Source organism: Streptomyces sp. RLB3-17 (assembly GCF_007113425.2).
Taxonomy (GTDB): domain Bacteria; phylum Actinomycetota; class Actinomycetes; order Streptomycetales; family Streptomycetaceae; genus Streptomyces; species Streptomyces mirabilis_D.
In genome coordinates this window covers 9954762-10010730 of the sequence record NZ_CP041610.2, presented here as the reverse complement: position 1 = coordinate 10010730, position 55969 = coordinate 9954762, and the positions used below count along the sequence as shown (strand labels likewise).

Sequence of the window (55969 nt, the reverse complement as noted above, 5' to 3'; positions counted from 1 at the left end):
GCCGTGCCGGTCGCGAAGGCGCAACAGCGTCATGACGCTGAGGTGGGCACCGGCCGATTCACCGCCGATCAGCAGCCGTTCGGTACCGAACTCGGCCGCGGCGTGTTTCACCAGCCATCGGGCAGCCGCTTCGCAGTCGTCGGGCCCGGCGGGGAAGGGGTGTTCTGGCGCGAGGCGGTACTCCACGCTCACCACGGCCAGCCGTGCCTGCTCGGCGAGCCGCCAGAGCCGCTCGTCCTGTCCGTCCGCGGACCCGAACGCCCAGCCGCCCCCGTGGATGTGCAGGTACACGCCGTCGGCGTGGTCCGGCACGAAGACCCGTACCTTCACTCCGCCCTCAACAACGCGGTCCCGGCCGTGCGGCAGTCTCACCGGTGGCGTGTCACCGCCGAGCCGGTTGCGCCGAAGGAGCGCCAGCACGGCTGGGCTCGGCGCCTGCCCTCGAGCTGGACGGCTCGCGGCGGCAGCCTCAAAGTGCTCGTTGAACGCCAGGGTCTCGGGGAGACAGTCCTCATCTGTGATCGTCATGCCGTCGACAGTGGCAGCTGCCCGCGACAACGCCCTGTCACCCTTTCCTTGTGAACTACGTCACGGCCTTGCCGTGCTCCTGGTGTGATCGGGCGCGAACACCGGGTCGTACGTTCAGGCGGCGAGTGGTCGTCCGCCCCAGCGGACGCATTTCTCGCTGCGGACGCGGGCGCTCTCGCGTCGCTGGGCGGCCGGGACGTCGAGGTGCCGAGCGTTCCGGTTGCGCCGACGCAGGGAGCGGCGCAACTCCCGCGTCTGGGGAACAGCGGCGGGCATCCCTCAGGCACTTCGAGGTGGCCGGCGCGGCGCATGATCAGGCACGACATGACCAGGCAGGCCCCGACAGGTGTCCCGTCAGGGCCTGAGCTGCACGCCGTGACCGGCTAGCGGTAGCAGTCCAGCACCGGGTCGGTCTCGCTGTAGATCGCGGTGTCCTTCATGAATCCCAGCTGGCCGTTGTCGGCGACGGTCATCAGCCAGCGGGTCGGGTGCGGTCCGCCGACCCAGGCCTGGCCGTCCTCCTTGCAGTAGAACCAGCTCGGGTTGGAGTACATGTAGCCGACGATCTTGCCGGGGTCGGGGTAGGAGTGGTTGTTGCCGATGATGCCGTAGACGGGCGCGCCCGACACGTTGTTGCAGTACCACTTGATGCCGCCGTCGTTGGTCCAGCAGCCCGCGGCGGCATCGGCGGACGGAGCCGCCACCGCGCCGAACCCGACGGCCAGCGCCGCTGTCGCCACCATCGCGCCGATCTTCCTGTGAGCACGCATGTATTCCCCCGCGTTGTCGTGTCACCCAGCGGTGACCGGATCAAGGTGCGTCGAGGCACGGTGTGCTGCGGCCACTATGCCGAGCGCGGGCCGCCCAGGTCGATCACTTCGATCCTGATGGAAGCGTGATCCCCGTGCCGGGCGCGGCCTTGGTCGTCTTCGGGGGAAACGCTCCATGGTTGCGCGTGTGGGAGCGTGCGGTGCCGGAGGCTGGGGCGATGACAGAACCTGTTCATGGACCGGACGGACCGGGAGGAGGGGCGACGTCGTTCGGTGTGGAGCGCGATCCCGCCCGGGTGGTCGCGTTCAGCGACGGTGTCATCGCCATCGCCATCACGCTGCTCGTCCTGGAGATCCGCCCGCCGCACGACACCCGCCACCTGTTGCACGGCCTCGCCGCACTCTGGCCGTCCTACCTGGCCTACGTCCTCACCTTCATGCTGATCGGGCAGGTGTGGGCCAACCATCACATCATGTTCGACCACATCCGCAGCGCCGACCGGGTGGTGCTCTTCCTCAACACCGTGCTGCTGATGGACATCGCGCTCCTGCCGTTCGCCGCCTCCGTGCTGGCCGAGGCGTTCCGGGACGGACACGGGCAGCGCACCGCTGTCGTCTTCCACGGCGCCGCCTTCGCACTCCTGGCCGTCTTGTTCAACGTCATCTGGGGGTACGTCCGCCGTGACCGCCGCCTGCTCAGCACCACCATCGATGCGGCCGGCGTGGCAGCCATCAGCCGGCGCTTCCGGCTCGGACTCATCTGGCTCGCCACCGCGATCCTGCTCGGCGCCCTGGTTCCCGTCCTCGGCGTGGCCGTGATCGCCGCCTTCATCCTCTACTTCTGGCTTCCCATCGCGGGCGAGATCGCCGAAGCGAAGCGCCGGCGCCGGCGTGGACACCGGACGTGACCGCCGGCGGCAGCAACGCAGCGGCGGGTACGAACCGTTCGGCCGCACCCGTCTACCGGTGCTGTCGCCACCGGTTCGGGTCCTCTTCCAGGGCCGCCCGGTCCCAGTCGCCGTGTTCCGCGGCGGCCTCGTAGGTCGTGTGCAGGAAACCGGCCAGTGCCCGGTCAGGGTCGGCCGCAGTGCGCACCGCCTCGTACGGCAGAAGGAACTGGCCGAAGTCAGGGTTGTAGAACGCGTCGGCCGGGGTGACCGGGTGGTCGGCGAAGCCATCCGGTTCGGGATAGGCGTACGAGTAGAAGGCTCCCTCTTCACCGCCGCCGGGCCAGAATCCACAGCTGCTCAACTCGCGGGAGTAGCCCTCCACCATCACCCAGTCACCGCAGTTCGGGGCCCCGCCGGGATGCGGCGGCGCCGCCCGTCCCGAGAACCTCGTGCAGGCCAGGTCCATGGCGCCCCAGAAGAAGTGCACCGGGCTCACCTTGCCGACGAAGTACGAGCGGAACTCCCCCAGCACCCGGTTGGCCTGCAGCAACTGGCGCCAGAAGAGCTGCGCGGCCCTCGGGTCGTAGGAAGTGTGCCGGTCGTCTTCGTCGAAGGGGATCGCCGGGTCCACCTCGTTGGGAGACGCCTGGATCTTTGTCTCGATTCCCAGCTCGCTCAGGGCCCGCATCGTCTCGCGGTAGAAGTCGGCCACCGGCCTCGGCTCCAGGGCCACACTGCGGTGGGCGCCGTCGCTGCCGCGGATACGCAGCTGATGGTCGAGGAAGTCGAACTCGATGTCGAAGACCCCTGAGCGGTAGGGGATCGCCGACGTGGTGAGGCCGCGCGGGCTGACATAGAAGGTGACCTGCCACCAGTGATTGACCAGGGGCGCGTGGGCCAGCCGGATCTTGCCGACGATCTGGGTCCACATGTGCAGTGTGTCCCGGGTCTCGGTCCAGTCGGCGACGCGCAGCCGCGGCCACGCCGTCCGCGACGCCCCATCGGAGATCACGGCCACAGCACACTCCTCCCAGGACAACCGGCAGACACCGACCACGCTGCCCTCAGCCGGGGAATCAGGCAACCCGGCAGGCAAGTCGGCAGGCCCCCGGCGCGCCTCACCGGCCACCGGACCGGAACGCTTGCATGCTCCACGAGCAGCCGTGCGCCCGCACCGCAAGGGGTGATCCAGCGGCTCGGTCCCACCCGCGGCGAGGCCCTCCGGGGCCGATCGACCGGAAGGAGCTTTCCTCATGAATGTCGACCAGTCGGTACTGGTTCTCGGGGCGACCGGGGGACAGGGCGGCGCCGTCGTCAGCGCGTTGCTGTCCCGCGGCGCCGCCGTCCGTGGCCTGGTCCGCAACCCTCGATCCGCCTCGGCCCGGGGCCTGGCCGCGCGCGGCGTCGAGGTGGTGGGCGGGGATCTCATGGACCGCGAGTCCCTGGCCTCAGCCATGCGGGGCGTAGCCGGTGTGTTCGCGATGACCACGCCCTTCGAGTCAGGACCGGCCGCCGAGATCGCACAGGGTCGGACCATTCTCGCCGCCGCCCGTCATGCTCGTGTGCCCCACCTGGTCTTCAGTTCCGTGGCAGGAGCCGACCAGGACACGGGCGTACCGCACTTCGAGACCAAGGCCGTCATCGAGCGGGAGCTGACCGCGGGCGAGGTGCCCTACACGATCCTGGGGCCCACCTACTTCTTCGACAACGCCCTCGGCGGCGAGGACCGGATCCGCCAGGGGGTGCTCGATCTTCCCCTGCCACCGGACCGTCCGTTGCAGCAACTGGCACGCCCCGATCTGGGCGAGTTCACCGCCGCCGTCTTCGCCGCGCCCGACGCGTTCGCCGGGCAGCGCATCGAGCTCGCCGGCGACGCCCCCACGCCCGAGGACATGGCGGCCGCGTTGAGCACGGCGGTCGGTGGGACCGTTCGCCACCACGAGGTGCAGCTCGACGAGATCGGTAGCGCCGACATGCGGGCGATGTGGGCGTTCCTGCGTGGCCCCGGCTACCGCGTCGACCTGTCGGCGCTGCACGCCGCCCATCCCGGTGTGCGCTGGACGTCGTTCGCCGGCTGGGCCGAAAACGCCTTCTCAAGGACACCATGACGCGTTCCTCGGAATGGCTGGCATCAGCTACCGGGTGGCGACAGCGCGGTACTGCTTCCAGTCGCTGACGCACCGCTCGACGGCACTGCGGCGGCAGATCCACGCTCTGCCCGAGGCGTGCGGTCGGGTGTGCCCGGGAAGTCCGCCGTGTTGGAGGTGCGCGGTTCCGGGCGCGCACAGCGGGCCTCCCGGCCACACCCCTCTCCTGCCCCGCTCCCCCACCACCCGCGCATCAACACCGGCATCTTCACGCAAGAGTCACACGCGTGCGGGGCGGCCCCCGGACGCCTGCGTCCGGGACCGCCCCGCACCAAGGGGGTGGGACTGCCGTGCGCTACCAGCGGTACCAACGGCCACGGCTGCCGCCGGTTCCGGCGGAACGCATGACGAAACCGAGCAGCCACACGGCCAGCACGATCACGGCCACGATCCACAGAGCCTTCAGCGCGAAACCCGCACCGAAGAGAACCAGCGCCAGCAGAAGAACGAGAAGCAGGGGAACCATAGTTATCAACCTCCGCAGCAGCGAGTGCCCCGGCACCACCCCGCCATGCACCCGAAGTTTATGGGTTTCCCATCCTTCGACGCGGGAATGCGGAACCGCCCCGAAACCTTCACCCGTCCGGCAGGCGAGCCTGTGAACCTGCGGCTCAGGCCGCGAAACCGATGGCGGTGACGTATTCGTACTGGCCCCACTGGGAACCGAGGTCCACGACAGCCTCGTTGATCCAAGCCTCGTCAAGAGCCCGGCCGTCGGCGGCGGCCCAGACGGCAGGACTGCAGGGCCGCGGCGCCTCCGCAGCCGGCGGAGATCGACCGGGAGCCAGCACTCACGGCGGAGGCTCCAGCTGAACGTCTGCGTGATCGGATCCGCGTGCGCCGGAGAGGTGAGGGCCAAAATGGTGACGGTAGCCAGCGATGGGGCTGCTACCAGGCTGGACAGCCCGCTCGTACGTGATGGTTGCAGGCCTGAATCAATGAACCACGGTCGGATCCGCATCACTACTTGCACTGGCGCAACCTGAGCGCACGCCATCCCGGCGTCCTGGCCGCGCAGCACCGGGAACGAGCCCCGTCAGGGCGTTTCGGGCTTGCGGGCCAGGAGGCAGGCGTGCGGTCTGTTCACCCGTGCGCCGGGCTCCTGTTCCAGTCTCGCGGTGACGACGAGTCCGGCCTGATCCAGCAGGTCGACCATGCGGTCCAGGGGCAGGAGGTACGACTCGTAGGACACCGGACGGCCATAGCCGTGGGTCGGCCGCAGCCGCTCATCGCCGACATAGTCTCCCCAGAGCAGGTAGCCGCCGGGCGCGAGCGTGCGGTGGAACTCGGCGAACACCGCCGGCAGCCACTGCGGGGGTGTGTGATGGGTGGAGTACCAGGCCAGGATGCCGCCGAGCTCGTCGTCCCTCATCTTCAGCGCGGTCATCGAGCCCTCAGTGAACCGCAGGTTCGGATAGGCGTGCCGGGCCAGCCCGATCATCTTCGGCGACAGGTCGACGCCGAGGACGGACACCCCCAGCCCGGCCAGGTGCGCCGTCACGCGTCCGGGGCCGCACCCCAGGTCCGCGACCGGCCCCAGACCAGCCGTCCGCACCAGTTCGGCAAACCCCGCCAGCATCGCGCGTGACAACGGGTCCATCTCGGCTGGACGCGGGACGCGTTCGACGTAATCGGCGGCGACCGTGTCGTACGACTCGCGGACGGCAGTCAGAAAGGAGGGCTCAGCCATGCCGGCGACCCTAGACCAGGCAACTGACAGGCGCCCCGTCGCGCACGTTGCCGATGAAATGGGCATCAACGATCGGCAAGACGTCCCCCAGGACGACCGGATACAGTGCGCGCGTCGACAGTCTGGCTACTTGAGGAGGGGAAGCGTGACCGCCACCAGCGAGGCCCGATCCGCGGACGGTGCAGCGCATGCGCCCCAGCAGAGCCGGCTGCGCCGCCTGATGCGCTACATCCCTTTGATCGCCCCCGTCCTGCTGTGGACCGTGCCCTGCTGGGTGCTGCTGCACGCCGGCCAGCACTGGCCGCTCCCCGTGGCGCTGGGCGGCACCGCCCTGTTCGTCCTCGGTCTGATCGCTATGCCGCTCGCGATGGTGCGCGGCCACGGCCGGCGGCAGCAGGATTGGGCGGCGATCGTCGGGGACACCCTCCTCGGAGCCAGCTGGGTACTGTTCACATGGTCCGTCCTGCTCGGCGTCCTGCTGCGCCTCGCCCTGACCGTGGTCGGCGTAGGCGACGGTCAAAACCGGGCCCGGATCGTCACTTGGGCGGTCCTCGGCGTATCCGCCGTGCTGCTCGCCTGGGGGTACGCCGAGGCCCGCCGGGTACCACGGGTGCGCCGGCTCGACGTACAACTCCCACGCCTGGGAGCCGGATTGGACGGCACCCGCGTCGTCCTCATCACCGACACCCACTACGGCCCGCTCGACCGCGCCCGCTGGTCTGCGCAGGTCTGCGCGAAGGTCAACACCCTGGAGGCCGACCTGGTCTGCCACACCGGCGACATCGCGGACGGCACGGCCGAACGCCGCCGCACCCAGGCCGCCCCGCTCGGCACCGTGCGAGCCACCCGGGCCCGGGTCTACGTCACCGGAAACCACGAGTACTACAGCGAGGCCCAGGGCTGGGTCGACCTGATGGACGAGCTGGGTTGGGAGCCGCTGCGCAACCGTCATCTGCTGATCGAACGCGGCGGCGACACCCTTGTGGTCGCCGGCGTGGACGACGTCACCGCCGAATCCTCCGGCCTGGCCGGCCACCGCGCCCACCTCGCCGGGGCCCTGAACGGCACCGACCCCGACCTGCCCGTCCTGCTCTTGGCCCACCAGCCCAAGTTCATCGACCGGGCCGCAGCAGGCGGCATCGACCTCCAACTCTCGGGCCACACACACGGCGGCCAGATCTGGCCCTTCCACCACCTCGTCCGCATCGACCAGCCCGTCCTCGCCGGCCTCAGCCGCCACGGCACCCGCACCCTCCTCTACACCAGCCGCGGCACCGGCTTCTGGGGCCCGCCGTTCCGCGTCTTCGCCCCCAGCGAGATCACCCTGCTCATACTCCGCTCCCCGCAGCGGCCTCCCACGCGATAGCACGGAGCGGGCCACGGCCAACCTTCCCGGTCAGAGCTCCTCCCCGCGTGCGCCGACACCTGGGCACCGGGGCCGGGCCCGTGAAGGGTGCTGTCCGAGCTGCGGATGCCCCTCGGCTCGTGTCCACGACCACCTCCGGAGCGGATCCCTGGGGGCAGGGCGTGATGAGGACTTTGAGGCACTTGCGGGCTGCCATGTCCTGGTAGCCGGCGGTGCTGAGGCGCGATCCAGATTTTTCGGAGTTCGGCGGACTGAGGATGTCGAGAACGCGACACCGGCTCCGTCCCAGGGACATCAGCGACCACCAGCCGCACGAGGAAGAAGGAGAAACCGGCATGGCGATTCAGCGGATGGACAACGTCGGCATCGTCGTCGAGGACATGGATGCCGCCATCGCGTTCTTCGTGGAACTCGGTATGGAGCTGGAGGGCCGGGCGGAGGTCGAGGGTCTCTTCGCCGACCAGTGCACCGGACTCGACGGCGTCCGCTGTGACATCGCGATGGTCCGGACCCCGGACGGTCACAGCCGACTCGAGCTGGCGAAGTACCGCAGCCCCGCGGTGATCAGCGCCGGGCCGCGCAACCGGCCGCACAACGTTCTGGGCACGCACCGCGTCATGTTCGCCGTCGACGACATCGAGGACACCGTTGCCCGCCTGCGCCCTCACGGCGCCGAACTCGTCGGCGAGATCGCCCGGTTCGAGGACGGCTATCTGCTCTGCTACCTCCGCGGCCCGGAGGGCATCATCGTCGGACTGGCCGAGCAACTGCGCTGAGATGTGGCCACCCTCGCGCACAGGCTCCCGAAACGACGGCACCAGTAGGTGAGACACATCTGAGTGTCTGGAGAACCGTCCACATCGGGCCAGGGTGTCGAACAGTGCCAAGCTCTGGGCCCGCGGCAGCCGCTCATCGTCGCGGCGGCGGCGTGGAAGCCTGCGCCAGGTCCCTACAAGTACCAGAGGTCACCAGGACCCACCGCCACCGCCGCCGTCACCCCCACCGACGTCTCCGCCGCTACCGGACCCTCCGCCGCCACCTCCGCCACCGCTGCCGCTGGAGGGAGGGGCGGCGCTGGACGTCGAGGCGGCGGTGATCAGGCCGAGGGCGAAGCCTGGGGCGAACCCGGCCACGAGGGTCGAGCGGTGCACGGGAGCGGCCGTCGAGTCGGCGATCGCTCCTTCCCACGCGTAGGCCACGTCCAGGGCCACCGCCCACGCCGTGTACAGCTTCAGTCGTATCTCGTCGGGGTGCTCGTCGTGCTGGGAGGAGGGGTCCATGAGGTAGCGCCGGAACGCCTCCGTCCGGAGCCAGAGGGCGGTGCCGCGCGGGGTGCGGGTGTGCAGCTCCCCGGAGCGCAGCCGCAGCGCGAAGCCTGCACCGACGGCGATCAGGCCCACCACGAGGACCGGCCAGCCGGCCGCGTTCCGGTGGCCGCTGAGCCAGGCCCCGACGGCCGTCGTGACGAAGCCGAGCAGGGTGGCGGCGGTGCCGATCGTGCGTCCGATGCGGGCGCGACGCGAGGCGGCCGCGTCCCACAGATCGCTGTCGACCTGCCACTGTGTCAGCCCGCGGTTGAGGCTCTCCCATGCCGACCGGAATTGCGGGTCGCGCAGGCCCAGGGTGACCGAGTCGCGTCCCGAGAAGATGCTGCCGAAGACGACCCTGGCGAGCGGGTCCGCGGGTGCGTCGGCCGGATCGCGGCGCGTGAGGGTGGGATGCCGGTCGGTCCCCTCGATGCCGACGTGTCCGTCGATCGCCGCGCCGAGGAGCCAGGCCACCTGGTGGTGGTTCTCGACCCGTTCATCGAGCAGGATCCCGCCCTGTGCCGGGGTCAATTCCGCTGGGGGCACGGGCGACGGCGTGAGCGAGGCGGCGAGCCGGTCGAGGGCGACGCGCCGCGTCCGGCCGGGCGTGCCGTCGGGTCCTTCCTCGACGATCCGGTCACGGCCGAGGAAACGCAGCAGCAAGAGCGTCACGGCGGCGCAGACCAGCGTGAGACCGAACGCCAGCAGACCCACCCGCAGCGGGCTTTCCACGGTCGTACCGACGGCCTTTCCGGAGGGCGGCGCGGGCAGGGCCACCTTCGCTCCGGTCAGCTTCTGCCCGCGGGAGGCGTAGAGGGTGACGCCCTCGTGCCCCTTCAGCTTGTCGAGGGTGACGTCCAGCCGCCCAGGACCGCTCCCGCGGGCGGCGCAGGTGTCCTCGGAACCGTTGGTGCCGTGCACACAGCGTGCGCCGGTGAGTTCGTACGGGGCCACGACGTGGATCTCCACGTCCGAGCGGTCGACCCGCCAACCGGTGCCGACAGCGTCCCAGGCGATCTTGCCGTTCTTCACAACGTCCGTGAGCGTGTACCGGATGCGGTACCGGTGCACGCCGGTGACCGAGCCGCCGGGGTCGCCCACCTTGATCCGAGTGGCTATCTCCCGCTGGCCGTTCGGCTTCTCGTAGTAGTCCCCGGTGGTGAGTTCCCATGGGACCCGGGCGCCGTCCAAGCTGGCACTGACCTTGGCGTAGTCCGCGTCGTACATCAGGTCCGGCAGGTCGCGGTAGATGCCGTGCCGGGTGCTGTCGGGCTCTCCGAAGTCGTAGTCGATGACCTCGGTGACGCGGATGCTGCCGTCGGCGGCGACCTCGGCGCCCACCCACATCGTGTTGACGCGCTCCACGTTCCCGCCCATCCGGAAGAGCACGACGAGACCGCTGAGCAGCAGGACGAGGAAGAAGATCTTGATCGGGGCGGCGCCCCTGCGTCTCCGGTTCAGGGTCCCCGCCGCTCTCGGTCTCTTGTCCTTCGCGGTGTTCAAGGAGATACCCCCTGTTGTCACGGGGGCCTCCCCTGCCCCCATGAAGTTCGCAACGCTATCCCGGCGGCGGGCCAACAACAAGGGTCTTCGAATTGAGGAGTGCGCCTCCCGTCGGCATCGCCGAGTGGTTGCGCAGCATGAGCGCAGGCGTTGGTTCTCTCGGTTCCTGTCCGTGCCCTTGGACGGTTTCTACGACATGTGCCATGTGGGACCGTCATAGCTCACGACGGATGGCCACCACCGCACGCGGCCACGGCGAGCGGATGATCGCTCTACGTCAGCAGCGTGCGGATTTCGGCGTACGGGGCGGTATCGGCCGATGGCCATGTCACACCAGAGCGCGAGCGGATGCAGTGGGTGGCACCCCCATTGCGCGGATCCGGTATTTGGGTTCCGCCATGGAGACCCGGAGGGACGCCGCCGCGCTCGTCCGAGGTACAGATGTGACGACATCTCCGGCAGCCGTCCGGCTGAACCGCGGCCGGCCGCCGGACCGAGCGACAACCTACTGTGGCGCACCCGGCGCCAAGGGAGGCAGTACATGATCGACGTCGTCTTCGGAGTTGACGTTGGCACCTCCAGCACCAAGGGCGTGGTGGTCGACACTGCCGGCCGCATCCTGGGTGAGGCGGTACGTAGTCACGTGGTCGACCGTCCCCGGCCGGGGCACGTCGAGATGGACGCACATGTGTGGTGGGACGAGTTCGTCTCGCTCGCGGCCGAGTTGCTCGATCGCGACGACGTCACCGTCCGCGCCGTCGGAGTCAGCGGCATGGGCCCGTGCGCCCTTCTGGTCGATGACGCGGGAGAGCCGGTGCGTCCGGCGGTGCTGTACGGGGTGGACACCCGCGCCGAGGAACAGATCGCCCGGCTGAACCGGGAGTTGGGGTCGGAAACCGTCTTCCGCAGGTGCGGTTCGGCGCTGTCGTCCCAGGCCGTCGGGCCGAAACTCGCCTGGATCAGCGAGCGGGAGCCCGGGGTGTGGGCACGCGCCCGCCGCCTCTTCATGCCTGCCTCGTGGCTCGCCCACCGGCTGACCGGCGCCTACGTGCTGGACCTGCATTCCGCCAGCCAGTGCACCCCGCTGTTCGACATCCACGAGCAGCGCTGGATCCCCGAGTGGGCCGAGCACATCGCACCCGGCATCGAACTCCCCCCGCTGCGCTGGCCGGGCGAGGAGGCAGGCCGGGTGAACACGCCCGTCGCGGGCGTCCCGGCCGGGACGCCGGTCATCGTGGGGACGATCGACGCCTGGAGCGAGGCCATCAGCGTCGGCGGCCACGGCGTCGGCGACCTGATGCTGATGTACGGCACCACCATGTTCCTGGTGAACACCGTCGACCGGCTCGTGACCAGCCCGTCGATGTGGTCCACGGTCGGCGCCCTGCCCGGCTCCCGTTGCCTGGCCGGCGGTATGGCCACCTCCGGAGCCGTCACCGACTGGCTCGGGCACCTCTTCGGCGACGTCGACCTCGGCGTGCTGTTCGACGAGGCGGCCGCCTCACCCCCGGGTGCGAACGGCCTGGTGATGCTGCCGTACTTCGCCGGGGAACGGACACCCGTCATGGACCCCGACGCCCGGGGCGTGATCGCGGGCCTGACGCTGGGTCACACCCGGGCCGACCTGATGCGGGCGGCGCTGGAGGCCACCGCCTACGGTGTCCGGCACAACGTCGAGACGATGCTCGCGGCCGGCGCCGACATCCGGCGGATCGTGGCGGTCGGCGGCGGCACCCGGGGCGGACTGTGGCCTCAGATCGTCAGCGATGTCACCGGTCTCGAACAGATCGTCGCCCGCACGACCATCGGTGCCAGCTACGGTGCCGCCTTCCTCGCCGCCGGGCTGATCGGCCGACCGGACATCGCGGCCTGGAATCCGGCGGAATCGGTGGTCCGGCCCGATCCCGCCACCGCGGGTGTCTACGACCGCCGGTTCACCCAGTACCGGGTCCTGTACGAGAGCACCACCGCGGTCACCCACGCCCTGGCCCACGACCAGAACACCGGCCGTGAAGTAGACACCCCGTGACGTCGCCCTACGCCCTGCCCACCCCGTTCCGTTCCGTGTCCGGTCCTGAAGCCGGACGACGAGTACCACACGCCGAACCACCGCTGAGCGCCGTACTCCTCGACCCGCTCCACCTCTGTGAACCGACCTCGCTCAACACTCTGCGGTTCTCGCTCCACGGCCTCCAGCCCGCTCCAAGGTGGTCAGTCGCACCAAGTGCGGCAGGTGACGAAGCGGCCTGTCGCCAAGTCCTTTCGCCTCAGCTCACCTCGTCGGGACCGGCCTCCGCAATCGCCGACACAGGCTGCGATCAAGATCCGGGCCATGGTCGGGCCAGGGTCGACACACCGCTCCTCAATCGCATTCGTGCTGCTCAGAGGCGCGCAGACGATGTATCACCAGCAGACGAAGCACCTCCTGGTGTCCTACTCGGCGCAGCGGCTGGGCTTCTTCCAGTCGCGGAAAAGGGGTGCCTGACCAGGTCAGATGTCCGGCAGACGCCCCTCTTGGTCAGTGCCGGGCACGGCTGCGCCGTGGTGTCGGGGGCATGCGGTCCGGCACGACGGCCGTGTCCTCGGCGCGGACCGGCGCGTTCACCGAGGTGCGGCGGCCGGTCCGCGCTTGCGTGCGAGGTCTAGAACTCCTCGACGAAGTAGGGCTCGACGGTCATCCAGCCGTTGCCCGAGGCGCCGTTCAGTCGGCCCGAGGAATTCTGGGCGAGGGTGTACCAGGACTCCACGTAGTCGGGATCGTCGGTGAACCAGCTGTCGGGGATCGCGCTCAGGACCGCGTTCACCAATGGGATGTAGGTGCCCTGGTCCGTCACGGTGAGCAGCGCCGTGGTGATCGCCTGTGCCAGCGCACGGTAGTTGGTGCCGTCGTCGTCCTCCATCATGACGACGTCGGCCAGGTTGTACTTGTAGTTCGACCAGTTGACCAGGATCTGGTTCGGGTAGTAGACGGTGCCGTCGTAGTCCAGGTAGGGCATGTCCACCGAGTCGACGCGCGCCGTGCCGTCCTGGCCGAAGCCGGTCACCAGGGAGAACATCTCGGCGGCGCCCTTGAACCAGGGCTCCTGGTCGTCGTTCACCTCGACGGCCGTGACCTTGGTCGCCCACCAGCCCGCCGCGCTCGCGGCGTCGGCGCTGTTCGCCGGCTTCGACGGGAGGGAGGTCAGCCCCTTGTCGGCGAAGGCCTTCTGCAGCACCTTCAGGCCGGCCCGGTGAGCCTTGGTGACGTCGATGTCCAAGACGTACAGCGGGCGGTCGGGGACGCGCGCGGTGTCGACGGCGTGGGTGTGGCCCTGACTGTCGTACGCCGTGATGGTCTTGGCGGCGTCGTCGGCCGCGGCGACGGCGATCCAGGGGGTGGCTTCGGCGTTCAGGTGCGACCGCATGGACGGCGCGCCCAGCCGAACGCGGAGCAGCGACCCGGTCGACGCGGGCAGGCCCTTCAGGCCCGCGATGCGACGGTCCGCGGCAGAGACGGAAGCGAACAGGTTCTTGCCCTCCGGAGCGGCGGTCCTGCCCGCCAGCACCTGGAGGTCCACGTCCTCGGTGCCGAGCGCGGCCGCACGGACCTGCTCGCGCCACTGCGGGTCGCGCAGCGAGGCGGACAGCGCCCGCGCGATCTCCTGCTCGGTCGACCGCACCGGAGACTTCCGGAACGGCGTGGCCTGGTCCCCCGCGCCCCGCACCGGCGCGGCGATCGCCGGCTGGACGGTGCCGCCGATGACCGCGGACAGCATCACGCCGATGAGGACGCCGCGTCTCTTGCTTGATCTGCTCACCATGCTCCTTGTGTTGTTGGTCGCCGCCGCGCCCACGGTGAACGGGCGGCCGTCCTAGGGGTGTTGGGCCCGGATTACCTCGGGCACCTGAGGGGTCGCAGCCGCGCACCTGGTCCCACCCCGTCGGGAGTTCACCAGGGCGTCGGCATTGACCTATGCATGACAATGGAGAAACGTGAGATGAACGGGCATCCGTGCGTGATCGGCGCCACTCCGAGGCCGGGCGCTTCGCCGCACGCACCTCGCCTCGCCTCGCCTCGACGGGAGCCGGCGGGCCCGGAGTCTCCGCCGGGAAGCGCGGCTACCGGGGACCGTCGGCGGTCGGCCGCCCGCGAGAACTGCTCAGCGAACCGAGCATGATCTTCTCGGTACCGGCCAGATACGTCTCCGCCGCGCGCCGCGCCTCCCCGCCGTCCCGGTCGACCACGGCCCGTACCACCGGCGCGAGCCGGTCCGTCGCCCGCGCCGCGTCCTCGAACGGCGCCCGCAGCGAGGCCCGTACCGGAAGGTAGGCGTTGAACAGCGTGTTCGTGAGGAGCAGATAGACCCGGTTCCCCGTGGCCCGCGCCAGTTCGCGATGCACTTCCACGTCGGCGAGCTGGACGGCGTCGGCGTCCGGGCCGTCCGCGACCTGACGCAGCAGGTGCTCCAGCCGCCGGGCCTGTCGTTCCGTGCGCCGGTCGGCCGCGCGGCCGGCGATCAGAGTGCCGATCTGCCGCCGCACCTCGAAGACCTCCCGCAGCCACGTGGGGTCCTGTGCGGCCAGCATCGGAAGCAGGTCGGCGCCGCCGACCCGCAGGTAGTCCAGGATGCGCGTGCCGATGCCGTGCCGGGTACTCAGCAGTCCCGCCTGCTCCAACCGGGTCAGCGCGTGCTTCAAGGTCGTACGGGTGACCCCGTACCCGGCGGCCAGCTCCCTCTCGGGGGGCAGCAGGGATCCGGGTTCGTGCGTGCCGCTCAGGATGTCGCCACGCAGCCGTGCTTCAAGCAGGTCGACCACGGTTCGGCGCGGAATGCTTTCGACGGCCACGGAGGATCTCCCAGGCTTCGGTCAATGGTTCAGCGGCTCACTGGTCTAGTGGCCCACTGGTTCAGCGACTTCTTGGTCTAGTGGCTCAGCCACTGCACCAGTGAAGCAGCCCCCCGACCGCCACGTCAATTACCTGATGGCGCAGAGCAGTTGAGCACGGTCCGCGTGGAGAGAACCAGCGCGCGGACGAGCAGTGTGAGCCTGGGCCTCCTCTGGAGCCGGTCCGTCGGCGGGCGCCCGTGCGTCGCCCCGTGGGGCGCAGGGCCCTACGACAGGTCGCACCCCGCGGTTCGGGGAGACGCATCAAGGACACCGGTTGCACTGGCCGTTGAGAGATCGCCTCTCATGGCGAGCATGGGATGTGCCGGCCCTGCAAACAGCTTCGACCGTATCGGCAACTGCCCGTACCGCGGAGCTTCCGGCTGGCGCTCGCAGGTCGCGCCAACGACAAGCAGGTCGGCGTCGGCGCCTGCCACAGCCTGAACCTGCCCTTCGCCTGGACCACCCTGGACCTGGCCGACAGTCAGAAGTTCACCGACGCCCCTTACCGCCTTCGTGGCTCCGCAAGGGGGCTTCCGGCCTCCGGGTCCGGCATGCCTTCCCCCTCCTGTTGTTGATGATCCGGGGGGGGGTGATGTCACCGGGTCCGGAGGCATCGACGGACCACTGAGCAGAGGCTTGAGCACCGGCTTCACCCAGGCCGGAAGAGCTCTCCGTACCGTGGATGTGGCAGCTCAATGCCGTGTCAGGGCCGGACGATAGCGTGATGGAGGGGTGCACGTGATCGACACCGGCGATATCGACGTCGTCCTCGGCCTGGACGTCGGCAAGAGCGAACACCACGCCACCGCCGTCACCCCGGTTGGGGAGTATGCGTGGCGCTGGGGGCCAGTGGGGAGAATCGACTGCGGAACGCGGTACGACCCTGAGAGTCAGGGCTGATGCGTTCTCAGATTTCGAGATCGAGTAGTTGGTGTGCGTGGTCGGCTCGCGACGGGTAGTGCTCGGGGCGCCGTCATTGATGTCACGCGTCGTTGCCAGTCTGGGTCACGTGAGAGACAGAGGGTCCCGTGGCGGTGAGCCAGGCTACGCTCATCGCAACCCGTACGGCCTGGTGAGAGGCAGTGCACCTTGGTGAGCCGTCCGCTCCTCTATTTCGCCTTGGGCGAGCCGTTGAACCCGTGTGATGCGAAGCGAGAGGTGTCGCCCCGAGGGCTGCAAGACCCATCGAATGAAGCCAGGGAGCTGGCTCGCCCACCTTGGAGCACGACCGTGAACCCGAAAAGGCACCAGCGGACCCTGCGCATCATGTTGGCCGTTGCCGTAATGACTGCTCTCGCCATTGCCGTCACTGCATCGATCATGAAGGACCCCAGGCATGGAGAGGGCCTCTTGGGTGAGGTGCTGGTGAGCGGTGACGGCCGCACCATCACCACCCTGAACAGCAGGACCCCATGCCAGCAGGACCCGCCCGAGCTGGTGGCGAGCGAATCCCGAGATTCCGTCACCCTGGTACTGAAGGAAAGCGATATCGATCTCCGGCCTCAGTGCAACACGATCGACGAGCAGATCACCACGACGCTGCAGTCACCGCTAGGGACACGACGGCTGGTAGACCCCGATAACGGCTGGACCATTGCCCCCTTCGCCCAGAATCGGCTGGCCAACCCGCGATATCTCCCGCCAGGCTATGCGCCGACAACCGACGTGAAGTGGAGCGACTCCAGCCAGCATGACCTGCTGTCAGCCTTCTTCATGCGTGACCGGAACTCAGGCCCAGCCTGGACCCGTTTCTACCACCGCGCCCCGGAGAAGGCGTCTTTGAGCATCACGCAAATCTCCGGAAATCTCACAGTGAGTGCCGCAGGAACTCCGGAGTCCATCCACGGGTGGGCCGGTCGGCTCACCCCGGACTCCAACTACACCGTGACATGGACGAACGGGGCCTACACATTCATCGTGAGCACCACGGATCAGCACCTGCACGAAGCCGAACTCCTGAGGATCGCCAAGCAACTCACCCAGTGAAGCCCGAGATCATCAACGCCAACTCTACATCCTTGAACTGAAGTTCGTCAGCTGACAGGAAGAATTTCAAAGTCGGGTTGATCTTTGTAGATGTTCTGGTCGCGGGCGCATGACGATGGCTGGTGGGTGCGTCACCAGGGCTGAGTGGTTCCCGCTTGGCGAGATGGGCTGATCAGGCGCGTGCGTAAAGGCTGTCCCGCAATGATCAACTGACTCGGCAAGGTCAGCATCGACGGTGCCCACCTGGGGTGGTCTATCCGGCGAGCGCGAGGTTGTGCAGTCGGGCTATGCCGAGCATGACGTGGTGAACGCCGTCGTCCTTGAGGCGGCAGTCGCGGAGGATCTTCCAGCTCTTCATGCGGGCGAAGGTGTGTTCGACGCGGGCGCGGACCTTGCGGTGTGGGCGGTTGTGCTCCTCTTTCCAGGCCGGGAGTTCGACCTGGCCTGGTTCACGGTGATGCGGGATCACCAGGCCAGTGCCGCGGTAGCCGCCGTCAGCGATCACCGTGGTGTTGCCGACGACGGCCTTGGCTCCGGACAACTCGCATGCCTTGCAGCCGTTACGGTTGCCAGGTAGAGGCCGGCCAACCGCGACGACCAGCCGTGTATCGGCGTCGATGACGACCTGGTGGCTGGTGGGAGTACCGGTAGTTTTTCGACTGCTCCGCCACCGCAGGGTCACGTGTGGGTACCAGGGTGCCGTCCACGATGAGCACGGTGACCTTGCGGAACCGTCGGCGCGGCCGCAGTGCGAGCAGCGGTGCGATTCGGTTGATGACGCGGTCGGCCGCAGACTTCGAGATTCCGAACAGCGGAGCGAGCTGGCGCAGTGTCAAGTTGGTGCGCCAGTGTGCCGCGACCAGCAGGACGCGGTCCTCCAGGGGCAGGCTCCACGGCCGGCCTCGGCGGACCGAATCCGCTCCCTAGCGGCGCAGGGCGGTCACCAGCCCGCCGAAGCGGCGCGGGCTCAGCCCGGTGAACGGGCCTATCCAGGACGGCTGTGACTTCGTGATCACACCAGCCACGAGAAGATCGCCCCACCGCGCTACGAACCGCCCGAGACGGAGGCACACATGGAGACAGACTTGGTCGGTCGTCTGGAAGAGGCGGCTAATCGTTTCGTGATCCCCCTGCGTATGAACGAGGGGTTCGATGAGCAGGCGCTCCTTCAGCTACAGGAGGAGATCGATCGCTGCGGGACGGCCTGGAGGGAATGCACCCACGTACCGAAGCGCGCGGCGTTGATCCTCGCCGAACTCTTTCCAACGATCGAGGCTTGCGCCTGGCTGTACGACGGGAACATGCACCAGCGGATCCAGGAGGCGGGAGCGATGGTGTCCGAGGCGGTGACCGCTGCTCTGGACTGAGCGCCTTCCTGTAGCCCCAGCGCACCGCCTCTCTCTTGTCACCATCTACGGTCGCCATGAGAACTACCTCCGGATCTGCAGATGAACACACGTCTCGGACTTCGAGTAGCCGTCCGACCGCAACGAAGTCGCCTTGAGTTGCACCGACATGCCGCTCCCGCGATACGCAGGCACTCGCTCCAGGCGTCGAGATGGGCGGCCACCCCGCCGTCATACACCCGAAGAAGACTGCCATCTCCAGAAGACCCGAACTCCGCACCACCAAAGCTGCCGACCGCATCTCCTGGATGACTCCGAAGCCAAAACAGCTATCGGCACGCAACTGACCCCGTTCCGTATGCCTCACAAGACCGGGCCTGCGCGAGGATCGACGCAAGATAAGGCGATCAGCCCTCTCCCCCGCTCACGCACACGGGGACAGCCGGACAAGGCCAGACTCGGCGTCCGCACGGACGCTACCCGAACACCTGACTACTCGTCAGTAGAGTCAGCAAAGGGGCAGCAAAGGAGCAGCAAGTGTCTGGTCCGATCTGGTCACAGACGCCATCACCTGCACGTTGCGCCCCGACCCGAGTCGATCAGCACGAGACGCGGCCCTCCCCCCGGGCCGTTCCTGCCCAGGGGGACGCCAACCACGCCGCACGGATGCCCGACCCAGAGACATAATCGCAGGTCAACGTACCCGGCCCCGTGGCTTCAGCGGGACCGGTGGGAGTTCGGGGGCGGGCAGGGGGGCGCCGTCGTAGCCGTGTACCTCGCCGAAGCGGGTGCCCTCCATCCAGTCCTTGCGGCCCTCTTCGATTTCCTGCTGGGAACGGCCGATGAAGTTCCACCACATGACCAGCTCCTCCTCGAACGGCTCGCCGCCCAGGAGCATGAGGGACGCGTCCGACTCGGCGCGCAGGGGGAGTTCGGTGCGACCGCAGCCGAGGTAGAGCATGGAGCCCGGGAGCATCGGTACGCCGTCGACGTGCGCCTCGCCGGACATGGCCAGGACGGCGTACTCGAAGTCGGGCTCCAGCGGCAGTCGTACGTCGGCGCCGCTCGCGAGGGACAGGTCGGCGCCGACGATCGGGGTGTACGTCGTGCCGGGCGAGGTCGTGCCGTCGACGGTGCCCAGGATGAGCGTGGCCTTGAGGCCGGCGGCCGTGACGAGCGGCAGCTCGGCGTGGTGCTCGAAGTGCGGGTCGGTGTGGCGGTGGCTGTCGGGGAGGGCGACCCACAGTTGCGCGCCGTGCAGGAAGCGGGCGTGCGACTTGGGGCTCTCCTCGGAGTGGCTGATGGCCCTTCCGGACGTCATGAGGCCCAGTTCGCGCGGGCGGATCGTCTGCAGGCTGCCCGTGGAGTCGCGGTGCAGCACCTCGCCCTCGTGGAGCCAGCTGACGGTCTGGAGTCCCATGTGCGGGTGCGGCGGGACCTGCATACCGGGCTCGTCGGCGATGTCGTCGGGCCCGTAGTGATCGACGAAGCACCACGCGCCGATCATGCGGCGGCCCAAGTTGGGCAGCAGGCGGCGGACTTCGGTGGACTCGCCGAGCTTGACCCGACGGGGACTGAGGAGTTCACGCACCGGCTCGGCCACCACGAAACCGCGGCCACCGCACAGCGCGGGAACTGCCTCGCGATCAAGATTGCTCATGGGCCACAACCTAGACCCGTCGGGGACCGTCCGTCAGGCCGTCCTCCCTCCCCTGGGCTCCCCCGGACCCCTCCGGACTCCCCCGGACGGGGGTACTCGGGCCGGAGTCGGTGCGGTCCTAGGGCTACGGGCGGAGGTCGGTAGGGCGTTGGTCGGGGACGGCGCAAAATAGTAGCCATGGACATAGTAGCCATGTATGGTTTTTCTCATGAGTTCGACATCCGAGCACGCGACCCCCGGCTTTCTCGTCTGGCGCCTGTCCACGAAGTGGCGCGTGGCCGTCGATCGGGCGGTCGCGCCGCTGGGCCTGACCCACGCCCAGTACTCGCTGGTCGCGTCGCTGTACGGGATGCACAGGACCGGGCGGCGGCCCAGCCAGCGTCAACTCGCCGATCACACCGGACTCGAACCGCTCTACGTATCGAAGCTGGCCCGCGCCCTGGAGGCGGCCGGTGTCGTCGACCGGACGCGCGATCCCGCCGATCCACGTGCGATCCGACTGTCGCTCACGGAGGACGGACGCGAGGTCGCACGGCGCGCGATCGGGGTGGTCCAGGGGCTGCTGGAGCAGCTCCTGGAACCGCTCGGCGGGCTCGGCGGCGAGCGCACCAAGGCGTTCAGCCGCGAGCTGGCGACCCTGCTCGACGTATCGCTCGACGTGTCACTCGATGCGCCGAGCGACTCGCCGAGCGACTCGCCGATCGATACGTCTCTCGACACACATCTCGATTCACATCCTGACGAGGAGTAGTCATGAGCATTCCCACTCCCCCGGTCGGCGGCCAGGTCCTAGGACTGGCCCACTACGCGAGCCGCGCGGCCCTGGAGGCCGTGCTGGTCCGTATCGGAAGCACCTTCAACCAGTCGGTGGCCCTGCGGGCCGTCGCGGACCAGGGCGGCACCGTCGAGCGCGACCGGCTCGTGGGGCGGCTGACCGGGGCACTGAAGGTCGAGGAGTCGGCGGCCGAGGAGACCGTCGCGGAAATGACGGCCCTCAAGCTGCTGACGGAGACGGACGCCTCCCAGGTGTCGCTCACCGAGCACGGCCGTGAGGTGTTCGAGGAGATCCGCACGGCCGGGAACGAGATCGCGGCCCGGCTCTACGCCGGCATCCCGGCCGAGGACCTGGCGACGGTGGGGCGCGTGCTGACCCTGGTGACGGAGCGGGCCAACGCGGAGCTGGCCGGCGGATGACGCCCACGGGCGAGGTGGTGGAATATTCAACCATCGGGTGAGGTTCTGGCACTCGAAGGAGGTCAGCAGTGGACACGAAGTACTACGACCAGGGGACGGCCGCGGAGCGCTGGGAGCGGGCGCAGCTGTTCTTCGACGCCAAGGACTACGCCGGTGCGGCGCGCGTTCTGGGCGGCCTTGTGGACGAGGTGCCGGAGCAGACCGGACCGCGGCTGCTGCTGGCCCGCGCGTACTACCACTCGGCCCAACTCCGCCGTGCTGAGAACGAGTTGCGCGCGCTCGTCGAGCGTGACCCGGTGGAGCACTACGCCCGGCTGATGCTGGGGCGCACGCTCCAGCGCCAGGGGCGTCACGACGAGGCCGAGTCGCACCTGCGCATCGCCTCCGCGCTCGCGGGAGACTTCGAGCAGGTGTGACCACCCTTGCGGGTGCGACCGCCCTTGGTGTTGCGACCCTCTGGGGCGCGACGGCCCGCTGAGGTCGTGAACGTCTCCCGAGGGCATGAGCGTCGCCCGAGGAGGCGTTCCGAGAGCAGGACGAAGAGGCCGGGTGCCGGAGCGCCGTGGCCGGTCATCGAGGTGACCGGCCACGGCCACGGCACCCGGCCTCTGCCGTGTCACGCCGCGCGCGGCTCCATCAGCCGTGCCAGCAGGTCGTCCAGGCTGACCAGGCCGGTCAGCCGCCCCGTGTCGTCGCGTACGACGGCGAGGGAGGCGCGGTGCAGGCGGAGCTGTTCGACGGCGTGGGCGACCGTGTCGTGCGGTGCCAGCTCCGGGACGGGGCGGGCCAGATCGCGGGCGACCGCGGCCCGGCCCTGTGCGCGGGCGACCAGGGCGTCACGGGCGTGCACCGAGCCGAGGACCGTGACGCCGTCGCGGACCAGCAGGCGGGTGCGGTCACTGTCCCCGGCGACGCCCAGTACGGCGTCGATCGTGGCGTCGGCGGGGACCGAGGTGATCCGGTCGGCCGGGATCTGGAGGTCCCCGACCGGGTGCTGCGGTTCGGTCAGCGAGCTGGTGATCAGCTCGGAGTCCTCCTTGCTGATCAGCCCGAGCCGCTCCGACTCCTCGACGAGGTGGGTGAGTTGCTCGCGGTTGTGGACCGAGGCCAGCTCGTCGCGCGGAGTGACCCGGCAGAGCCGGACCAGCGCGTTGCTCACCTTGTTCAGCCCCACGATCAACGGACGCACCGCCCAGGTCAGGGCCCGGAACGGCGGCGTGAGGAGCATGGCGGAGCGCTCGGGGTGCGCGATGGCCCAGGACTTGGGGGCCATCTCGCCGACCACCATGTGCAGGAAGACGACGACGAACATCGCGAGCGCGAAGGACACTCCGTAGCTCAGGCCGCTGGGCAGGCCCGCCTTGTGGAGCAGCGGGTCGAGTTCGTGCGAGATCGCGGGCTTGGACACCGAGCCCAGGCCCAGCGTGCACACGGTGATGCCCAGTTGGGCGCCCGCCAGCATCAGTGACAGCTCGCGCATTCCGGCCAGCGCGGCCCTGGCGCCGCGTTGCCCGGCCGCCGCGGCCTGTTCCAGCCGGTGCCGCTTGGCGGCGACCAACGCGAACTCGGCGGCCACGAAGAACCCGCTGCCGATCAGGAGCAGTACGGTCACGAAGAGCGCCATCGGGAAACTCATGCCTGCTCCTCCGCACGGTCCACACGGCGCGTACGGTGGACGCGGCCCGTGCCACCCACACCGACCGCACCGTCCACGCCCTCCGTACTCTCCGTACTCTCCGTACTCTCCGTACGGTCCGTCGCCGGCAGACGTTCCAGGCGGACCCGTTCCGGTACGTGGCGGTCCAGGGCCTGTACGTCGATCGAGACGCGGCCTCCGTCGGACAGTTCGACGACGACACGGTCCGCGACGGCGGGGAAGCGACCGAGGCGGTCGACGATCAACCCCGCCACCGTGTCGTAGTCGTCCTCCTCGGGCAGGCCGATGCCGGTCGCCTCGGCGACCTCGTCCAGTCGGCGGCCGGCGTCGACGAGCCACCCCTCCCCGTCGGCGACCGCGATCTCCTTGACGGTGTCGGTCTCGTCCGCGATGTCGCCGACGAGTTCCTCGGCGATGTCCTCGTAGGTGACGACGCCCGCCACACCCCCGTGCTCGTCGAGGACGACGGCGAACTCGTCGTCGTGGGCCCGCATCTGTGCCACGGCCTCGGGCAGCGGCAGGGTGTCGGGCAGCAGCAGCGGTCCGCGGCCGAGCGCGCCGGCCGTCGTGCGGGTGAACCGCTCGGCGGGCAGCCGCATGAGCTCGCGTACGCCCAGGACGGCGGTGATGTCGTCCGGGTGGTCGCCGAGGACAGGGTAGTTCGAGTGTCCGTGCTTGGCGATCAGCTGGACGGCCTCCGTGGCCGTCGCGTCCCTGCGGACGAAGACGGCGTCGGCGCGCGGCACCATCACCTCGTCGAGGGTGCGGTCGGAGAACTCCAGGGCGTGGTCGAGGAGATCGGCGGTCTCGCGCGGCAGCTGCCCGTGCTCGTGCGACTCGCCGATGAGGTGGCCGAGTTCCTCGAGGGTCGCGCCGTGGTGGAGTTCCTCGACGGGCTCGATGCCGACCTTGCGCAGCAGCTTGTTGGCGGCGCCGTCGAAAAGCCGTACGACCGGGCCGACGACCTTCAGATACGCGAGCGTGGAGCTCGCCAGGGCCTTCGCGAGGCGCTCCGGGACGGCCAGGGCCAGGTTCTTGGGGGCCAGTTCGCCCAGCACCATCTGAAGCACGGTCGCGAACACGAAGGCCAGCACCACCGAGATGCCGGTGACCGCGCCGTCCGGGATGCCGATCCCGGTGAGGACGGGCTTGAGCAGGGCGGACACGGACGGCTCGGCGAGGAAACCGACGACCAGACCGGTCACGGTGATCCCGAGCTGGGCGCCCGACAGCATGAAGGACAGCCGCTCCAGCACCTTCAGGGCGCGGGTGGCCCGTCGGTCGCCCGCTGCCGCTTCCCGCGCGAGCGCGAGGCGGTCGGCGGCGACGTACGCGAATTCCTGGGCGACGAAATAGCCGGTGCCGGCGGTCAGGACGAGGACGGCCAGCAGGCCGAGAGCGGCACTCATCGAACACCACCCCACTGTGTGCCGCGATCAAGAGAAATCAGGCGGGGTGGTTCGGGACTGTGTCCCGGGGGGTCCGTCGGTCTGGCGGACAAGGAAGCGCTCCTCTGGAGTCGGTCTGTTCCTGAGAAACGATTCTGTTCGCAAACGAGTTCCCAGCCATCGATGTTCTTTCTACATGGCTGTAGGAACCACGAGGTGGGGTGGCGGAGCAACAGAGGAGCGGTGACCGAGCTGCAGCGGCATGATGGCCGAGCTACAGCGGCGTGGCCGCGTGCAGGATCAGGACCATGGTCACGGCCGAGTTCGCCGACGACATCGCGGAGACGAGCGTGCCGACCGCGGCGCCCCAGGCGGCCAGCCCCACGGACGTGAACACGGACGGCCAGCTGCGGGCCGCCGGCGCGGGGCGCAGCAGGGCGGCGACCCGGCGCGGCACAGGACCCGCGGACGCGAATCCGGCGAAGCCGGTGAACGTGGCGAACGCCGGCGCCGGGCCCCCGCCCGACAGCAGGGCCGCCTTGCCGATCGCCCGCGCCACCACCGTGCGGTTGCCGACCGACCGGGCCGCGTCCTCGTCCGCCCACCGCTCCGTGGTGTAGACGACGGTCGTACGCAGCGGCCGCAGGAACGGATTGGCGCGCGCCGCGAGTCGTACGGCGAGCAGGTGGCGGTGGTGAGCGGCCGTCAGGTGGGCCCGCTCGTGCGCGAACAGGGCACGGCGCTCGCGTGAGGTGAGGCCGCGCAGCAGGGCCGTGGTCACCACCACGCGGTCGCGGCGTCCGCCTGGGAGAGCGTAGGCGTAGGGCTTCTCCTCGGGCAGTACGACCACGGAACGGCTGGGCAGCGCGGCGAGCGCCCGCCGCGCGCGCTGGGCGACCCGGCGGTGGCGCCACAGGGTGCGCGCGCAGACCGCGAGGACCAGGACCAGGGCCGGGATCGCCGCCTTGCCCGCGATCTCGTCGTGCGGGACGGCCGCACGGACCTCCGCGTCGGACCAGCCGTCCGGGAGGGGGTTGCCGGGCAGCTGCGCGGTCCCGACGACCATGAGCAGGGCCAGGCAGAGTGTGCTGCACAGGGCCATGACGGTGGCAACCGCCGTCAGCAGCCGGGTGGCCGTACGCGGATGCAGATGCAGTTCGGCGAGGCGTGCCACCGGCCAGGCACTGAGTGGCAGGACGAGCGGCAGAAAGACGAAGACCCCCATGAGACGTCAGTCTTCCGTACCGTCGGGCACCCCGTCGGCCCCATTCACGACATCGGCCCCTCCCACCTCATCGGCCCCGTCCGTCGCCTCGGCCCCGCCCGTCGCGTGGGCCGTCTCCAGGAGCGCGCGCAGGACCTGTTCGTCGTCCGGCGGCAGCGCGGTGACGAAGCTGGCGAGGACGGCCTCGCGGTCGCTCTCGCCGTCGAGAAGCCGACGCATCTTGAGCGCGGCCAGGCCCGCGACGTCGGCGGTGGGCCGCCACACGAAGGAGCGTCCGCGTCGTTCGCGGGCCACCGCGTCCTTGGCGAGCAGCCGGGTCAGGATGGTGACGACGGTGGTGTAGGCGAGGTCGCCGCCGAGCCGTTCCTGCACCCAGGCGGCGGTCACCGGGGCCTCCGCCTCGCGCAGCGCGCCGAGCACCTGGCTCTCCAACTCGCCCTGCCCGCGGCGCCTGGAAGGCCGGTGCGGGTCCTCGCGGTCGCGCTGCGCCATGTCCGTCTCCTTCCGGCGTTCCCCTACCCGATCACGCTACCTGGCCTCCCTGGGTGCGCTTGCCACGGCGGTACGCGATCTCGCCGAGGACGACGTCCACGGCGACGAACACCGCGAGCGGGATGCCGAGCAGCGGGACGAAGTAGCCGAGCACGGCGACGGCCGCCATGAGCGGGACGAGGATCTGCGGCGGGACCTGCTGCCAGGCGCCGCGCGGGATGGGGCGGCCGAACGCGGAGGCACGGCCGCGCTGCCACCACATGCGGTAGCCCCACACGATCAGCAGGACCAGGCAGAGGGCGAGCGCCATCAGGGCGATCTGGTTGACGAGGCCGAAGAGGACGCCGCTGTGGGCGTCGATGCCCCAGCGCGTCAGTTTGGCGAGCAGCGGGTAGTCGGCGAAGTGGAGTTCGTCGGTGACCTTGCCCGTCGTCGGGTCCACGGCGACGGAGTCCTGCTTCTCGGGCCAGCTGCGCTGGACCTGCTTGACCACGTACGCGGTGGAGGCGTCGGCGGGTACGACGATCTCGACGGGGTCGCCGAGGCCCTCGGCGCGGGCGGCCGCGAGGATCTTGTCGAGGTCCTGGGGCGTGGTCGAGGCCGTGGTGCCGCCGGACCCCGTGCCGGTGTGGCCCGCGTGCTCGCCGCCGGCCGCCACCGACGCGGACACCGAGGGGGTCGCCTGGCCGAGCGAGGTCCTGAGTTCGTCGATGTTGGCGCCGGCGTAGGTCGACCAGGTGAGTCCGGTCGCCGACAGGAAGAAGAACCCGGCCGCCGCCCACACACCGACGGTGCCGTGCAGCCCGAGGGTGCGACGGCGCCCTGACGTGCCCCGCACCTTGCGCTGGGCTCGCCGCCGGCCGAACCACAGCACCAGCCCACCGGCCGCGATGACCCACAGCCAGCTCGCGGCGAGTTCGCTGTAGAGCCGGCCGTTCTCGCCGAGGTGCAGGTCACGGTGGAGCTCGTCGATCCAGGTGCGCAGCGGGAGCGCGCCGGTGGCGCCGTACTGCTCCAGCGATCCGCGCACCTTCGCCGTGTACGGGTCCACGAACACCGCGAGCGTGTGCCCCTCGCCGACGCCGGGGACGCCGGAGAGCAGCACCCTGGTCGTCGCGTCCGCCTCAGGCGACGGTCGTACCGCGGAGACCGCGCCCTGCGGGTGGGCCTTGCGGGCGGCGGCCACCTGCTCGGACAGCGGCAGCTTGCCGTCGCCGACCGGGACGGTCAGCTCATGCGCGTACACGATCTTCTCGGCCTGGTACGAGGCGGCGTACAGGAAGCCGGTCAGGGCCGCGACCAGCAGGAACGGGGCGACGAGTACGCCCGCGTAGAAGTGCAGGCGCAGGATCAGGGGACGCAGGGCCGCCTTTCTGGTGGGGGCCGGGGCGACGGGTTTGGGGGAGTCGTCCGTCGTGGTCGTGGGAGCGGTGGACATGGGCGGGCTTCTCCGGTCGGACGGTGATGGGAATGCGGACAGAAGCGGGGACAGGAGTGGGACAAGGACGGGGCAGGGACGAGGACGGGGACGGGACGGGGACGGGACGGGACAGGGATGGACTCGGGTCGTGGGCCGGGGAGTTGGACTCTTGGCCCGGAGTGGTCCGTGGTGGTCCAGAAGTCGGGGCGCGGGGGCGTCGAGTTCCCGAGGTGCCCTGTGGTCTGAGTCACACGTACAGGCGCATGCGGACCCGGCGGACGCCCCTGGCGCCGCCTCGCTTGGCGCGATCGGTCTTGGCATCCTGGCGCGATGGCATCCGAACGTGACCCCAGCGCCTCCCGCCCCCTGAGCGAGCTGGTCGAGGAACTCCTCGACCATGAAGGCCCGTTGCCCATCGTCGCCGCCGGGGACCCGGTGCTGCGCCGCCCCGCCGAGCCCTTCGCCGACCAGCTCGACCCGGGTCTCCTGACCCGCTTCGTCGCCGCCCTGCGCGCCACCATGCACGCGGCGCCGGGCGTCGGACTCGCGGCACCGCAGGTCGGCGTGCCCCTGCGGATCGCGGTCATCGAGGATCCGGCGCCGGTCTCCGAGGAGGTGCGGGTGGCGCGCGGGCGGGTGCCGCAACCGTTCCGGGCGCTGGTGAATCCGTCGTACGAGGGGGTGGGCGCGGGGCGGGCCGTGTTCTTCGAGGGGTGTCTGAGCGTGCCGGGGTGGCAGGCCGTGGTGGCCCGGCACGCCGAGGTGCGGCTGACGGCTCTGGACGAGCGGGGCCGGGCGATCGACGAGGTGTTCACGGGGTGGCCCGCGCGGATCGTCCAGCACGAGACGGATCATCTGGACGGCGTGCTCTACCTCGACCGTGCCGAGTTGCGCTCGCTGTCCTCCAACCAGGCGATGGCGGAGCGCTGGATGCAGCCGACTCCTGCGGAGGCCGCCGCCGCTCTGGGCTTCGTCCTGCCCGACTGAGGGTGCGCGCCGCGGGCGCCTCCGGCGACGGCTGTGCGGCAGCGAAGGCGACGCGATGCCTCGCCATGCGGGCGGCCCGGCGGTCCGGTCACGACCGAGCCGACTGAGAACGGGACGCCCTCCGAGCCAGGCGCCGGGGGCCGGACCCGGTTCAACCAGCCGGCAGGACCAGGGGCCACGCCCGGCTGAACCCGCCGGTGGGACCAGCGGCCGGACCCGGCCGAACCCGCCGACGGGGCCGGGGACGGGCGGCCCCGGAAAGCCACGAGCCCAACCGACGTCGAGCCCGAGCCGCCGGAACCGTCGGGCTCGGCCGCGCCGCCTCGGACGGCCCGGCCCGGACCCACCGAAGTCCAGACGACCGCCGACGGCCCATCAATTCCCGGGACCGAGACCCCGGGGGAAAAGCCGCCGACGCCCGAACGACCGGCCCCTGCCGGTCGAACCGAGCCGGTCGAACCGAGCCGGTCGAACCGAGCCGGTCGAACCGAGCCGGCCGAACCCGAACCCGCCGGGGACCCAGACCCCGCCAATCCCCCGCCACCCAACGACAAGGCCCGGCCCGTCGATCCCGGACGGCCGAGCCCCAAGGCCACCGGGACCCGAGCAGCGGACGCCGAACGGGTGAACCCGGCCGTCCAGTTCCGCAGGGCCGAAATCCGCGCCCTCGGCGCTCAGGCCGCCGGCGTCCGAGCGGCCGGTCCTGGCCCGTCGATCTCAGGTGGCCGTACCCCAGCGACCGGCTTCGGCTACGCGTCCCGGTACATCTCCAGCAGCCGCAGCCACACCTCGCTCACCGTCGGGTACGACGGGACCGCGTGCCACAGGCGGCTGATCGGAACCTCGCCGGCGATGGCGATGGTCGCCGAGTGGATCAGTTCGCCCACGCCGGGGCCAACCAGGGTGAGGCCCACCAGGATCTCGCGGTTGATGTCGACGACCATGCGGGCCTTGCCACGGTAGCCGTCCGCGTACAGGCCCGCGCCCGCCACGGAGGACATGTCGACGTCGACGGCGCGGACGCGCAGGCCCGCGCGCTCGGCCTCGGCGAGGGAGAGGCCGACGGCCGCGGCCTCCGGGTCGGTGAAGACGACCTGGGGGACGGCTCCGTGGTCGGCGGTCGCCGAGTGCGCGCCCCAGGGGTCGGTCTCCAGGAGGGGCACTCCGGCGGCACGGGCGGCGATGGCGGCGCCCGCGATCCGCGCCTGGTACTTGCCCTGGTGGGTGAGGAGCGCGCGGTGGTTCACGTCGCCGACCGCGTACAGCCAGTCGCTGCCGGTGACTCGCAGGCTGTCGTCGACGTCGAGCCAGGAGCCCGGCTCGAGGCCGATCGTGTCGAGGCCGAGGTCGTCGGTGTGGGGCACACGGCCGGTTGCGAAGAGGATCTCGTCGGCCTCGATGCGGTCGCCGGTGTCGGTGAGGGCCACCACGGTGGAGCCCTCGCGCGTCACCGCGGTCACCGAGGTGCCGGTGCGGACGTCCGCGCCGGCCTCCTTCAGCGACTCGGCGACCAACTCACCGGCGAAGGGCTCCATGCGGGGCAGCAGTCCCTTGCCGCGGACGAGGACGGTGACCTGGGAGCCGAACGCCTGCCAGGCCGTGGCCATCTCGACGGCGACGACACCGCCCCCCACCACGATGAGCCGGCCCGGCACCTCGTGCGCGCTGGTGGCCTCACGGCTGGTCCAGGGCCGGACCTGGTCGAGCCCCGGCAGGTCGGGGAGCAGGGCGCGGGTGCCGGTGCAGACGGCGACCGCGTGCCGGGCCGTGAGCACCTGCCGCTCGCCGTCGGGCCCGTCGACGGTCACCTTGCGCGGCCCGGCGAGGCGCCCGTGTCCGCGGTACAGGACGGCGCCGATGCCGTCCAGCCAGCCGACCTGTCCGTCGTCCTTCCATTGGGAGGTGTAGTAGTCGCGGTGGGCGAGGACCGCGGGGACGTCGAGGGGGCCCTGCACCGCCTGGCTGAGGCCGGGCACGTGGCGGGCGTCGGCGCGGGCGATGACCGGGCGCAGGAGAGCCTTGCTGGGCATGCAGGCCCAGTACGAGCACTCGCCGCCGACCAGTTCGCTCTCCACGACCGCGGTGGAGAGGCCGGCCGCGCGGGCGCGGTCGGCGACGTTCTCCCCCACGGGCCCGGCCCCGAGCACCACGACGTCGTACGCGATGGATTCCGTTTCCGTCATGGGCCCAGTCTGGTTGTTGGTGTGCTCGGAGGCCACACGGGTACGTGCGCGGAATACGCCGCTCAGGGGTGGCGTTGTGCACACCGGCTTCGCCCCGAGGCCCGAGGCCCGACATCAGGAAGAGGTAGTCACGCCATGAGCAGCACGATGGAGCTGACCAAGGAGAACTTCGACCAGACGGTCACGGACAACGAGTTCGTCCTGATCGACTTCTGGGCCTCCTGGTGCGGGCCGTGCCGTCAGTTCGCCCCGGTCTACGAGAAGGCCGCCGAGGCCAACCCGGACCTGGTGTTCGCGAAGGTCGACACGGAGGCGCAGCCCGAGCTGGCCGCCGCCTTCGACATCCAGTCGATCCCGACGCTGATGATCGTCCGCGACCAGGTCGCGATCTTCGCCCAGCCCGGGGCACTGCCCGAGGCCGCCCTGACGGACGTCATCGGACAGGCCCGGAAGCTGGACATGGACGAGGTCCGCAAGTCCATCGCGGAGCAGCAGGCCAAGCAGGCTCCGCAGGGCGAGTAGGTCCACCGGTCCGCACGGCGAACAGGTCCGGCGGGCCGCAGGCCAGCGAGCCCCGCGCCACCCTTCCGTCAGAACGGGTACGGCGCCACATCTCCGCGCACCGTCGTCCAGCGCACGTCGGTGAAGGCCTCCAGGTTGGCCTCACCGCCGAAGCGGGCGCCGGTGCCGGAGGCGGCGATCCCGCCGAAGGGGGCCACGGCCTCGTCATTGACGGTCTGGTCGTTGATGTGGGCGATCCCGGTCGGGATGCGCTCGGCGAGGTCCAAGCCGCGCGCGGTGTCCCGGGTGACGATGCCCAGGGCGAGGCCGTAGGGTCCGGCGGCGGCGAGGGCCGCGGCCTCGTCGGCGTCCGCGAACGATCGTACGGGCGCCACCGGGCCGAAGACCTCCTCGGCGTACGCGGGCGTCGCGTCGTCGACTCCCGCGAGGACCGTCGGACGGTAGAAGAGCCTCTCGTGCGTGCCACCGGCCGCGAGCTTCGCGCCGCGCGCCGTGCTGGACTCCACCAGCCCCTGGATCTTGGCGAGTTGGGCGCTGTCGATGATGGGCCCGAGGTGCACCTGCTCACGGTGCGGGTCGCCGACGGCGAGCGAGTCGGCCTTGGCGGCGAGCCGCTCGACGTACTCCTCGTAGAGGGAGGCGTGGACGAGGTGGCGGCCCGTCGTCATGCAGATCTGGCCCTGGTGGAAGAACGAGCCCCACGCGGCCGTGGAGATCACCGCGTCGATGTCGGCGTCCTCAAGGACGATCAGCGCCGAGTTGCCGCCCAACTCCAGGTGGGCGCGCTTGAGGAGGCGGCCCGCCGCCTCGCCCACCGCGCGTCCGGCGGCGGTCGAGCCGGTGAAGGAGATCACCGGTACGTTCGGGTCGGCGACCAGCGCCTGGCCCGCCTCCGGACCGCCGGGCAGAACGTGCAGCAGACCCTCCGGGAGCCCCGCCTCGGCGAAGACGGCGGCGAGCGCGAGTCCGCCGCAGACGGCGGTGCGCGGGTCCGGCTTCAGGACGACGGCGTTGCCGAGCGCGAGTGCCGGGGCCACCGAGCGGATCGAGAGGATCAGCGGGGCGTTGAAGGGGGAGATCACGCCCACCACACCGACCGGGACGCGTCGGGTGTAGGACAGACGCGGTGCCTCGGAGGGAAGGATCTGGCCGCTGGGGCGGGAGGCGAGGGCGGCGGCCTCGTAGCACTCCTGGGCCGCGACGTGCAGTTCGAAGTCGGCCTTGCCCGGGATCGAGCCGGACTCGCGCACGATCCAGTCGCGCAGTTCGTCGGCGTGGGCGGCGAACAGGTCGCCGGCCCTGCGCAGTACGGCGGCGCGCACGAAGTGCGGTGCCTTCGCCCACTCCGCCTGGGCGGCACGGGCGTCCCGCGCGGCCGTGCCGATGTCCTCGGCGGCGGCGAGCGTGACCGTGGCCAGCGTCTCGCCGGTGGCGGGTTCGGTGACGGCGTACTCACCGCCCGCCAGGGTGCGGGGCTGCCAGGTCTTGGGGTCGAGCAGCGGCATGTCGGCTCTCCGATCGTTCACTGTTCACCACCGGGCCTCACGGTCCCAGCGGCAGTCCCGTGTAGTTCGCGGCCAGTTCGGCGGCCGCGTGGCGGGATGCCGTGATCCGGCGCAGCCGGGCGAGCTGGATCCGGTGGTCGAAGACATCCCCATTTGGTTGAGCGTGCAACATCCTAGTCATGTCGTACGAGAAGCGGGTGGCCTGCCATACCCGCTCGAGACACAAGTCCGAGTACTGGTCGAGAAGTTGGGTCGATCCCGTGCGATGCGACTCGATGAGCCCGCGGGCCAGCACCTGTACGTCGGAGACGGCGAGGTTGAGCCCCTTGGCCCCGGTCGGCGGCACGATGTGCGCGGCGTCCCCGGCGAGGAAGAGCCGGCCGTGACTCATCGGCTCGTGGACGTAACTCCGCATCGGGGTGACCGACTTGGAGGTGATGGGCCCGCGTCCCAGGCGCCAGTCGCCGTCGACCGCGAAGCGCGCGGCGAGTTCGTCCCAGATGCGCTCGTCGGGCCAGTCGGCGACGTCGGTACCGTTCGGGACCTGGAAGTACAGCCGGGACACGGTCGGCGAGCGCATGCTGTGCAGAGCGAAGCCGCCGGCACCGCGCGCGTAGATCAACTCCTCGCCCGAGGGCGGCACATCGGCGAGGATCCCGAGCCAGGAGTACGGGTAGTCGTGCGCGTACGTGCGGCTCCCGTCGGCGGGAAAGGCGTTCCGGGAGATGCCGTGGTAGCCGTCGCAGCCCACCACGTAGGCACAGTTCAGGGCCTGTTCACGGCCCTCGTGCACAAAGCGCACCACCGGCGCGTCGCTCTCCGGGCGCTCGACCGCGAGGGCTTCGGCCTCGAACAACAGCGGTGGCCCGGCGGCGAGTTGGAGGGCGATCAGGTCTCGCACGATCTCCGTCTGGGCATAGATCGTGACGGTACGGCCACCGGTGAGGGCGGGAAAGTCGATGTGGTGGCGCTCGCGGTCGAAGCGCAGCTCGATGCCGTGGTGGATCAGGCCCTCGGCGTCCAGCCGGTCGGCGGCTCCGCACGCGCGCAGGGCGTCGACCGTGCCCTGCTCCAGCATCCCGGCGCGCTGGCGGTGCTCGACGTAGGCGCGCGACCTGCTCTCCAGCACGGCGCAGTCGATGCCCGCGCGGTGCAGCAGCCGGGCCAGCAGCAGCCCGGCGGGGCCACCGCCGATGATGCCGACCGTGGTCCGCATGGCGCGCCTCCCGTACCTGATCGGGCCACATCCGGTCCGAACGGGTCGGATGCGGCCGGGGACCAGCTACAGCGTCTCTCAGGTCGAGTCGCGGTGCACCACCCGCGCGCCCAGTACCTCGTGGCTCTCGGGCGCCGCGCCCGGTTCGCGCACCACCCGGTCGACCAGTTCCGCGAGGTCGCGCCCGGACGGCAGTTCGATGTGGACGGTGCTGAGGCGGGGCCGCAGCAGTCGCCCGAGCATGAGGTCGTCGGCGCCGATGACGGCCGTCTCGTCCGGGATGCCGACGCCCTCCTCCTGAAGGGCGCGCATCAGCAGCATGGCGTACTCGTCGTTGTAGGCGAACACGGCGTCCAGGCCGAGCGAGCGCCAGCGCGCCGCCAGCCGGGCGGCGGCTCCCTCCTCGTACGCGAGCGGCAGCGCGGTCGCCGTGGCGTCGGTGCCGGTCAGGGACCGGCGTACGCCGTCGAGCCGGGACTTGGAGAAGATCTCCAGGCCGGGTTCCTCGGGCACCACGACGCCGATCCGGCGGCGGCCGCGGGCCAGCAGGTGGACGCCCGCGCTGTGGCCGACCTTGTCGTGGTCCATGAGCAGCGCGTGGGCGCCCTCGACGCGCTCGGGGCCGAGCGTGACGACGGCCCGGGCGCCGGAGCGCTTGAGGACGGCCACGCCCTGCGGGCCGAGGTCGCTGCCGGGCACCAGCACGGCGACCGGTCGCAGCTCCGCCCAGGCGCGGGCGGCCTCGTCGCCGTGCAGGCCGACACTGCCGTACTGCACGACCGTGTAATCCAGACGGCCCAGCGCCCACTGAAGTTCGTTGAGGAACTGGCTGTAGAGCGGTCCCACGGGCACGCTCGGCGTGGGCATCAGGACCATACGGCTGTGTCCGGCGCGCAGGGAGCGGGCGGCGGCGTGCGGTACGTACCCGAGTTCCTTGGCCGCCTCGTGGACGCGGCGGCGGGTGGGCTCGCTGATCCGGACGGCGCTGGTGTTGTTCAGTACGTACGAGACGGTGGCCCGGGAGACGCCCGCCAAGCGCGCCACATCGGCACTCGTCGGCACGGGGCGTTGTGCGGGCGTCGGCGGGACGGGCTGCTTCGGTATCTGCACCATGACGTCTCGCATCCTTGCAGAAACCCCGGGCGTTCCTTCGCGCCGGGGGAACCTCGTGGGCCCGACATGCCGGAACACCCGCTTCCGCGAGGGAACTTCCGCATCTCGTGCGGGATGGCCCGTAGTGCCGTTACCGTGCGGTAGACGACGTGCTCCGGAGGTGGTCACGTATGACTCACGACCGTGCCGCAGGTCTGGCGGAGTGTGCGCGCGCCCTCGCCCACGGGGAGGTGAGCGCACGCGAGCTGGTCGAGCGGGCGCTGACCCGTATCGAGGCGACGCAGCACTCCCTGAACGCCTTCCGGGTGGTGCGCGCCGAAGCGGCGCTCGCCGAGGCCGACGCGGCGGACAGGGAACTCGCCGCCGGAGTGCGCAGGCCGCTGCTGGGGGTGCCGGTGGCGGTGAAGGACGACATGGACGTGGCGGGCGAGCCGACCGCGTTCGGCTGCCGGGGAGTGTTCCCGCCCGAGGCCGAGGACGGGGAGGCGGTACGGCGGCTGCGCGCGGCCGGCGCGATCGTCATCGGCAAGACCAACACCTGCGAGCTCGGCCAGTGGCCGTTCACCGAGGGGCCCGCCTTCGGCGCCACCCGCAACCCCTGGCACGCCGAGCACACTCCGGGCGGCTCGTCCGGCGGCTCGGCGGCGGCGGTCGCGGCGGGCCTTGTCCCGGCGGCGCTGGGCTCGGACGGCGCGGGCTCGGTCCGCATCCCGGCCTCCTGGACCCACCTCATCGGCATCAAGCCGCAGCGCGGCCGGATCTCGACCTGGCCGCGCGCGGAGTCCTTCCAGGGCATCACGGTCAACGGCACCCTCGCCCGTACGGTCGCGGACGCGGCCCTGCTCCTGGACGCGGCGAGCGGCAACCACGACGGCGATCTGCACCGCCCGCCCGCGCTGCGGGTGTCCGAGGCGGCGGGCCGCGAGCCGGGCCGGCTGCGGATCGCGCTGTCGCTGAAGCCGCCGTTCACGGCGCTGCCCGCGCGCCTGGACCCCGTCGTACGGGCGCGGGTGGTCGCGCTCGCGGAGCGGCTCGCGACGCTCGGCCACACGGTGGAGGAGGCCGAGCCGCGGTACGGGCAGATCGGGCTCACCTTCATTCCGCGCGCGACGGCCGGGATCGCCGAGCGGGTGCGCGACCTGCCGCACCCGCACCTCCTCGACCGGCGGACCCTGGGCGCGGCCCGGCTCGGCCGACTGCTCGGCGGCGCGCCCCTGCGCGTGGCCCGGCGCGCCGAAGCGACCCTGCACCGGCGGATCGGCGCGCTCTTCGACACGTACGACGTCCTGCTCGCGCCGACCACGGCCGCTCCCCCGCCGCGCATCGGCTCGATGATGAACCTGAACGGGTTCGGCACCGACCGGGCCATGATCGCCGCCTGCCCCTACGCCTGGCCGTGGAACATCCTGGGCTGGCCGGGGGTGAACGTCCCCGCGGGGTTCGTCGACGGCGGCCTGCCGGTCGGCGCCCAGCTCCTCGGTCCGGCGAACAGCGAACCGCTGCTCGTATCCCTGGCCGCCCAGTTGGAGGCCGACCAGCGCTGGCACGAACACTGGCCGCCGCACGGGGCACCCGCGGACTCCCCCGCGGTGTAGACGAGTTGACCGCACGTGCCGGTGGGCGGGTTCGGGGCGCGTGCCGCGACCGAGTTCGCCGCGAAGGCACTGACCAGGGGATTCCGGCCGTACGCTGGGCCCATGGACGATGCGTCGATGGTCGGGTTGATGGGGCGGGTCACCGGCACGGTCGGACCCGGGCTCGTCGGTGAGGTGATCGTCCGGGTCCGCGGCGGCGCCGAGCATTTCCTCGCGTACCCGGCAGCCTCGAAGGAGCGGATCGAGCGCGGCACGGTGGTGATGGTGGTCGAGTACCTGCCGCCGCGCACGGTGTACGTATCGGCCGCGTACGACAGTTGACGGCTCGTCTGTGCACGCTCCGCCCCAGGTGAGAGCGGTGTGCGTCAAGATTGCAACAAGGATCCGTCAGCGTCTGTACCCCGGTCTTGCACAGGAGCACACTCCCTTCGTTCGGTGCCGATAGGGCACCATCCAAAGGGGGCGTATGCCGATGGTTGTCGGCGTCGTGGCGGGGGCGGTTGTCCTCGCACTGGTCTTCATCGTTGTGGTCTTCAAGCTCATGTGGCGTGTCGCGGAGCCCAACGAAGCACTGATCATCTCCGGTTCGAAGCATCGGACCGAAGGCCTTGAAGAGGGCATGGGATTCCGCATCGTGACGGGGCGCGGCACGCTGGTGCTGCCGGGTGTGCAGGCGGTGCGGAAGATCTCGCTCGACCTCAACGAGACCGAGCTGCACGTGGACTGCGTGACCACTCAGGGCATTCCGCTGAAGGTGCGGGGCGTGGTCATCTTCAAGGTGGGCGACGACTTCGTGTCGATCGCCAACGCGGGGCGTCGTTTCCTCGACCAGCAGAAGATGATGTCGGAGCGGGTGCACAACGTGTTCGCCGGTCATCTGCGGTCCATCGTCGGCGGGTTGACCGTCGAGGACATGATCCGCGACCGGGAGAAGCTGACCGGCCAGACCCGGGCCGCGTGCGGTACGGAGATGGAGAAGCTCGGTCTGATCGTCGACTCGCTGCAGATCCACGAGATCGAGGACCCGACCGGGTACATCAAGAACCTCGCGATGCCGCACGCCGCCGCCGTACAGCGGGACGCGCGGATCGCGCAGGCGGAGGCGAATCGTCTCGCCACCGAGGCCGAACAGAAGGCCGCGGCCCGGATGTCGGAGGCGACCCGGGACAGCGAGATCCTCCAGGCCGGCTACCAGGCCGAGCGCGACAAGGCGGCGGCGAAGGCGCGACAGGCAGGACCGCTCGCGGACGCCGCGGCCCGGCAGGACGTCGTCGTGCAGGAGACCCGGATCGCCGAGCTCGACGCCCTCCGTCGTGAGCAGCAGCTCCAGGCGGACGTCCGCAAGCCGGCGGACGCCCAGGCGTACGAGACGCGGGCCCGTGCCGAGGCCGAACGTGACGCGCGTATCTCGGCGGCCGAGGCCAAGGCCAAGGAGACCGAGCTCGCGGCCGCGGCGGAGGCGAACCGGGTCAAGACGGCCGCCAACGCGGAGGCCGAGGCGACGAAGGCCCGGGGTGCGGCCGCCGCGACGGCGACCAGGGCCACGGGTGAGGCCGAGGCCGCGGCGGCTCAGGCCAAGGGTCTCGCGGCGGCCGAGGCGACGCGGGCTCAGGGTCTCGCGGAGGCGGAGACCATCAAGGCGCGGGCCGCGGCCCTCGCCGAGAACCAGGAGGCGGTGGTAGCCCAGCAGCTCGCCGAGAACTGGCCGGAGATCGTCCAGGCGGGCGCCAGCGCGTTCGGGAACGTCGACCACATGGTGCTGCTCAACGGCGCCGACGGTATGTCGGACCTGTTCGCCAAGGCGCTCACCATGGGCGGCACGGGACTCGGCCTCGCCCGTCAGCTGCTCTCGTCGATGAACCAGGACGGGACGGCCGGCAACGGTACGGGGAGCAACGGCGCCGCCGGGCTCAACGGGGCCGTGCCGCCGCGCACGGAGAAGGTGCCGGTGGAGGGGGACGGCAAGGCGTGATGCCGAAGGAGAACGCCGGGGACTGACCCCGGCGGGGCGACGAGGGTGTTCCAGTCCCTCGTCGCCCGCTCCGCGTGGGCGGTTCGGCCCTCCGCCCCGACTGTTCGGCCTACTCGGCCGCGGCGCCGATCAGGCCGTCGAGCCAGGCCTGGTGGCCGTTGAGCATCGGGTCCGGCCGCTCGGAGGCCAACGCGGCTGCGGGCCGACCGATCTGGGTCTCCTGGGTGAGGACGCGGACCCGGCCGCCGGGCAGGTCCTCCACGAGCCAGGCGTGCAGGACGTCGAGCCGCTCCTCGGGCGTGCCCTCCTGCTTCGCCGTCCAGGACAGTCGGCCCGGGGTGTCTTCGGCGGGCGCCTGGAACTCCACGACGTGCGCGTCAAGCGGCGGGAAGCCGAAGGTGCCGAAACTGAAGTGGATGCCGTCCGTCAGCACGGGGCCACCGCCCTGGGGAAAGCCGATGTCGGCGACGTTGTCGTAGTACGACTCCCACCGCGAGGTGTCGACGAGGTGGCGCCAGACGTCGGCGGCGCTCAGTCCCGCCACGACGACCTCGTTGGAGACGAAGTTGTCTCCGGTGCCCGGCAGGTAGCGCTCGGGCCAGGTGATCGCGTTCTGGGTGGTCATGGCAGGTCCCTTTCAGGGTGTACGGCGGGGGTGGCGACAATGCGACGCTAGGCTCGGCCGCCATTCGTTGGCCAATAGGAGAGTCGATTCCTTCCATCGGTACTCCGATGGGAGCCGGGGTTAGGCTGGTCGGCATGAAGAACGCGACGCCCGAGGAGACCGTGTCCCTCTCCGGCCGGGAGAGGACCACGCCGCACGTCGATCTGAACCTGCTGCGGACCTTCCTCGCCGTCTACCGCTCCGGCTCGTTCACCGGCGCGGCCCCGCTGCTCGGCCTCTCCCAGCCGACCGTGACCGCCCAGATCCGCACCCTGGAGCAGCAGACCGGACGCGAGCTGTTCACGCGGCTCCCGCGCGGCGTGGAACCCACGCCCCTCGCTCACGACCTGGCCGACCAGGTGGCGGGCCCTCTCGACGCGCTCGCCGCCCTCGAAGGCCGCAGCGACGTACTCGGCGGACAGGCCGCGCCGGTGCACCTCGCCGGGCCTTCGGAGTTGTTGTGCACCCGGGTGCTGCCCGCGCTCGCGCCGCTCGTCGCCGAGGGCGTACAGCTGCGCGTCACACAGGGGTTGCCCGAACCCCTCATGGACGATCTGCGCGCGGGCCACCACGATCTGCTGATCGCGACCAGGCGGCCGCGCGGGCGCCTCGCGGCACTGCCGCTGGCGGACGAGGAGTACCTCCTGGTCGCCGCTCCGAGCTGGGCGCGGCACGTCGAGGAGCACCCGTCGGCCGAGGACATCTGCACCGCGGTCCGGGACGTCCCCCTGGTCACCTACGCCGAGGATCTGCCCATCGTGCGCCGGTACTGGCGCACCGTCTTCGGCAAACAGCTCGCGGCCCGGGCCGCGGTCACCGTGCCCAACCTGTACGCCGTCGTCTCCGCGGTCACCGCGGGTGCCGGCTACAGCGTGCTGCCCCGCTCCCTGTGCGAGGAGCACCTCGCCGACGGACGCCTCGCGCTGCTCCACGAGCCGGTCGAACCGCCCCTCAACACCCTCTTCCTCGTCCAGCGGCCCGGCTCCGACGCCAACCCGGACGTCGTACGGGTCCGCGACCGCCTCCAACACGCGGCCCGGACCTGGTAGTCCACCATCTCGGCCACCCGCTCGGCGGGTTGGACGGGGCAGGCTCTAACGTGAGCCGCGTGACTGCCTTTACCGATGACACCGCCGAAGACGTTCCCGGCCGTTACGGCCCTTCCGCGACCACCGAGGCCGAACCCCGCGAGGTGGGCCGGGTGCGGACGCAGTACGCGCCCGCGCACGACGGCGACCCCGATCCCGGCGAGATCGTCTGGACATGGGTGCCGTTCGAGGAGAACGACGGGCGGGGCAAGGACCGTCCGGTGCTCGTCGTCGCCCGCGAGGACGCCGGCACGCTGCTCGCCGTCCAGTTGTCGAGCAAGCGGCACGACGGGGACCGGGAGTGGGTGCCGATCGGGAGCGGGCCCTGGGACCGGTCGGGGCGGGACTCGTGGGTGGATGTGGACCGGGTGCTGCGGCTGCACGAGGACGGGATGCGCCGGGAGGCCTGTGCGCTGGATCGGATGCGGTTCAATTCGGTCGTACGCCGCTTGCAGGAGCGGTACGGCTGGCGTTGAGGGCTCGTACGTGGGCGAACGCCTGCTCGAAGGAGCCTCGCGTCGCCTGATCCCTCGTGCGGTCCAGGACGCCGAAGACGACATGGTCGAAAGCACCCTCGAAGCGGCCTTCGACCAGCAGGTCGTGGAACGCGCCCGCCACCTGCGCCGGATCGTTCCGGAAGACGCCGCAGCCCCACGCGCCCAGCACCAGCCGGCGGTAGCCGTGGGCCGCGGCGGTCTCCAGGACGCGCTCGGCGCGTACGGCCAGGGCGGGTCCGAGTTCGGGCGCGCGCTCCGGGACCGTACGCAGGACGACTCCGGCGTTGGGGGCCGCGGCGGTCAGGAATCCGACCGTGTACGGCTCGTCGAGCAGACCTCCGCGGTCGTCGCGGAAGACGGGCACGGCGGGTGAGTGGATGACACGGTCCGTGTAGAACGGATCGCGGTGGGCGCGGTGGTGGTCGTAGAACTCCCGGGCCCGCAGCAGGCACGAGTACAGCGCGGAGGCCCGGCACAGGGCCTCCTCCTGAGCCTGCGCGCCGTTCAGGAAGCCGCCGCCCGGGTTGCGCGCGGAGGCGAAGTTCAGTACGGCCACCGGGTCGGCCGAGCGCCCCGCGTCCTTGCCCACGAGCCGTCGGGCGGCCTCCAGACTGCTCTCGCCCGTCACCTCGAACAGCGTGCTCTCGCGCGGTGCGCTCGCGGGGCCGGCGGCCGGTGCCGGTCCGGGGCCGTACACGCGCGTTCCCGCCTCCGCGGCCTCGACGGCCGCGGCGATCGACACCGCGCGACCGTCGGACGCGCGGTACCCGCCCGCCGCGACGATCTCCTGCGTCTGCTGCGCGAGCGCGCGCAGGCGCGCACTCATGGCGCGACCCCCGTACGCGCCACGAGGACGCCCCTCGCGATCTCCCCCGTCGCTCCCCCCGGCATTTCCCGGGCGGATTCCCCGGCCGATTCCCCCGTCGTGCCCATGAACGCATCGTGAGCGATGCTGGTCCTACGGCGCAACGGAATTTCCCAGCCTCGTAAACAGCGCCTCGCGGCCCGGCAAACAGCGCCTCCGGAAGCCGCGAGCGATGATTTGCACCCTTGTGCGAACCGCCAGGAGGGTCTTGGGTGGGACGAGCGATGCCGGTCCGGCACCACAGACGTCGGGCCGGCGGCATGGTGGAATCTCAGGAGGATCCCGACATGTCCGATTCGGTGAGTGACTGTACGGAGCGCCGCTCCGCCGTCACCGAGGCCGAGGTGGAGGCGCTGGTCCGAGGCATCTGCTTCAAGACCGGACCGCCGCGTACCCTCGGTGTCGAAGTGGAATGGCTCATCCACGAGCTGCGGCAGCCGCAGCTCCCGGCATCACCCGAACGACTCCAAGCGGCGTACGCCGCACTGCGGACCCTGCCCCTGCGTTCGGCGCTCACCGTCGAACCCGGCGGACAGCTGGAGCTGAGCTCCCTTCCCGCCGCCTCCCTGATGGAGTGCATCGGGTCCGTGTCTGCCGACCTCGACGCGGTACGCGCGGTACTGCGCGAGGCGGATCTCGGCCTCAGCGGATACGGCCACGATCCCTGGAACCCCCCGAGCCGCTTTCTCCATGAGCCGCGCTACGACGCCATGGAGCGGTACCTCGACCGGGCGGGCCCGGAGGGGCGGGCCATGATGTGCTCCTCCGCCTCCGTCCAGGTGTGCCTGGACGCCGGGTACGAGGAGCCCGGCCCCCTGGGGCACGGGCGCCGCTGGTGGCTGGCGCACCAGCTGGGCGCGGTCCTGGTCGCCGCGTTCGCGCACTCGCCGGTGGCCGATGGCCGGTACACGGGCTGGCGCTCCACGCGGCAGTCCCTGTGGGCGGCCATGGACCCGGGACGGTCCGCCGCGCCCCCGCTGGGCGGCGATCCGCGCGCCGCCTGGGCCCGGCACGTCCTGGACGCGCCGGTGATGTGCGTCCGGGCGCCGGACGGCCCCTGGGAGGTACCGGAGGGCCTGACCTTCCGGGCGTGGACGAGGTCCGAGACACCACCCGATCGGGCGGATCTCGACTACCACCTGACGACGCTGTTCCCGCCGGTCCGCCCGCGCGGACATCTGGAACTGCGCATGATCGACGCGCAGCCCGGCGACGACGGGTGGATCGTGCCGCTGGCGGTGACGGCGGCGCTGTTCGACGACCCGGAGGCCGCGGAGGTCGCCTACCGGACCGTCAAACCCCTCGCGGAACGCGCCGAGGCACGGCCCGCTCCGTGCAACCCGCTGTGGAACGACGCCGCGCGGTACGGCCTGACCGACCCCGAGTTGCGTGAGGCCGCCGTCACCTGTTTCGCGGCCGCCGCCGAGGCGTTGCCCCGCCTGGGCGCCACCGCCGAGGTGCGGGAGGCCGTCGCGGAGTTCACGGACCGCTATGTGGCCCGGGGCCGCTGCCCCGCCGACGATCTGCTGAACCGCTTCCACCGCCGATTCGATGGCCAGACCCATGATCAGGCCGATGACGAGCAGCACCTTGATCAGGCCGATGGTCACCACGGCCGGTCCCACGGTCAGCTCGACGGGAAGGACATCCGCACATGACCGCCCCCGCTTCACCCACGGATCCGGAGTCGCTCCGGGAGCGCGCGCTCGACGCGCTGACCACGGCCCGCGACCGCACGGCGCTCCTGACCTCCTGCGTGGAGGAGCCCGAACTGACCGCGCAGCACTCACCGTTGATGTCCCCACTGGTCTGGGACCTGGCACACATCGGCAACCAGGAGGAGCTGTGGCTGCTGCGCGCGGTCGCCGGGCGGGACGCGATGCGGCCCGAGATAGACGGGCTGTACGACGCGTTCGAGCATCCGCGCGCCGAGCGGCCCTCGCTGCCGCTGCTGCCGCCCGCCGAGGCCCGTCAGTACGCCGCCGAGGTACGCGGACGGGCGCTGGACGTCCTGGAGAGCACCGCGTTCCGGGGCACGGCGCTGACCGAGGCCGGCTTCGCGTTCGGGATGATCGCTCAGCATGAACAGCAGCACGACGAGACCATGCTGATCACCCATCAGCTCCGCAAGGGGCCCGCCGCCCTCACGGCGCCGAGCCCCGCTCCCGCGCCGCCGTTCACGGGACCCGCCGAAGTCCTGGTCCCCGGCGGCCCGTTCACGATGGGCACGTCCACCGAACCGTGGGCCCTGGACAACGAGCGCCCCGCCCACCGACGCGAGATCCCGCCCTACTTCATCGACACCACTCCGGTGACGAACGCCGCCTACCAGGCCTTCATCGAGGACGGCGGCTACGACACCGAACGCTGGTGGAGCCCGCAGGGCTGGTCCCACATCCGCTCGCACGGCATCGAGGCGCCGCTGTTCTGGCGCCGCGAGGGCGGACAGTGGCTGCGGCGTCACTTCGGCGTCACCGAGGTCGTACCGCCCGACGAACCCGTGCTGCACGTCAGCTGGTACGAGGCCGACGCGTACGCCCGCTGGGCGGGGCGCCGGCTGCCCACCGAGGCCGAGTGGGAGAAGGCGGCCCGCCACGACCCGGAGGCCGACCGCTCCACGCGCTACCCGTGGGGCGACGCCGACCCCACCCCCGAGCACGCCAACCTCGGCCAGCGCCATCTGCGTCCGGCCCCGGCGGGCAGCTATCCGGCGGGGGCCTCACCGCTCGGCGTACGGCAGTTGATCGGTGACGTGTGGGAGTGGACGTCGAGCGACCTGCACCCCTATCCCGGGTTCGCGGCGTTCCCGTACAAGGAGTACTCGGAGGTGTTCTTCGGCCCGGAGTACAAGGTGCTGCGCGGCGGTTCGTTCGCCGTGGACCAGGTGGCCTGCCGGGGGACGTTCCGCAACTGGGACTATCCGATCCGGCGGCAGATCTTCTCCGGGTTCCGCACGGCCCGCGACGGGGCCGCCTGATGTGCCGTCACCTGGCCTACCTGGGACCGCCGGAGCCGCTCGGGCGACTCCTCGTGGAACCGCCGCACAGTCTGTTCCGGCAGTCGTGGGCGCCGCGCCGACAGCGGCACGGGACGGTCAACGCCGATGGCTTCGGAGTGGGTTGGTACGCCGAAGGGGATCCGGTACCCGCGCGGTACCGGCGTCCCGGGCCGATCTGGGGCGACCAGTCGTTCGCGGACCTGGCCCGGGTCGTCAGAAGCACGGCGCTGCTCGGCGCCGTACGGGACGCCACCGTGGCGGGGGCGGACGGGGAGGCCGCGGCGGCGCCGTTCGCCGCGGACCGCTGGCTGTTCAGCCACAACGGCGCCGTACAGGGCTGGCCGGGCTCCCTCGCCCCGCTGGTGACCAGCCTGCCCCCGGCCGAACTGCTGTCCTTGGAGGCCCGCAGCGACTCCGCGCTCGTCTGGGCGCTGCTCCTGCACCGGCTGCGCGCCGGTGACAACGAGGGCCAGGCGCTGGCCGACACCGTTCTGGAGGTCGCCGAGGCGGCCCCCGGGTCCCGGTTGAACCTACTTCTCACCAACGGCGACACGATCACCGCGACGGCCTGGGGCGACACCCTCTGGTACCTCGCCGAGCCCGGCCGCCGCACCGTCGTGGCGTCCGAGCCGTACGACGACGACCCCCACTGGCAGGAGGTGCCGGACCGCACGCTGCTCGCGGCGAGCCGCACCGACGTCCTGCTCACCCCGCTCAAGGACCCGCACGCGCAGGAAGGCGCGCACGACCCCTTGGCATCCGCACGCACCAAGGAGCCCAGCACGTGAGCCCGTTCCTTCTCACCCGCACCCTGCCCGAGGACGCCACGGACGCCGCGCTGCGCGCCGACGTCCTGCACGGCCTCACCCACACCCCCAAGACGCTGCCGCCGAAGTGGTTCTACGACGCCCACGGCAGCGAGCTGTTCGACCGGATCACCGAACTGCCCGAGTACTACCCCACCCGGGCGGAGCGCGAGATCCTCATCGCCCGGGCCCCCGAGATCGCCGCGACGACCGGTGCGCGCACCCTCGTCGAGCTGGGATCCGGTTCGTCCGAGAAGACCCGCCATCTGCTCGACGCGCTGCCGGGGCTGCACACGTACGTGCCGGTCGACGTCAGCGAGAGTGCCCTCACCCAGGCCGGGCAGGCGCTGATCGCCGAGCATCCGGGGCTCGGCGTGCACGCGTTGATCGCCGACTTCACGGGCGGCCTCGCGCTGCCGGGAACGCCCGGGCCGCGGCTGGTGGCGTTCCTCGGCGGCACCATCGGCAATCTCCTGCCCGCCGAGCGGGCGACGTTCCTGGCGTCCGTACGGGCGCTGCTCTCCCCCGGCGACACGCTGCTGCTCGGTACGGACCTCGTCAAGGACGAGTCGGTGCTGGTCGCCGCGTACGACGACGCGGCGGGGGTGACGGCGGAGTTCAACAAGAACGTGCTGCACGTCGTCAACCGCGAGCTCGGCGCCGATTTCGACCCCGACGCGTTCGCCCATGTCGCCCTCTGGGACGACGAGCACGAGTGGATCGAGATGCGGCTGCGGTCGCTGACCGACCAGACGGTGAAGATCCCCGCGCTCGACCTCGCGGTCGAATTCGCCGACGGCGAGGAACTGCGCACCGAGATCTCGGCGAAGTTCCGCGAGGAGGGGATACGTCGCGAACTCGCCGCCGCCGGGCTCGACCTGGCCCATTGGTGGACGGACCGGGAGGGCCGTTTCGCCCTGTCGCTGAGCGTGGTCCGCTGACACCTGCCAGGGTGGCGGGCTGGTCTCCCCCTTACTCTTCGGTGAGGGGGAGCCATCTGTTCGCGCATGCAGAACCTTCGAGTTCCTGTCCGAAGGCGCTGATGAGCCACCGTTAGGTGTGGTCCGGCCGTCAGGTGAAGAGTTCGCCGTCGAAGTCGGGGGACGAGTCGACGCGGCCGTCCGATCCGACGCGGACGTAGGTGAAGCGGTGGATCGCGGCGAGTTGATGGGGTGCGGTGAAGAACAGGGCGGTCGCCAGCGCGTCGGCGACGGCCGCGTCGTCGGCGACGACCCAGGTGGCGAGGACGTCGTTGGTCGGGAGGCCGGTGCGGGCGTCGAGGACGTGGTGGAGGCCCGGTCCCCAGGCGCGCCGGTTGGTGGCGGAGGCGCACACGGCCTGCTGGTGCAGGTGCACCACGCCGATCACACGGCCAGGGGCGAGGGGGTGTTCCAGTCCGATACGGAGGGTGTCTTCGCCGCTGTGGCGCAGGTCGCCGCCGGCGTCGACGACGAACCTGCCGATGGAGGCGTCACGCAGGAGCACCGTCACGAGGTCGACCAGGTGGCCCTTGCCCGCCGCGCCGACGTCGATCACGAGGGGGCGGCGGGTGGTGAGCGTGGTGCCGTCCCGGGCGACGTCGGTGCGCCACGACGGCCGGGTGCGGGCGTGCCGTGCCCGGACAGGGGCGGGTGCCGGGGTGAGGGTGTAGGTGCTGTCGTAGCCGAGGAGTTCGAGGTCACGGCCGACGAGCGGATCGACGGCCCCATCAGTGACTTCGGCGAGCCGGTCGTAGAGACCGAACAGGGAACGGCTGTCCTCGGGGAAGGTGAAACGGCCCCCGGCAGGGGCGGCGGCGACACGTGCGATGAGCGAGTCGGGCCGGAACCGGGAGTACACGGCGTCGAAGTCCTCGATGCGGCGGCACAGCTCGCGGCGCAGGTCCGCGTCGAGGGGGCTGTCCGTTTCGATGCTCCAGCGCGTTCCGATGGCGTCAAAGGTGAACGTCGGACGCCTGCCGTTCCCGAGCGCGGTCGGGTCCGCCTCGCGGTCGGTAGGGATCACGGGTTTCGCCTCCGTCGGATGTGCTGGGGATGCAGCGGCTGGGGCAGGGAGTGTCGGCACTCCCTGCCACCGCGCCTGTCGGCCAGACGGGGATGAGGGCCTTGGGGGCCTTCTCGGCGCCTACACGCCTGCCTGCGGCCGGCTCCATCCGCCCCGGATCCAGCCTGGCCGCCGCACCCACCACCTGGCAGGCCGCGCCGGCGCTACCTACGGGCCCGATGCGCCCAGATGCCCCCCACGGAGGTGGGTCTGCCGCCCGGTGCCGGGCTGCGCCGCACGCCCGGCCCGCGTCGGGAGGAGCCGGCCAGGCCGACCGGGATCAGCATCGACCACTACGCCCGTCTGGATCGCGGCAAGGAACCGCGTCCCAGCTGGAGAGCATGCGGCCCAACCCTGCGGCGGTGGTCAGCCGGACCCATGACGTGCCGGCCTCGAACCCGATGCGCTTCACGGGATACGCGGTTCGTTGCCGCGGGCAGGTCGGGGATCGTTGCACGGTTTCCCGCGCCCCCTTACGCGGCGTGGTTCCGCACCCGACCTCGCCAGGTCCGCCCAGCGCTTCGTCACGGACAGCACAACGCTCAGCCATCAGACCTCGCCTGTCATACTGGAACACATGGCACGCGAGCAGCAGAGCGCCCGCGGCAGCGGGCTGGGGATCTTCCTGCGGACCCGCCGGGCCCAGCTGACGCCCGAGGACGTCGGCCTGGCGGCGGGCGCCGGACTGCGGCGCTCACCCGGACTGCGCCGCGAGGAGCTGGCCACTCTGGCCGGGATCAGCATCGACTACTACGCGCGGCTGGAACGCGGCCAGGAGACCAACCCCAGCCCAGCCGTCGTCGACGCCCTCGCTCGCGCCCTCCTGCTGGACGCCCACACGCACGAGCACCTGCACGACCTCGCCGAGCGTGCCGACAGGAGGGCCGCCTCGCCCGCGCCCCCGGCCACCGCGCCCGAGCGGACCGTACGGCCCGACATCAGGCAGATGCTGGAAAGCCTTCGCCCCAACCCCGCGTACGTGATCAGCCCGACGATGGACATTCTCGCGGGCAACCCTGGCTCGGTCCGCCTGTTCGCGGGGACGGAGGACTGGCCGGCCGAGAAACTCAACGCGTTGCGTTACCTCTTCCTCGACCCTCATGCGCCGAAGCTGTTCGCCGACTGGGACGAACAGGTCCGCACCTGCGTCGGCCGCATACGCGCGCTGGCAGGCACCGAACCCGACACCCCCGGACTGGCCCGGCTCATCGACGAACTCACGCTCGAAAGCCCTCAGTTCGTCCGCCGCTGGACGGACTATGACGTGCAGCCGCACCCGCGCGGCGACAAGACCTTCCACCATCCGGAGGTCGGCGTCCTCACCCTCGGCTACCAGTCCATGCAGCTCGACGGCACCCCCGGCCACCGTCTCGTCGTGTTCTTCGCCGAACCCGGAACCCCCGAACACGACAAGCTGCTCCTCCTGGACAGGACGGACACCGAACCCTCCGCGGACCCCGCCGAGGAGAAGCGGAACTGACGGCGGGCGTCCCCTCTTGCGGAGCCGGAAGAGGGGAAGCCCCGCCTCCGTAGTGATGCGATCAGGGCTTGACGAGGACCTTCAACGCCTCTCGGTCGGCCATCGCGCGGTAGGCGTCCGGGGTGTGGTCCAGATCGACGGTGCGGTCGAAGACGCGGCCCGGCTCGATCTTGCCTTCCAGGATGTCGGGCAGCAGCTCCTCCATGTAGGCGCGGGCCGGGGCCACACCGCCGGTGAGGGTGACGTTCTTCGCGAAGTCCATGAAGCCGAAGGGGATTTCGCCGTACTGCGGTACGCCGACCCGGCTGATCGCGCCGCCGGGGCGCACCACGCCGAGACCCATCTGGAGCGCCGACAGCGCGCCGACACACTCCAGCACGGCGTGGGTGCCCATGCCGCCGGTCAGCTCCCGCACGCGGGCGATGCCTTCCTCGCCGCGCTCGGCGACGACCTCGGTGGCCCCGAACTCGACGCCCAGGTCGGTGCGGTCCTTGTGGCGGCCCATCAGGATGATCCGCTCGGCACCGAGCCGCCTGGCGGCCAGGACGGCGGACAGGCCGACCGCGCCGTCGCCGATCACCGTCACGGTCGTACGCGGGTCGACCCCGGCCTTGATCGCGCTGTGGTGGCCGGTGCACAGCACGTCGGAGAGGCTGAGCAGGGACGGCAGGAGGGCGGAGTCCTCGGCGACCGGCAGCTTGACCAGCGTGCCCTGGGCCTGCGGTACCCGAACGGCCTCGCCTTGTCCGCCGTCCACCCCGTTCGGGCCCCAGTGGCCGCCGTGCGGGCAGGCCACGTGCAGGCCTTCCTTGCAGAAGACACAGGTGTTGTCCGCCCAGAGGAAGGGCGCGACCACCAGGTCACCGGCCTTCACCCCGGACACCTCGGAGCCGGTCTCCTCGACGATGCCGAGGAACTCGTGTCCCATACGCCGGCCCTGCTCCGAGGCCGGCATGACGGCGTACGGCCACAGGTCGCTGCCGCAGACGCAGGCGAGTACCACTCGGACGATGGCGTCGGTGGGGTTCTGGATCTTCGGGTCGGGGACGTCCTCCACGCGGACGTCGCCGGCACCGTACATCACTGTTGCTCGCATGAAACTCTTCCGATCTTCCTTGAATTGAAACGGGGTTACGGGGTTGGTGACGTGTCGACCATGGCCGCGTTGTCGAGCAGGTACTTCAGGGTCTTGGTCCCGGGAATGGGCATGACGTACTCGCCCTGCGAAACCCAGAGGTCCACGTGGTCGGTGCCGAGCCGCCCGAGGCTCTCGTCGATCGAGAGCCGCACGTGTTCCGGGCGGCCGTTGGGGCCGCGGACGGGCCTGCCCTCGGAGTCCCGGGAGAGCACGCCGACCTTCGTGGCCGGCACCGCCCGGTCCCGGCGGTCCTTGAGCGCCCGGCCCACCAGTGCCTCGTTGGTGAGGGGTCCGCGACATCGTCGCGCGGGGCCTGTGTGTCGTCGTCATGGGTCATGCCCATGCAGCCCAGGTCCAGGACGCCGAGCTCGGGGCCGCCGGGCCCCGGTGTGGTGGTGCGCATGACTGTTCCTCGGCCTCCTGCTCAGCCCGTGTTCCGGCCTTCGACGATGTCCTTGAGCTGGGTGACCGCGGTCATCGCGCTCGGCCATCCGGCGTAGAACGCGAGGTGGGTGATCGCCTCGACCAGTTCGTCCTTGGTGAGCCCGTTCGCCAGCGCCAGGCGCAGGTGGTTGCCGAGCTGCTCCGTGCGGTACAGGGCCGCCAGGGTGGTGACGGTGATGAGGCTGCGGTCGCGCGGGGACAGGCCCGGCCGCTCCCAGACGTCCCCGAACAGCACCTCGTCGGTCAGCTCGACCAGCTTCGGTGCGAAGTCGCCCAGCGCCTTCTGCGCGGGGGTCGGCTCGTCTGCCATGTGTGAGCTCCTTGCATGATGTGCGCCACTTGCGTCGAGGGAGCGCGCCTGCGCTCCTGAAAAAGGGCAGGTCAGAGGTTGATCAGCCGACTCATCTCCGCTTCGAGGCGGTCGCCCGCGGCCGGGGTGAGGTGGTTGAGCTTGTCGAGTTGCCCGGCGGTCAGCTCCACCCCGTCGGCGGCGGTGTTCTCCTCGACGCGGGAGACTCGCTTGGTGCCGGGGATGGGGGCGATGTCGTCTCCTTGCGCCAGCAGCCAGGCCAGGGCCACCTGCGCCGGTGTGGCACCCACCTCCGTGGCCACCGCCTCGACCTCGTCGACGAGGGCCAGGTTGCGCCGGAAGTTGTCCTCGGTGAAGCGGGGGTTGGTCAGGCGCCGGTCGGTGGCGTCGAACTGGTCGGTGGAGCGGATCTTGCCGGTCAGGAAGCCGCGGCCGATCGGGGCCCAGGGCACGAGGCCGATGCCCAGGTCCCGCAGCAAGGGCAGGATCTCCGCCTCGACGTCCCGCGTCCACAGGGAGTACTCCGTCTGCAGGGCGCTGACCGGATGGACGGCATGGGCGCGGCGGATCGTGCCGGGGCCGGCCTCGGACAGTCCGATGTGGCGGACCTTGCCCTCGGCGACCAGCTCGGCGAGGGCGCCGACGGTGTCCTCGATCGGGGTGTTCGGGTCGACCCGGTGCTGGTAGTACAGGTCGATGTAGTCGGTGCCGAGCCGCCTGAGGGAGCCCTCGACCGCGGCGCGGACGTTCGCCGGGCGGCTGTCGGCCACGCCCGGCACGCCGTCGTCACCGTCCGTGTGCGAGACCAGGCCGAACTTCGTCGCCAGTACGACCTTGTCGCGGCGGCCCCTGACAGCCCGGCCGACGAGCTCCTCGTTGGCGAAGGGCCCGTAGATCTCGGCGGTGTCGATGAGGGTGACGCCCAGATCGAGGGCACGGTGGATGGTGCGGATGGACTCGGCGTCGTCCGTGCCGTGGCCGGTGTAGACGCCGCTCATCCCCATCGCGCCCAGACCGATCCGGGAAACGTCGAGGTTGCCCAGTTTGATATGCCTCACGGTTACCGTTCCTTCGTTGATGGGGCGCTCCTGGATGCCTTCAGTGCTCCGCGCCGGTGCTCACGCCCAGGGAATGACCGCCGCCGTCCGTGATCCACGGAGCCTTGCGAACGGGACCCTCCTGGCTCAGGCCCCTCACGCCGAGCGGCCTCGGCCCCTTGCACGGGGAGGTGACCCGCGACATGGCCAACCCTGCCCGCCTGGTGCACGGCGTGGCAGGGCGCGTTGTGCCGGGCACTGGCGTTCCGTGCTGTGACAGGGCACCCCACGCACCTGCCGCGCAGGTCACAGGCCCGGCAGACTGGACGGTATGACACGTGAGCAGCAGCCCGCCCGCGGTGGCACCGAGCTGGGGCGCTACCTGCGGGCCCGACGCGCCCAGGTGACCCCCGCTGAGGCGGGCTTGCCCCCCGGCGCCGGGCTGCGCCGCACCCCGGGGCTGCGTCGCGAGGAGCTGGCCACGCTGGCCGGGGTCAGCATCGACTACTACGCCCGTCTGGAGCGCGGCAAGGAGACCCGCCCCAGCCCTTCGGTCGTCGACGCGCTCGCCCGCGCCCTGCTGCTGACGGAGGACGAACACGAACATCTGCGCAGCCTCGCCAGCCGCGCCGCACGGACGGCTCCCGAACCGCCCAGCGCTCCCAGCAGGGCGCTGCGGCCCGGTGTCACGCTCATGCTGGAAAGCCTCCGCCCGGGCCCCGCCTACATCGCGAGCCGCACCAACGACCTGCTGGCCTGGAACCCCGCCGGGCTGCGCCTCTTCGCCGGTATGGAGGACTGGCCGGTCAAGCAGCGCAACCTCGCACGCTACGCCTTCCTCCACCCCGCCGCCCGCGACCTCTTCGACGACTGGGAGCACACCCTGCGCGGCTGCGTCGCCCGGCTGCGCGCCCTGGCCGGCACCGACCCGGACGCCCCCGACCTGGCCGCGCTCGTCGGCGAACTCCTGCTCAAGAGCCCGGACTTCGCCCGCCTGTGGGAGCGCTACGACGTCAAGGCACACGCGTACGGCCGCAAGACCTATCACCACCCCGACGTCGGCACCTTCACCCTCGGCTACCAGGGGATGCATCTGGAGGGCACCCAAGGTCATCGCCTGGTCACGTACTACGCCGAGCCCGGCACCCCCGCCCATGACGCGCTCGTCCTCCTCGACATGGCCGCGCGCGAGCCGGTCTCGGATGACGCCGGGCCACCGCTGCGCCGACGGTCGGGGACCGCGGCGGACGAGACTTCGATCCCTTCATCCCCGTCTCCCGGACACCACGCACCGGGACAGGAGCGCTGAACACGGTCACTCGGGCGAGGGCGCGGGGGCTGCCGGGGCGGATGAAGCGGCTGCCGGGCAGATACGCGTAACCGTGTACGACGGCGATGTACCGCCCGAGCGACAGGGTCGCTGCGGCCGGATCATCTGAGCCGGCGGGTGACCTCGGCGCGATCGCCGCCGGCATCTCCATGGCGGAGTGCGGATCGTCCCGCGCGTCGCCGATCCGCTCACGGACCTCGTCGCACGCAGATCGCCGTGATGGTGGCTACCCCGTCGGCTCACGACGCCCCTTGTCCTTCCACCGCGCCTTCCGGCCGCGGGTACGGCCGCACTCGATCACGAGAGGGTGCGCCGCCACACTCGCCCTGCCCGGTGTCGACCACATCGGGCGGCGCGGGTGCCGCCCGCGTGCCCCAGGTCTTGTCACGGGTCTGGGACTTCTGTCGGGGAGCCTTACTCGGTCCTCTGTGACGACAGGTGCAGCGGAAGCGTTCCGCCGCTGCCGTCTGTTGCTGGTGTGCCAAGTCGTCCAGCTTTGCAGTTTCTTGACCTCAGAGACAGGTGCGTGAGGTGCCCTGTCACACCACGGAACACCATTGCCTGGCACAACACGGCGTCCCACGCGGCACGCGAAGCCCGCAGGGTGGACACAAGCTGAAGATCTCCCGAGGACGAACGATCCGTCGCCGTCGAGATCTTCGCCCGAAACCCGGCACACCCGGTCGGCCGGGCGGCACTGCGGCCGCCAATCGGCCAACGCTCTCATCGAGTCGGCCGACCGACCATGGGAAGGACGACGACAGACATGACATCTCTGCACAGGAAGTTCGCGACGGCGACGATGGTGGGGATCTCCGTGTCCGTCATGGGATGCTCGGCGACGGACACGGACGGACCGGGGTCGGCATCCGCCTCGAACAGCGGTGTCGCCGCCTCCAGTTCGCCGTTGAGCAGGAATCCCACGTACGAGAACGGCGCCTACAGCGCGACCGGGCAGTACGGGAGCGGTCCGTCGACCATCACCGTGTCCCTCACCCTCGACGACGACGTGATCACCTCGGTCGAGGTCACCCCGCACGCCACGGACCCGACCTCGCGTGACTTTCAGGAACGCTTCGCCGACGCGGTTCCGCGACTCGTCGTCAGCAAGGACATCGACGACGTGCATCTGGACCACGTCGCCGGTTCGAGCCTGACCCCCGACGGGTTCAACGCCGCGCTCCAGAAGATCAAGGACGAAGCCGCCGGCTGACGCGCCGCACGCCACGCGTAGCACCCCATCTTTCCCCCCAGAAGCGAGATCGAGAGAGTGGGCATGTCTACCGAACTTCCCGATGCAACGGTGTCTCCCCCCACCGAGCCCCCGCTCACACCTTCGCGCCGTACCTTCATCGCGACGACCACCGTCGCCGGCGGCGCCGTGGTGGCGGGCAGCCTGTTCATGGCGCCGGACGCACTGGGCGATGAGCCGGCGAACACCGCCGAAGCACCCAGTGGCCGTGTCTCGTTGACCGTCAACGGTGAGCGGCACACGGTCACGGTCGACAACCGGACCTCATTGCTGGACCTGCTGCGCGAGCACCTGAAGTTGACCGGTTCGAAGAAGGGCTGCAACGCCGGTGCGTGCGGGGCATGCACGGTCCTGGTCGACGGGCGGCGGGTCAACTCCTGTCTGACGCTGGCGGTGCGACTGGAGGGCATCGAGGTCACCACGATCGAGGGACTCGCCGACGGCGACGACCTGCACAAGTTGCAGCAGGCGTTCATCGACGAGGACGCGTTCCAGTGCGGCTTCTGCACACCGGGCCAGATCATGTCCGGCGTCGGCTGCATCAAGGAAGGCCACACCGGCTCCGTCGAGGAGATCCGGGAGTGGATGAGCGGGAACATCTGCCGCTGCGGCTGCTACGTCAAGATCGTCCGGGCGGTCGGCCACGCCGCACACGGGAAATGAGGGCCTACCGTCATGCACCCCTTCTCCATCACCAAGGTCGCCCACACCCGCGACGCACTCAACGCCGGACGAAGCGGTGGGCGTTACATCGCCGGCGGCACCACTCTGGTCGACCTGATGCGTGAGACGGTCGAACGCCCCCAGACACTGGTCGACATCAGCGACCTGCCCCTGCGCGGAATCACCGTGACCGGGCGGGGCGACCTGCGCATCGGCGCCCTGGTGCGCATGGCGGAGGCCGCCGGCCACCCCAGGGTGCGCACGACCTTCCCGGTCGTCTCCCAGGCACTGGAGCTGAGCGCGTCGGCCCAGCTGCGCAACATGGCCACCATCGGCGGCAACATCATGCAGCGCACCCGCTGCACCTACTTCCGCGATGTCACAGCCGCCTGCAACAAACGCGAACCCGGCTCCGGCTGCGCCGCACGCGAGGGCATCAACCGCACCCACGCGATCCTCGGCGCCTCCGACTCCTGTATGGCCACCCACCCCTCCGATGTCGCGGTGGCCTTCGCGGCGCTGGAGGCGAGGGTGCACCTGCTGGGCCCGGGCGGAGCGGAGCGGAGCGTCGACTTCGCGGACTTCCTGTTGCGGCCCGGCAGCACCCCCCACCACGAACAGGACCTCCGCAGTGGTGAATTGATAACCGCTGTGGAGATTCCGGCCCATCCGCGCCCCCTCAAGTCGGGCTACCTGAAGGTACGTGACCGGCAGTCCTACGAGTTCGCCCTCACCTCCGCCGCCGTGGCCCTGCATGTGCGGGGCGGGGTCGTCCGGGAAGCGAAGGTCGCCGCCGGAGGAGTCGGAACCGTCCCCTGGAAGC

52 protein-coding genes and 2 pseudogenes (2 of these 54 only partly in view) are annotated in these 55969 nt (G+C 70.8%); 27 read left to right on the top strand and 27 right to left on the bottom strand.

Annotated elements, in window-relative coordinates; all coding sequences use genetic code 11:
* A protein-coding gene (locus tag FNV62_RS44965) for an alpha/beta hydrolase (RefSeq protein ID WP_097287598.1) crosses the window boundary here: on the bottom strand, positions 1–528 show its 5' portion. It extends 405 nt beyond the left edge of the window; only the first 528 of its 933 coding nucleotides appear in the window; it begins with the start codon at positions 526–528; its stop codon lies off the left edge, out of view.
* A 383-nt stretch (positions 529–911) separates the two neighbouring features.
* Complete coding sequence (locus FNV62_RS44960; protein WP_060896164.1) at positions 912–1298, bottom strand: hypothetical protein; 387 nt, start codon at positions 1296–1298, stop codon at positions 912–914.
* A 218-nt stretch (positions 1299–1516) separates the two neighbouring features.
* Here FNV62_RS44960 and FNV62_RS56235 point away from each other — a divergent pair, with 218 nt between their 5' ends.
* Positions 1517–2206 carry a TMEM175 family protein gene (locus FNV62_RS56235; protein ID WP_225900611.1) on the top strand — a complete coding sequence of 230 codons (690 nt, stop codon included), beginning with the start codon at positions 1517–1519 and terminating at the stop codon, positions 2204–2206.
* 52 nt (positions 2207–2258) lie between these two features.
* On the opposite strand, the gene FNV62_RS44945 is transcribed toward FNV62_RS56235, so the two are convergent.
* The gene (locus FNV62_RS44945; RefSeq protein WP_097287595.1) at positions 2259–3206 is read right to left on the bottom strand and encodes a DUF5996 family protein; all 948 of its coding nucleotides are present in this window, start codon (positions 3204–3206) and stop codon (positions 2259–2261) included.
* A 235-nt stretch (positions 3207–3441) separates the two neighbouring features.
* On the opposite strand from FNV62_RS44945, the gene FNV62_RS44940 reads away from it, so the two are divergent.
* Positions 3442–4296 (top strand): NmrA/HSCARG family protein, encoded by an 855-nt coding sequence (locus FNV62_RS44940; protein WP_143629383.1) that lies wholly within the window; start codon positions 3442–3444, stop codon positions 4294–4296.
* A gap of 334 nt (positions 4297–4630) precedes the next feature.
* Here FNV62_RS44940 and FNV62_RS44935 read toward each other — a convergent pair whose 3' ends face one another.
* From FNV62_RS44935 to FNV62_RS44925, 3 genes and pseudogenes are all read right to left on the bottom strand, one after another.
* The gene (locus tag FNV62_RS44935; protein WP_054229772.1) at positions 4631–4801 is read right to left on the bottom strand and encodes a hypothetical protein; all 171 of its coding nucleotides are present in this window, start codon (positions 4799–4801) and stop codon (positions 4631–4633) included.
* 145 nt (positions 4802–4946) lie between these two features.
* A pseudogene (locus tag FNV62_RS56230) lies at positions 4947–5066 on the bottom strand (transcriptional regulator); the annotation flags it as partial.
* 305 nt (positions 5067–5371) lie between these two features.
* The gene (locus FNV62_RS44925) at positions 5372–6025 is read right to left on the bottom strand and encodes a class I SAM-dependent methyltransferase (protein ID WP_144316161.1); all 654 of its coding nucleotides are present in this window, start codon (positions 6023–6025) and stop codon (positions 5372–5374) included.
* A 145-nt stretch (positions 6026–6170) separates the two neighbouring features.
* On the opposite strand from FNV62_RS44925, the gene FNV62_RS44920 reads away from it, so the two are divergent.
* Complete coding sequence (locus FNV62_RS44920) at positions 6171–7391, top strand: metallophosphoesterase (RefSeq protein ID WP_143629381.1); 1221 nt, start codon at positions 6171–6173, stop codon at positions 7389–7391.
* A gap of 335 nt (positions 7392–7726) precedes the next feature.
* Entirely contained in the window at positions 7727–8167 is a 441-nt protein-coding gene (locus FNV62_RS44915; RefSeq protein WP_144316160.1) for a VOC family protein, read from the top strand.
* A 189-nt stretch (positions 8168–8356) separates the two neighbouring features.
* Here the strand turns inward: FNV62_RS44915 and FNV62_RS44910 are convergent, their stop codons facing one another.
* Complete coding sequence (locus FNV62_RS44910) at positions 8357–10222, bottom strand: DUF2207 domain-containing protein (RefSeq protein WP_164657669.1); 1866 nt, start codon at positions 10220–10222, stop codon at positions 8357–8359.
* Positions 10223–10742: 520 nt separating this feature from the next.
* On the opposite strand from FNV62_RS44910, the gene FNV62_RS44905 reads away from it, so the two are divergent.
* Positions 10743–12230 (top strand): FGGY-family carbohydrate kinase, encoded by a 1488-nt coding sequence (locus tag FNV62_RS44905; RefSeq protein ID WP_144316159.1) that lies wholly within the window; start codon positions 10743–10745, stop codon positions 12228–12230.
* Between the two features lie 613 nt (positions 12231–12843).
* Here FNV62_RS44905 and FNV62_RS44900 read toward each other — a convergent pair.
* Both FNV62_RS44900 and FNV62_RS44895 read right to left on the bottom strand, forming a co-directional pair.
* On the bottom strand, positions 12844–14001 hold the full coding sequence (locus FNV62_RS44900) for a DUF3103 family protein (protein ID WP_144316158.1): 1158 nt from the start codon (positions 13999–14001) through the stop codon (positions 12844–12846).
* Between the two features lie 298 nt (positions 14002–14299).
* The gene (locus tag FNV62_RS44895) at positions 14300–15028 is read right to left on the bottom strand and encodes a FadR/GntR family transcriptional regulator (protein WP_143610160.1); all 729 of its coding nucleotides are present in this window, start codon (positions 15026–15028) and stop codon (positions 14300–14302) included.
* A 780-nt stretch (positions 15029–15808) separates the two neighbouring features.
* Between FNV62_RS44895 and FNV62_RS54805 the strand changes: the two genes are divergently transcribed.
* Together FNV62_RS54805 and FNV62_RS44885 are read left to right on the top strand one after the other, a co-directional pair.
* Positions 15809–15970, top strand: a complete 162-nt coding sequence (locus FNV62_RS54805; protein WP_169080943.1) for a hypothetical protein — start codon at positions 15809–15811, stop codon at positions 15968–15970.
* A 366-nt stretch (positions 15971–16336) separates the two neighbouring features.
* Complete coding sequence (locus tag FNV62_RS44885) at positions 16337–17056, top strand: hypothetical protein (RefSeq protein ID WP_144316157.1); 720 nt, start codon at positions 16337–16339, stop codon at positions 17054–17056.
* Between the two features lie 253 nt (positions 17057–17309).
* Here the strand turns inward: FNV62_RS44885 and FNV62_RS44880 are convergent.
* Positions 17310–18081 (bottom strand): annotated as a pseudogene (locus FNV62_RS44880) (transposase).
* Positions 18082–18129: 48 nt separating this feature from the next.
* Between FNV62_RS44880 and FNV62_RS44875 the strand changes: the two are divergent.
* Positions 18130–18423, top strand: a complete 294-nt coding sequence (locus FNV62_RS44875; RefSeq protein ID WP_143656415.1) for a hypothetical protein — start codon at positions 18130–18132, stop codon at positions 18421–18423.
* A 673-nt stretch (positions 18424–19096) separates the two neighbouring features.
* Here the strand turns inward: FNV62_RS44875 and FNV62_RS44870 are convergent.
* Positions 19097–20062: a pirin family protein gene (locus tag FNV62_RS44870; protein ID WP_143603974.1), complete on the bottom strand. Its 966-nt coding sequence runs from the start codon at positions 20060–20062 to the stop codon at positions 19097–19099.
* Between the two features lie 208 nt (positions 20063–20270).
* Between FNV62_RS44870 and FNV62_RS44865 the strand changes: the two genes are divergently transcribed.
* From FNV62_RS44865 to FNV62_RS44855, 3 genes are all read left to right on the top strand, one after another.
* Positions 20271–20813, top strand: coding sequence for a MarR family winged helix-turn-helix transcriptional regulator (locus FNV62_RS44865; protein ID WP_143614736.1), 543 nt, complete (start codon positions 20271–20273; stop codon positions 20811–20813).
* Positions 20814–20815: 2 nt separating this feature from the next.
* Positions 20816–21256 carry a MarR family winged helix-turn-helix transcriptional regulator gene (locus FNV62_RS44860; protein WP_143656414.1) on the top strand — a complete coding sequence of 147 codons (441 nt, stop codon included), beginning with the start codon at positions 20816–20818 and terminating at the stop codon, positions 21254–21256.
* 68 nt (positions 21257–21324) lie between these two features.
* The gene (locus FNV62_RS44855; RefSeq protein ID WP_143603971.1) at positions 21325–21672 is read left to right on the top strand and encodes a tetratricopeptide repeat protein; all 348 of its coding nucleotides are present in this window, start codon (positions 21325–21327) and stop codon (positions 21670–21672) included.
* A 200-nt stretch (positions 21673–21872) separates the two neighbouring features.
* Here FNV62_RS44855 and FNV62_RS44850 read toward each other — a convergent pair whose 3' ends face one another.
* The 5 genes from FNV62_RS44850 to FNV62_RS44830 form a co-directional block, all read right to left on the bottom strand.
* On the bottom strand, positions 21873–22892 hold the full coding sequence (locus FNV62_RS44850) for a hemolysin family protein (protein WP_143656413.1): 1020 nt from the start codon (positions 22890–22892) through the stop codon (positions 21873–21875).
* A complete protein-coding gene (locus tag FNV62_RS44845; RefSeq protein WP_143656412.1) occupies positions 22889–24322 on the bottom strand; it encodes a hemolysin family protein in 1434 nt (477 codons plus the stop codon). Before FNV62_RS44845 ends, FNV62_RS44850 begins: the two co-directional genes overlap by 4 nt.
* A 253-nt stretch (positions 24323–24575) precedes the next feature.
* Positions 24576–25526, bottom strand: a complete 951-nt coding sequence (locus FNV62_RS44840) for a M56 family metallopeptidase (RefSeq protein WP_143603968.1) — start codon at positions 25524–25526, stop codon at positions 24576–24578.
* Between the two features lie 6 nt (positions 25527–25532).
* On the bottom strand, positions 25533–26018 hold the full coding sequence (locus FNV62_RS44835) for a BlaI/MecI/CopY family transcriptional regulator (protein ID WP_097287482.1): 486 nt from the start codon (positions 26016–26018) through the stop codon (positions 25533–25535).
* A gap of 31 nt (positions 26019–26049) precedes the next feature.
* Positions 26050–27456 (bottom strand): PepSY-associated TM helix domain-containing protein, encoded by a 1407-nt coding sequence (locus FNV62_RS44830; protein ID WP_143603967.1) that lies wholly within the window; start codon positions 27454–27456, stop codon positions 26050–26052.
* A gap of 312 nt (positions 27457–27768) precedes the next feature.
* Here FNV62_RS44830 and FNV62_RS44825 point away from each other — a divergent pair, with 312 nt between their 5' ends.
* Entirely contained in the window at positions 27769–28425 is a 657-nt protein-coding gene (locus FNV62_RS44825; RefSeq protein WP_097287480.1) for a peptide deformylase, read from the top strand.
* A gap of 749 nt (positions 28426–29174) precedes the next feature.
* Here the strand turns inward: FNV62_RS44825 and FNV62_RS44820 are convergent.
* Positions 29175–30608 (bottom strand): dihydrolipoyl dehydrogenase family protein, encoded by a 1434-nt coding sequence (locus FNV62_RS44820; protein WP_060899416.1) that lies wholly within the window; start codon positions 30606–30608, stop codon positions 29175–29177.
* 135 nt (positions 30609–30743) lie between these two features.
* Between FNV62_RS44820 and trxA the strand changes: the two genes are divergently transcribed.
* The gene (gene trxA / locus FNV62_RS44815) at positions 30744–31130 is read left to right on the top strand and encodes a thioredoxin (protein ID WP_054231635.1); all 387 of its coding nucleotides are present in this window, start codon (positions 30744–30746) and stop codon (positions 31128–31130) included.
* 68 nt (positions 31131–31198) lie between these two features.
* Here trxA and FNV62_RS44810 read toward each other — a convergent pair whose 3' ends face one another.
* The 3 genes from FNV62_RS44810 to FNV62_RS44800 all read right to left on the bottom strand — a co-directional run bounded on the left by FNV62_RS44810 (position 31199) and on the right by FNV62_RS44800 (position 34964).
* A complete protein-coding gene (locus FNV62_RS44810) occupies positions 31199–32635 on the bottom strand; it encodes an aldehyde dehydrogenase family protein (protein WP_143611620.1) in 1437 nt (478 codons plus the stop codon).
* A 37-nt stretch (positions 32636–32672) separates the two neighbouring features.
* Positions 32673–33851 carry a 4-hydroxybenzoate 3-monooxygenase gene (locus FNV62_RS44805; protein ID WP_143610151.1) on the bottom strand — a complete coding sequence of 393 codons (1179 nt, stop codon included), beginning with the start codon at positions 33849–33851 and terminating at the stop codon, positions 32673–32675.
* A 78-nt stretch (positions 33852–33929) separates the two neighbouring features.
* Positions 33930–34964, bottom strand: a complete 1035-nt coding sequence (locus FNV62_RS44800; protein WP_054231632.1) for a LacI family DNA-binding transcriptional regulator — start codon at positions 34962–34964, stop codon at positions 33930–33932.
* Between the two features lie 170 nt (positions 34965–35134).
* Between FNV62_RS44800 and FNV62_RS44795 the strand changes: the two genes are divergently transcribed.
* The 3 genes from FNV62_RS44795 to FNV62_RS44785 all read left to right on the top strand — a co-directional run bounded on the left by FNV62_RS44795 (position 35135) and on the right by FNV62_RS44785 (position 38531).
* Positions 35135–36559 carry an amidase gene (locus tag FNV62_RS44795; RefSeq protein WP_097287476.1) on the top strand — a complete coding sequence of 475 codons (1425 nt, stop codon included), beginning with the start codon at positions 35135–35137 and terminating at the stop codon, positions 36557–36559.
* Between the two features lie 102 nt (positions 36560–36661).
* A complete protein-coding gene (locus tag FNV62_RS44790; protein ID WP_060900915.1) occupies positions 36662–36880 on the top strand; it encodes a hypothetical protein in 219 nt (72 codons plus the stop codon).
* Between the two features lie 145 nt (positions 36881–37025).
* Positions 37026–38531, top strand: a complete 1506-nt coding sequence (locus FNV62_RS44785) for a flotillin family protein (RefSeq protein WP_143603965.1) — start codon at positions 37026–37028, stop codon at positions 38529–38531.
* A 109-nt stretch (positions 38532–38640) separates the two neighbouring features.
* Here the strand turns inward: FNV62_RS44785 and FNV62_RS44780 are convergent, their stop codons facing one another.
* Positions 38641–39156: an SRPBCC domain-containing protein gene (locus tag FNV62_RS44780; RefSeq protein ID WP_144316156.1), complete on the bottom strand. Its 516-nt coding sequence runs from the start codon at positions 39154–39156 to the stop codon at positions 38641–38643.
* A gap of 134 nt (positions 39157–39290) precedes the next feature.
* Here FNV62_RS44780 and FNV62_RS44775 point away from each other — a divergent pair, with 134 nt between their 5' ends.
* Both FNV62_RS44775 and FNV62_RS44770 read left to right on the top strand, forming a co-directional pair.
* Complete coding sequence (locus FNV62_RS44775) at positions 39291–40244, top strand: LysR family transcriptional regulator (RefSeq protein ID WP_144316155.1); 954 nt, start codon at positions 39291–39293, stop codon at positions 40242–40244.
* Between the two features lie 59 nt (positions 40245–40303).
* Positions 40304–40759: a type II toxin-antitoxin system PemK/MazF family toxin gene (locus tag FNV62_RS44770; protein ID WP_054231629.1), complete on the top strand. Its 456-nt coding sequence runs from the start codon at positions 40304–40306 to the stop codon at positions 40757–40759.
* On the opposite strand, the gene FNV62_RS44765 is transcribed toward FNV62_RS44770, so the two are convergent.
* Positions 40713–41606 carry a TIGR02452 family protein gene (locus FNV62_RS44765; protein WP_144316154.1) on the bottom strand — a complete coding sequence of 298 codons (894 nt, stop codon included), beginning with the start codon at positions 41604–41606 and terminating at the stop codon, positions 40713–40715. The two genes, FNV62_RS44770 and FNV62_RS44765, sit on opposite strands and share 47 nt — an antisense overlap.
* A gap of 326 nt (positions 41607–41932) precedes the next feature.
* Between FNV62_RS44765 and egtA the strand changes: the two genes are divergently transcribed.
* The 4 genes from egtA to egtD are packed head-to-tail and all read left to right on the top strand — an operon-like array spanning position 41933 to position 46390.
* Complete coding sequence (egtA, locus tag FNV62_RS44760) at positions 41933–43303, top strand: ergothioneine biosynthesis glutamate--cysteine ligase EgtA (protein WP_097287471.1); 1371 nt, start codon at positions 41933–41935, stop codon at positions 43301–43303.
* Positions 43300–44622: an ergothioneine biosynthesis protein EgtB gene (gene egtB / locus FNV62_RS44755; protein WP_144316153.1), complete on the top strand. Its 1323-nt coding sequence runs from the start codon at positions 43300–43302 to the stop codon at positions 44620–44622. The genes egtA and egtB overlap by 4 nt, the downstream gene beginning before the upstream one ends.
* Positions 44622–45431, top strand: coding sequence for an ergothioneine biosynthesis protein EgtC (egtC, locus tag FNV62_RS44750; protein ID WP_144316152.1), 810 nt, complete (start codon positions 44622–44624; stop codon positions 45429–45431). The genes egtB and egtC overlap by 1 nt, the downstream gene beginning before the upstream one ends.
* Complete coding sequence (egtD, locus tag FNV62_RS44745; RefSeq protein ID WP_060895517.1) at positions 45428–46390, top strand: L-histidine N(alpha)-methyltransferase; 963 nt, start codon at positions 45428–45430, stop codon at positions 46388–46390. The genes egtC and egtD overlap by 4 nt, the downstream gene beginning before the upstream one ends.
* A gap of 130 nt (positions 46391–46520) precedes the next feature.
* Here the strand turns inward: egtD and FNV62_RS44740 are convergent, their stop codons facing one another.
* The gene (locus FNV62_RS44740; protein WP_225900610.1) at positions 46521–47453 is read right to left on the bottom strand and encodes an FAD:protein FMN transferase; all 933 of its coding nucleotides are present in this window, start codon (positions 47451–47453) and stop codon (positions 46521–46523) included.
* 616 nt (positions 47454–48069) lie between these two features.
* Between FNV62_RS44740 and FNV62_RS44735 the strand changes: the two genes are divergently transcribed.
* A complete protein-coding gene (locus FNV62_RS44735; RefSeq protein ID WP_144316151.1) occupies positions 48070–48972 on the top strand; it encodes a helix-turn-helix domain-containing protein in 903 nt (300 codons plus the stop codon).
* 61 nt (positions 48973–49033) lie between these two features.
* Here FNV62_RS44735 and FNV62_RS44730 read toward each other — a convergent pair whose 3' ends face one another.
* The 4 genes from FNV62_RS44730 to FNV62_RS44715 form a co-directional block, all read right to left on the bottom strand.
* Complete coding sequence (locus tag FNV62_RS44730) at positions 49034–50068, bottom strand: zinc-binding dehydrogenase (RefSeq protein ID WP_144316150.1); 1035 nt, start codon at positions 50066–50068, stop codon at positions 49034–49036.
* A gap of 35 nt (positions 50069–50103) precedes the next feature.
* Positions 50104–50379, bottom strand: a complete 276-nt coding sequence (locus tag FNV62_RS44725) for an aldo/keto reductase (RefSeq protein WP_225900609.1) — start codon at positions 50377–50379, stop codon at positions 50104–50106.
* Positions 50380–50534: 155 nt separating this feature from the next.
* A complete protein-coding gene (locus tag FNV62_RS44720; protein WP_097287466.1) occupies positions 50535–50864 on the bottom strand; it encodes a carboxymuconolactone decarboxylase family protein in 330 nt (109 codons plus the stop codon).
* A 71-nt stretch (positions 50865–50935) separates the two neighbouring features.
* Entirely contained in the window at positions 50936–51922 is a 987-nt protein-coding gene (locus tag FNV62_RS44715) for an aldo/keto reductase (protein WP_097287465.1), read from the bottom strand.
* A gap of 310 nt (positions 51923–52232) precedes the next feature.
* On the opposite strand from FNV62_RS44715, the gene FNV62_RS44710 reads away from it, so the two are divergent.
* The 4 genes from FNV62_RS44710 to FNV62_RS44695 form a co-directional block, all read left to right on the top strand.
* The gene (locus FNV62_RS44710; RefSeq protein ID WP_097287464.1) at positions 52233–53210 is read left to right on the top strand and encodes a helix-turn-helix transcriptional regulator; all 978 of its coding nucleotides are present in this window, start codon (positions 52233–52235) and stop codon (positions 53208–53210) included.
* A gap of 787 nt (positions 53211–53997) precedes the next feature.
* Entirely contained in the window at positions 53998–54444 is a 447-nt protein-coding gene (locus FNV62_RS44705; RefSeq protein ID WP_107469500.1) for an FMN-binding protein, read from the top strand.
* Positions 54445–54507: 63 nt separating this feature from the next.
* The gene (locus tag FNV62_RS44700; RefSeq protein WP_143656403.1) at positions 54508–55146 is read left to right on the top strand and encodes a (2Fe-2S)-binding protein; all 639 of its coding nucleotides are present in this window, start codon (positions 54508–54510) and stop codon (positions 55144–55146) included.
* Between the two features lie 12 nt (positions 55147–55158).
* A protein-coding gene (locus FNV62_RS44695; RefSeq protein ID WP_143656402.1) for an FAD binding domain-containing protein crosses the window boundary here: on the top strand, positions 55159–55969 show its 5' portion. Its footprint extends 173 nt past the window's final position; 811 of the gene's 984 nt are visible here — the first part of the coding sequence; its start codon is at positions 55159–55161; its stop codon lies off the right edge, out of view.

Excerpts from the sequence above, each read along its gene's own strand:
- FNV62_RS44935 (WP_054229772.1), bottom strand. The coding sequence starts at position 4,801 with ATGGTTCCCCTGCTTCTCGTTCTTCTGCTGGCGCTGGTTCTCTTCGGT.
- egtA (WP_097287471.1), top strand. The coding sequence starts at position 41,933 with ATGTCCGATTCGGTGAGTGACTGTACGGAGCGCCGCTCCGCCGTCACC.
- FNV62_RS44870 (WP_143603974.1), bottom strand. The coding sequence starts at position 20,062 with ATGAGCAATCTTGATCGCGAGGCAGTTCCCGCGCTGTGCGGTGGCCGC.
- FNV62_RS44730 (WP_144316150.1), bottom strand. The coding sequence starts at position 50,068 with ATGCGAGCAACAGTGATGTACGGTGCCGGCGACGTCCGCGTGGAGGAC.
- FNV62_RS44830 (WP_143603967.1), bottom strand. The coding sequence starts at position 27,456 with ATGTCCACCGCTCCCACGACCACGACGGACGACTCCCCCAAACCCGTC.
- FNV62_RS44905 (WP_144316159.1), top strand. The coding sequence starts at position 10,743 with ATGATCGACGTCGTCTTCGGAGTTGACGTTGGCACCTCCAGCACCAAG.
- trxA (WP_054231635.1), top strand. The coding sequence starts at position 30,744 with ATGAGCAGCACGATGGAGCTGACCAAGGAGAACTTCGACCAGACGGTC.
- FNV62_RS44825 (WP_097287480.1), top strand. The coding sequence starts at position 27,769 with ATGGCATCCGAACGTGACCCCAGCGCCTCCCGCCCCCTGAGCGAGCTG.
- FNV62_RS44840 (WP_143603968.1), bottom strand. The coding sequence starts at position 25,526 with ATGGGGGTCTTCGTCTTTCTGCCGCTCGTCCTGCCACTCAGTGCCTGG.
- FNV62_RS44805 (WP_143610151.1), bottom strand. The coding sequence starts at position 33,851 with ATGCGGACCACGGTCGGCATCATCGGCGGTGGCCCCGCCGGGCTGCTG.
- egtC (WP_144316152.1), top strand. The coding sequence starts at position 44,622 with ATGTGCCGTCACCTGGCCTACCTGGGACCGCCGGAGCCGCTCGGGCGA.
- egtB (WP_144316153.1), top strand. The coding sequence starts at position 43,300 with ATGACCGCCCCCGCTTCACCCACGGATCCGGAGTCGCTCCGGGAGCGC.
- FNV62_RS44835 (WP_097287482.1), bottom strand. The coding sequence starts at position 26,018 with ATGGCGCAGCGCGACCGCGAGGACCCGCACCGGCCTTCCAGGCGCCGC.
- FNV62_RS44915 (WP_144316160.1), top strand. The coding sequence starts at position 7,727 with ATGGCGATTCAGCGGATGGACAACGTCGGCATCGTCGTCGAGGACATG.
- FNV62_RS44860 (WP_143656414.1), top strand. The coding sequence starts at position 20,816 with ATGAGCATTCCCACTCCCCCGGTCGGCGGCCAGGTCCTAGGACTGGCC.
- FNV62_RS44710 (WP_097287464.1), top strand. The coding sequence starts at position 52,233 with ATGACACGTGAGCAGCAGCCCGCCCGCGGTGGCACCGAGCTGGGGCGC.
- FNV62_RS44940 (WP_143629383.1), top strand. The coding sequence starts at position 3,442 with ATGAATGTCGACCAGTCGGTACTGGTTCTCGGGGCGACCGGGGGACAG.
- FNV62_RS44925 (WP_144316161.1), bottom strand. The coding sequence starts at position 6,025 with ATGGCTGAGCCCTCCTTTCTGACTGCCGTCCGCGAGTCGTACGACACG.
- FNV62_RS44775 (WP_144316155.1), top strand. The coding sequence starts at position 39,291 with ATGAAGAACGCGACGCCCGAGGAGACCGTGTCCCTCTCCGGCCGGGAG.
- FNV62_RS44810 (WP_143611620.1), bottom strand. The coding sequence starts at position 32,635 with ATGCCGCTGCTCGACCCCAAGACCTGGCAGCCCCGCACCCTGGCGGGC.
- FNV62_RS44800 (WP_054231632.1), bottom strand. The coding sequence starts at position 34,964 with ATGGTGCAGATACCGAAGCAGCCCGTCCCGCCGACGCCCGCACAACGC.
- FNV62_RS44780 (WP_144316156.1), bottom strand. The coding sequence starts at position 39,156 with ATGACCACCCAGAACGCGATCACCTGGCCCGAGCGCTACCTGCCGGGC.
- FNV62_RS44785 (WP_143603965.1), top strand. The coding sequence starts at position 37,026 with ATGCCGATGGTTGTCGGCGTCGTGGCGGGGGCGGTTGTCCTCGCACTG.
- FNV62_RS44705 (WP_107469500.1), top strand. The coding sequence starts at position 53,998 with ATGACATCTCTGCACAGGAAGTTCGCGACGGCGACGATGGTGGGGATC.
- FNV62_RS44875 (WP_143656415.1), top strand. The coding sequence starts at position 18,130 with ATGGAGACAGACTTGGTCGGTCGTCTGGAAGAGGCGGCTAATCGTTTC.
- FNV62_RS44845 (WP_143656412.1), bottom strand. The coding sequence starts at position 24,322 with ATGAGTGCCGCTCTCGGCCTGCTGGCCGTCCTCGTCCTGACCGCCGGC.
- FNV62_RS44720 (WP_097287466.1), bottom strand. The coding sequence starts at position 50,864 with ATGGCAGACGAGCCGACCCCCGCGCAGAAGGCGCTGGGCGACTTCGCA.
- FNV62_RS44820 (WP_060899416.1), bottom strand. The coding sequence starts at position 30,608 with ATGACGGAAACGGAATCCATCGCGTACGACGTCGTGGTGCTCGGGGCC.
- FNV62_RS44960 (WP_060896164.1), bottom strand. The coding sequence starts at position 1,298 with ATGCGTGCTCACAGGAAGATCGGCGCGATGGTGGCGACAGCGGCGCTG.
- FNV62_RS44790 (WP_060900915.1), top strand. The coding sequence starts at position 36,662 with ATGGACGATGCGTCGATGGTCGGGTTGATGGGGCGGGTCACCGGCACG.
- FNV62_RS44900 (WP_144316158.1), bottom strand. The coding sequence starts at position 14,001 with ATGGTGAGCAGATCAAGCAAGAGACGCGGCGTCCTCATCGGCGTGATG.
- FNV62_RS44765 (WP_144316154.1), bottom strand. The coding sequence starts at position 41,606 with ATGAGTGCGCGCCTGCGCGCGCTCGCGCAGCAGACGCAGGAGATCGTC.
- FNV62_RS44700 (WP_143656403.1), top strand. The coding sequence starts at position 54,508 with ATGTCTACCGAACTTCCCGATGCAACGGTGTCTCCCCCCACCGAGCCC.
- FNV62_RS44885 (WP_144316157.1), top strand. The coding sequence starts at position 16,337 with ATGTTGGCCGTTGCCGTAATGACTGCTCTCGCCATTGCCGTCACTGCA.
- FNV62_RS56235 (WP_225900611.1), top strand. The coding sequence starts at position 1,517 with ATGACAGAACCTGTTCATGGACCGGACGGACCGGGAGGAGGGGCGACG.
- FNV62_RS44865 (WP_143614736.1), top strand. The coding sequence starts at position 20,271 with ATGAGTTCGACATCCGAGCACGCGACCCCCGGCTTTCTCGTCTGGCGC.
- FNV62_RS44795 (WP_097287476.1), top strand. The coding sequence starts at position 35,135 with ATGACTCACGACCGTGCCGCAGGTCTGGCGGAGTGTGCGCGCGCCCTC.
- FNV62_RS44850 (WP_143656413.1), bottom strand. The coding sequence starts at position 22,892 with ATGAGTTTCCCGATGGCGCTCTTCGTGACCGTACTGCTCCTGATCGGC.
- FNV62_RS44735 (WP_144316151.1), top strand. The coding sequence starts at position 48,070 with ATGGCACGCGAGCAGCAGAGCGCCCGCGGCAGCGGGCTGGGGATCTTC.